General features: G+C 69.6%; 53 protein-coding genes (2 of these 53 running past the window's edge). 31 read left to right on the top strand and 22 right to left on the bottom strand.

What is annotated here, in order from left to right:
- Positions 1 to 1273 carry the 3' portion of an AMP-dependent synthetase/ligase gene (locus tag ACSDQ9_RS08825; RefSeq protein ID WP_435146133.1) on the top strand. The gene continues 557 nt to the left of window position 1, outside the view, so only the last 1273 of its 1830 coding nucleotides appear in the window; its start codon lies off the left edge, out of view; its stop codon occupies positions 1271 to 1273.
- 123 nt (positions 1274 to 1396) lie between these two features.
- On the opposite strand, the gene ACSDQ9_RS08820 is transcribed toward ACSDQ9_RS08825, so the two are convergent.
- From ACSDQ9_RS08820 to ACSDQ9_RS08810, 3 genes are all read right to left on the bottom strand, one after another.
- Positions 1397 to 3121, bottom strand: coding sequence for a glycoside hydrolase family 3 protein (locus ACSDQ9_RS08820; protein ID WP_435146131.1), 1725 nt, complete (start codon positions 3119 to 3121; stop codon positions 1397 to 1399).
- Between the two features lies 1 nt (position 3122).
- On the bottom strand, positions 3123 to 4061 hold the full coding sequence (locus tag ACSDQ9_RS08815) for an HAD family hydrolase (protein ID WP_435146129.1): 939 nt from the start codon (positions 4059 to 4061) through the stop codon (positions 3123 to 3125).
- Between the two features lie 190 nt (positions 4062 to 4251).
- Complete coding sequence (locus tag ACSDQ9_RS08810; RefSeq protein WP_435146127.1) at positions 4252 to 5160, bottom strand: TM2 domain-containing protein; 909 nt, start codon at positions 5158 to 5160, stop codon at positions 4252 to 4254.
- Between the two features lie 127 nt (positions 5161 to 5287).
- Here ACSDQ9_RS08810 and ACSDQ9_RS08805 point away from each other — a divergent pair, with 127 nt between their 5' ends.
- The 10 genes from ACSDQ9_RS08805 to ACSDQ9_RS08760 all read left to right on the top strand — a co-directional run bounded on the left by ACSDQ9_RS08805 (position 5288) and on the right by ACSDQ9_RS08760 (position 13504).
- Positions 5288 to 5668, top strand: coding sequence for a rhodanese-like domain-containing protein (locus tag ACSDQ9_RS08805; RefSeq protein ID WP_435146125.1), 381 nt, complete (start codon positions 5288 to 5290; stop codon positions 5666 to 5668).
- A 55-nt stretch (positions 5669 to 5723) separates the two neighbouring features.
- Positions 5724 to 7178: a threonine synthase gene (thrC, locus tag ACSDQ9_RS08800; RefSeq protein ID WP_435146123.1), complete on the top strand. Its 1455-nt coding sequence runs from the start codon at positions 5724 to 5726 to the stop codon at positions 7176 to 7178.
- A 164-nt stretch (positions 7179 to 7342) separates the two neighbouring features.
- Complete coding sequence (rpsF, locus tag ACSDQ9_RS08795) at positions 7343 to 7630, top strand: 30S ribosomal protein S6 (RefSeq protein ID WP_435146121.1); 288 nt, start codon at positions 7343 to 7345, stop codon at positions 7628 to 7630.
- 96 nt (positions 7631 to 7726) lie between these two features.
- The gene (locus ACSDQ9_RS08790) at positions 7727 to 8275 is read left to right on the top strand and encodes a single-stranded DNA-binding protein (protein ID WP_435146119.1); all 549 of its coding nucleotides are present in this window, start codon (positions 7727 to 7729) and stop codon (positions 8273 to 8275) included.
- A gap of 125 nt (positions 8276 to 8400) precedes the next feature.
- A complete protein-coding gene (gene rpsR / locus ACSDQ9_RS08785; protein ID WP_435146117.1) occupies positions 8401 to 8640 on the top strand; it encodes a 30S ribosomal protein S18 in 240 nt (79 codons plus the stop codon).
- Between the two features lie 15 nt (positions 8641 to 8655).
- Positions 8656 to 9105, top strand: coding sequence for a 50S ribosomal protein L9 (rplI, locus tag ACSDQ9_RS08780; protein WP_435146115.1), 450 nt, complete (start codon positions 8656 to 8658; stop codon positions 9103 to 9105).
- Positions 9106 to 9476: 371 nt separating this feature from the next.
- Positions 9477 to 10784, top strand: a complete 1308-nt coding sequence (locus ACSDQ9_RS08775) for an extracellular solute-binding protein (protein WP_435146113.1) — start codon at positions 9477 to 9479, stop codon at positions 10782 to 10784.
- 71 nt (positions 10785 to 10855) lie between these two features.
- Positions 10856 to 11707 (top strand): carbohydrate ABC transporter permease, encoded by an 852-nt coding sequence (locus ACSDQ9_RS08770; RefSeq protein WP_435146111.1) that lies wholly within the window; start codon positions 10856 to 10858, stop codon positions 11705 to 11707.
- On the top strand, positions 11697 to 12659 hold the full coding sequence (locus ACSDQ9_RS08765) for a carbohydrate ABC transporter permease (protein WP_435146109.1): 963 nt from the start codon (positions 11697 to 11699) through the stop codon (positions 12657 to 12659). Before ACSDQ9_RS08770 ends, ACSDQ9_RS08765 begins: the two co-directional genes overlap by 11 nt.
- Before the next feature lie 86 nt (positions 12660 to 12745).
- The gene (locus tag ACSDQ9_RS08760; protein WP_435146107.1) at positions 12746 to 13504 is read left to right on the top strand and encodes a hypothetical protein; all 759 of its coding nucleotides are present in this window, start codon (positions 12746 to 12748) and stop codon (positions 13502 to 13504) included.
- A gap of 43 nt (positions 13505 to 13547) precedes the next feature.
- Here the strand turns inward: ACSDQ9_RS08760 and ACSDQ9_RS08755 are convergent, their stop codons facing one another.
- Both ACSDQ9_RS08755 and ACSDQ9_RS08750 read right to left on the bottom strand, forming a co-directional pair.
- Positions 13548 to 14096: an NUDIX hydrolase gene (locus ACSDQ9_RS08755; protein WP_435146105.1), complete on the bottom strand. Its 549-nt coding sequence runs from the start codon at positions 14094 to 14096 to the stop codon at positions 13548 to 13550.
- 263 nt (positions 14097 to 14359) lie between these two features.
- Positions 14360 to 14641 (bottom strand): GNAT family N-acetyltransferase, encoded by a 282-nt coding sequence (locus tag ACSDQ9_RS08750; protein ID WP_435146103.1) that lies wholly within the window; start codon positions 14639 to 14641, stop codon positions 14360 to 14362.
- A 58-nt stretch (positions 14642 to 14699) separates the two neighbouring features.
- On the opposite strand from ACSDQ9_RS08750, the gene ACSDQ9_RS08745 reads away from it, so the two are divergent.
- Entirely contained in the window at positions 14700 to 15641 is a 942-nt protein-coding gene (locus ACSDQ9_RS08745; RefSeq protein WP_435146101.1) for a phosphotransferase enzyme family protein, read from the top strand.
- Entirely contained in the window at positions 15584 to 15913 is a 330-nt protein-coding gene (locus ACSDQ9_RS08740) for a hypothetical protein (protein WP_435146099.1), read from the top strand. The genes ACSDQ9_RS08745 and ACSDQ9_RS08740 overlap by 58 nt, the downstream gene beginning before the upstream one ends.
- A 100-nt stretch (positions 15914 to 16013) precedes the next feature.
- Here the strand turns inward: ACSDQ9_RS08740 and ACSDQ9_RS08735 are convergent, their stop codons facing one another.
- The 3 genes from ACSDQ9_RS08735 to ACSDQ9_RS08725 all read right to left on the bottom strand — a co-directional run bounded on the left by ACSDQ9_RS08735 (position 16014) and on the right by ACSDQ9_RS08725 (position 19248).
- Positions 16014 to 16811 carry a siderophore-interacting protein gene (locus tag ACSDQ9_RS08735; protein WP_435146097.1) on the bottom strand — a complete coding sequence of 266 codons (798 nt, stop codon included), beginning with the start codon at positions 16809 to 16811 and terminating at the stop codon, positions 16014 to 16016.
- 200 nt (positions 16812 to 17011) lie between these two features.
- Entirely contained in the window at positions 17012 to 17896 is an 885-nt protein-coding gene (locus tag ACSDQ9_RS08730; protein ID WP_435146095.1) for a glycerophosphodiester phosphodiesterase family protein, read from the bottom strand.
- Positions 17893 to 19248, bottom strand: a complete 1356-nt coding sequence (locus ACSDQ9_RS08725) for a YibE/F family protein (protein WP_435146093.1) — start codon at positions 19246 to 19248, stop codon at positions 17893 to 17895. The genes ACSDQ9_RS08730 and ACSDQ9_RS08725 overlap by 4 nt, the downstream gene beginning before the upstream one ends.
- A gap of 142 nt (positions 19249 to 19390) precedes the next feature.
- Here ACSDQ9_RS08725 and ACSDQ9_RS08720 point away from each other — a divergent pair, with 142 nt between their 5' ends.
- Positions 19391 to 20362, top strand: coding sequence for a DNA-3-methyladenine glycosylase family protein (locus ACSDQ9_RS08720; protein WP_435146091.1), 972 nt, complete (start codon positions 19391 to 19393; stop codon positions 20360 to 20362).
- A gap of 15 nt (positions 20363 to 20377) precedes the next feature.
- On the opposite strand, the gene ACSDQ9_RS08715 is transcribed toward ACSDQ9_RS08720, so the two are convergent.
- The 6 genes from ACSDQ9_RS08715 to ACSDQ9_RS08690 form a co-directional block, all read right to left on the bottom strand.
- Positions 20378 to 22207 carry a hypothetical protein gene (locus tag ACSDQ9_RS08715; protein WP_435146089.1) on the bottom strand — a complete coding sequence of 610 codons (1830 nt, stop codon included), beginning with the start codon at positions 22205 to 22207 and terminating at the stop codon, positions 20378 to 20380.
- The gene (locus ACSDQ9_RS08710) at positions 22204 to 23934 is read right to left on the bottom strand and encodes an outer membrane protein assembly factor BamB family protein (protein ID WP_435146087.1); all 1731 of its coding nucleotides are present in this window, start codon (positions 23932 to 23934) and stop codon (positions 22204 to 22206) included. The genes ACSDQ9_RS08715 and ACSDQ9_RS08710 overlap by 4 nt, the downstream gene beginning before the upstream one ends.
- A gap of 230 nt (positions 23935 to 24164) precedes the next feature.
- Positions 24165 to 25508: a HAMP domain-containing sensor histidine kinase gene (locus ACSDQ9_RS08705; protein WP_435146346.1), complete on the bottom strand. Its 1344-nt coding sequence runs from the start codon at positions 25506 to 25508 to the stop codon at positions 24165 to 24167.
- Positions 25509 to 25576: 68 nt separating this feature from the next.
- Positions 25577 to 26263, bottom strand: coding sequence for a response regulator transcription factor (locus ACSDQ9_RS08700; RefSeq protein WP_435146085.1), 687 nt, complete (start codon positions 26261 to 26263; stop codon positions 25577 to 25579).
- An 82-nt stretch (positions 26264 to 26345) separates the two neighbouring features.
- Positions 26346 to 27185 (bottom strand): Type 1 glutamine amidotransferase-like domain-containing protein, encoded by an 840-nt coding sequence (locus ACSDQ9_RS08695; protein ID WP_435146083.1) that lies wholly within the window; start codon positions 27183 to 27185, stop codon positions 26346 to 26348.
- Positions 27186 to 27301: 116 nt separating this feature from the next.
- Complete coding sequence (locus ACSDQ9_RS08690) at positions 27302 to 27925, bottom strand: tetratricopeptide repeat protein (protein ID WP_435146081.1); 624 nt, start codon at positions 27923 to 27925, stop codon at positions 27302 to 27304.
- A gap of 281 nt (positions 27926 to 28206) precedes the next feature.
- Here ACSDQ9_RS08690 and ACSDQ9_RS08685 point away from each other — a divergent pair, with 281 nt between their 5' ends.
- The 9 genes from ACSDQ9_RS08685 to ACSDQ9_RS08645 all read left to right on the top strand — a co-directional run bounded on the left by ACSDQ9_RS08685 (position 28207) and on the right by ACSDQ9_RS08645 (position 36400).
- Positions 28207 to 28707 (top strand): hypothetical protein, encoded by a 501-nt coding sequence (locus tag ACSDQ9_RS08685; protein WP_435146079.1) that lies wholly within the window; start codon positions 28207 to 28209, stop codon positions 28705 to 28707.
- A complete protein-coding gene (locus tag ACSDQ9_RS08680; protein WP_435146077.1) occupies positions 28707 to 29006 on the top strand; it encodes a winged helix-turn-helix domain-containing protein in 300 nt (99 codons plus the stop codon). Before ACSDQ9_RS08685 ends, ACSDQ9_RS08680 begins: the two co-directional genes overlap by 1 nt.
- 143 nt (positions 29007 to 29149) lie before the next feature.
- Positions 29150 to 30871: a nitrite/sulfite reductase gene (locus tag ACSDQ9_RS08675; RefSeq protein WP_435146076.1), complete on the top strand. Its 1722-nt coding sequence runs from the start codon at positions 29150 to 29152 to the stop codon at positions 30869 to 30871.
- Positions 30868 to 31731, top strand: coding sequence for a phosphoadenylyl-sulfate reductase (locus tag ACSDQ9_RS08670; RefSeq protein ID WP_435146074.1), 864 nt, complete (start codon positions 30868 to 30870; stop codon positions 31729 to 31731). Before ACSDQ9_RS08675 ends, ACSDQ9_RS08670 begins: the two co-directional genes overlap by 4 nt.
- Positions 31732 to 31895: 164 nt before the next feature.
- Complete coding sequence (cysD, locus tag ACSDQ9_RS08665) at positions 31896 to 32750, top strand: sulfate adenylyltransferase subunit CysD (protein WP_435146344.1); 855 nt, start codon at positions 31896 to 31898, stop codon at positions 32748 to 32750.
- Complete coding sequence (locus ACSDQ9_RS08660) at positions 32750 to 34093, top strand: sulfate adenylyltransferase subunit 1 (RefSeq protein WP_435146072.1); 1344 nt, start codon at positions 32750 to 32752, stop codon at positions 34091 to 34093. The genes cysD and ACSDQ9_RS08660 overlap by 1 nt, the downstream gene beginning before the upstream one ends.
- On the top strand, positions 34093 to 34629 hold the full coding sequence (locus tag ACSDQ9_RS08655; protein WP_435146070.1) for a precorrin-2 dehydrogenase/sirohydrochlorin ferrochelatase family protein: 537 nt from the start codon (positions 34093 to 34095) through the stop codon (positions 34627 to 34629). Before ACSDQ9_RS08660 ends, ACSDQ9_RS08655 begins: the two co-directional genes overlap by 1 nt.
- A 113-nt stretch (positions 34630 to 34742) precedes the next feature.
- Positions 34743 to 35708: a sulfite exporter TauE/SafE family protein gene (locus tag ACSDQ9_RS08650; RefSeq protein ID WP_435146068.1), complete on the top strand. Its 966-nt coding sequence runs from the start codon at positions 34743 to 34745 to the stop codon at positions 35706 to 35708.
- Positions 35705 to 36400 carry a sirohydrochlorin chelatase gene (locus tag ACSDQ9_RS08645; protein WP_435146066.1) on the top strand — a complete coding sequence of 232 codons (696 nt, stop codon included), beginning with the start codon at positions 35705 to 35707 and terminating at the stop codon, positions 36398 to 36400. The genes ACSDQ9_RS08650 and ACSDQ9_RS08645 overlap by 4 nt, the downstream gene beginning before the upstream one ends.
- Here ACSDQ9_RS08645 and ACSDQ9_RS08640 read toward each other — a convergent pair.
- Positions 36390 to 37337 (bottom strand): LysR family transcriptional regulator, encoded by a 948-nt coding sequence (locus ACSDQ9_RS08640; protein ID WP_435146064.1) that lies wholly within the window; start codon positions 37335 to 37337, stop codon positions 36390 to 36392. The two genes, ACSDQ9_RS08645 and ACSDQ9_RS08640, sit on opposite strands and share 11 nt — an antisense overlap.
- Before the next feature lie 260 nt (positions 37338 to 37597).
- Positions 37598 to 37978 (bottom strand): phage holin family protein, encoded by a 381-nt coding sequence (locus tag ACSDQ9_RS08635; protein WP_435146062.1) that lies wholly within the window; start codon positions 37976 to 37978, stop codon positions 37598 to 37600.
- 82 nt (positions 37979 to 38060) lie between these two features.
- Here ACSDQ9_RS08635 and ACSDQ9_RS08630 point away from each other — a divergent pair, with 82 nt between their 5' ends.
- The 3 genes from ACSDQ9_RS08630 to fumC are packed head-to-tail and all read left to right on the top strand — an operon-like array spanning position 38061 to position 40517.
- Positions 38061 to 38375, top strand: a complete 315-nt coding sequence (locus ACSDQ9_RS08630) for a putative quinol monooxygenase (RefSeq protein ID WP_435146060.1) — start codon at positions 38061 to 38063, stop codon at positions 38373 to 38375.
- A gap of 25 nt (positions 38376 to 38400) precedes the next feature.
- A complete protein-coding gene (locus tag ACSDQ9_RS08625; RefSeq protein WP_435146058.1) occupies positions 38401 to 39072 on the top strand; it encodes a hypothetical protein in 672 nt (223 codons plus the stop codon).
- A gap of 17 nt (positions 39073 to 39089) precedes the next feature.
- Entirely contained in the window at positions 39090 to 40517 is a 1428-nt protein-coding gene (gene fumC, locus ACSDQ9_RS08620; protein ID WP_435146057.1) for a class II fumarate hydratase, read from the top strand.
- A 152-nt stretch (positions 40518 to 40669) separates the two neighbouring features.
- Here fumC and ACSDQ9_RS08615 read toward each other — a convergent pair whose 3' ends face one another.
- Positions 40670 to 40990, bottom strand: a complete 321-nt coding sequence (locus ACSDQ9_RS08615) for a 5'-nucleotidase C-terminal domain-containing protein (protein ID WP_435146055.1) — start codon at positions 40988 to 40990, stop codon at positions 40670 to 40672.
- A gap of 265 nt (positions 40991 to 41255) precedes the next feature.
- Here ACSDQ9_RS08615 and argF point away from each other — a divergent pair, with 265 nt between their 5' ends.
- The 3 genes from argF to ACSDQ9_RS08600 all read left to right on the top strand — a co-directional run bounded on the left by argF (position 41256) and on the right by ACSDQ9_RS08600 (position 46402).
- A complete protein-coding gene (gene argF, locus ACSDQ9_RS08610; protein ID WP_435146052.1) occupies positions 41256 to 42251 on the top strand; it encodes an ornithine carbamoyltransferase in 996 nt (331 codons plus the stop codon).
- A 333-nt stretch (positions 42252 to 42584) separates the two neighbouring features.
- Positions 42585 to 44453, top strand: coding sequence for an ABC transporter ATP-binding protein (locus ACSDQ9_RS08605; RefSeq protein ID WP_435146050.1), 1869 nt, complete (start codon positions 42585 to 42587; stop codon positions 44451 to 44453).
- Positions 44450 to 46402, top strand: coding sequence for an ABC transporter ATP-binding protein (locus ACSDQ9_RS08600; protein ID WP_435146048.1), 1953 nt, complete (start codon positions 44450 to 44452; stop codon positions 46400 to 46402). The genes ACSDQ9_RS08605 and ACSDQ9_RS08600 overlap by 4 nt, the downstream gene beginning before the upstream one ends.
- On the opposite strand, the gene ACSDQ9_RS08595 is transcribed toward ACSDQ9_RS08600, so the two are convergent.
- The 5 genes from ACSDQ9_RS08595 to ACSDQ9_RS08575 form a co-directional block, all read right to left on the bottom strand.
- Positions 46375 to 47412 (bottom strand): MauE/DoxX family redox-associated membrane protein, encoded by a 1038-nt coding sequence (locus ACSDQ9_RS08595; protein WP_435146046.1) that lies wholly within the window; start codon positions 47410 to 47412, stop codon positions 46375 to 46377. The two genes, ACSDQ9_RS08600 and ACSDQ9_RS08595, sit on opposite strands and share 28 nt — an antisense overlap.
- A gap of 211 nt (positions 47413 to 47623) precedes the next feature.
- Positions 47624 to 50404: a 5'-nucleotidase C-terminal domain-containing protein gene (locus tag ACSDQ9_RS08590; RefSeq protein ID WP_435146044.1), complete on the bottom strand. Its 2781-nt coding sequence runs from the start codon at positions 50402 to 50404 to the stop codon at positions 47624 to 47626.
- Between the two features lie 199 nt (positions 50405 to 50603).
- Positions 50604 to 51200 (bottom strand): HAD-IA family hydrolase, encoded by a 597-nt coding sequence (locus tag ACSDQ9_RS08585; RefSeq protein WP_435146042.1) that lies wholly within the window; start codon positions 51198 to 51200, stop codon positions 50604 to 50606.
- The gene (gene hemG, locus ACSDQ9_RS08580; protein ID WP_435146040.1) at positions 51197 to 52702 is read right to left on the bottom strand and encodes a protoporphyrinogen oxidase; all 1506 of its coding nucleotides are present in this window, start codon (positions 52700 to 52702) and stop codon (positions 51197 to 51199) included. The genes ACSDQ9_RS08585 and hemG overlap by 4 nt, the downstream gene beginning before the upstream one ends.
- Positions 52703 to 52755: 53 nt before the next feature.
- A complete protein-coding gene (locus ACSDQ9_RS08575; RefSeq protein ID WP_435146038.1) occupies positions 52756 to 53436 on the bottom strand; it encodes a response regulator transcription factor in 681 nt (226 codons plus the stop codon).
- A gap of 282 nt (positions 53437 to 53718) precedes the next feature.
- On the opposite strand from ACSDQ9_RS08575, the gene pdhA reads away from it, so the two are divergent.
- Positions 53719 to 54855, top strand: coding sequence for a pyruvate dehydrogenase (acetyl-transferring) E1 component subunit alpha (gene pdhA, locus ACSDQ9_RS08570; RefSeq protein WP_435146036.1), 1137 nt, complete (start codon positions 53719 to 53721; stop codon positions 54853 to 54855).
- Positions 54855 to 55821 carry the 5' portion of an alpha-ketoacid dehydrogenase subunit beta gene (locus ACSDQ9_RS08565; RefSeq protein ID WP_435146034.1) on the top strand. 35 nt of this gene lie beyond the right edge of the window, so only the first 967 of its 1002 coding nucleotides appear in the window; the start codon lies at positions 54855 to 54857; its stop codon lies off the right edge, out of view. Before pdhA ends, ACSDQ9_RS08565 begins: the two co-directional genes overlap by 1 nt.

Here is a 55821-nt window from a genome sequence, read left to right as displayed (position 1 = left end):
GGGCTACACCTCGGGCACCACCGGCGACCCGAAGGGCGTCATGCTCACCCACGGTGCGCTGGTCGCGCAGTGCCGCGCCGTGGCCAACCTGTTCGACTTCTCGCCCGAGGATCACTCGCTGTGCTTCCTGCCGCTCAGCCACGCGCTCGAGCGGGCCTGGCAGTGGATGGTGATCGCCCACGGGTGCCGCAACACCTACTGCCCCAACCCGCGCAAGGTCGCCGACATGCTCACCGAGGTGCAGCCGACCCTGATCGTCAGCGTTCCCAAGCTGTACGAGACCGTCTACCGGGTGGCCCACGAGAAGGCCGCCACGAGTCCGGTCAAGAAGCGCATCTTCGACTGGGCCCTGCGGGTCGGCGGGCAGATGCAGCATTCGTACCGCAAGGGCAAGGAGCCGTCGGTGGTGTGGCGCTCCCAATTGGGGCTGGCCGACAAGCTGGTGCTGAAGAACATCCGTGAGGCCATGGGTGGCGAGAAGACCGTGATGGCCTGCGGTGGTGCGCCGATCCGGCGCGAGGTCGAGGAGTTCTTCTCGGCCGCGGGCATGCCGATCTTCACCGGCTACGGCCTGACGGAGGCATCACCGCTGGTCAGCTTCAACTCGCCGGCGGCCTTCAAGGTTTCGTCCGCGGGTCGGGTGATGGTGCCGGGTGAGCTGAGGGTGGGCGCGGAGTCCGAGATCTTGTACCGCGGTCCCAACCTGATGTCGGGCTACTGGAACAACCCCGAGGCGAGTGCCGAGGCCATCGACGACGAGGGGTGGTTGCACACCGGCGACGCCGGCTACATCGACTCCGACGGGTTCCTGTTCATCACCGACCGCATCAAGGACATCATCGTCACCTCGGGCGGCAAGAACGTCGCCCCGCAGCCCATCGAGGGGTTGATCCTGTCGGACCCGCTGTTCGAGCATGCGGTGCTGATCGGTGAGGGACGACCCACGCTGACGCTGCTGGTGCGGCCCTCGCTGCCGCACCTGGAAGATCTGGCCGACCGGCTGCAACTGCCGAAGGGCAACCCCGCCGACCTGCTCACCAACCCCGCCGTCGTGGACGAACTGAAGTCCCGGGTGCAGGCGCTCACGGCGAAGTTGCCCAGCCACGAGCAGATCCGCGACCTGCGCGCCTCGCTGGAGGAGTTCACGATGGAGAACGGCCTACTGACGCCGACCCTGAAGGTGCGCCGGCGCGAGGTGGAGAAGAAGTTCTCGCACCTGATCGAGGAGATGTACGCCAGGATCGCGGAGCTCAGGCGTCACAAGGACGACTGACGAGGGTCGTGGCAAGCATCGCGTTTGCCTCCCGAATGCGCGTTTGCCCCTGTTGCAACGGCGGCATGTGCGCGTTCGGCAGGCAAACGCGGGGGGTGCCCGCGACGCGGCCTCCCTGTCGGCTCAGAGCTTGGCCTGCCACTTCTCGGTCCAGACCAGCTCATTGGCGGTGCCCTTGAACTCCGACTTGCCCTCGAGCTTGTCGAGCGTGGCCCGCACGTTGCCCTCGTTGGGGTGATAGGCGTTGATGTAGGCCTTCACCATGGTGGCGTCGTGCAGATGCGTCGTGAAGTTGTGGCTGACCATGAACGTCGGCACTTCCCACACATACCAGGGCACCTCGTTGCTCATCGCGGTCTTCCACTGGATGCGGTAGTTGTTCTGCGCGCCGTAGCCGATCACCTCGGCGAGCACCAGGGCGGCGTCGACCTCCTCGCGGTAGGCGAGCGTGGCCCCCTTCACCCGGGTGGTGCCGTCGTTGACGCTGACCTCGTAGCCGCGCTCGTTGAGCAGCTTCACGTACAGGTTCAGCATCTCGGGCTCACCGCCGCCCGTGATGCCGCCGACCTCGCCGGTCAGGTGGTAGATGCGCACCCGCTTGTGGTCGGTCGGGTTCAGGGGCAGCTGGTCGAGGGTGTTCTTGACCAGCGTGATGCCCAGGTCGGCCGCCTCGGCCTGCATCGCCAGGTGCTCGTCGCAGCCGACGACCTCGAGGGCCTCCTTCGTGCGCAGCAGGGTGCCCTGCTCGCGGCGCTCGTGCAGGCGCAGCTTCGCCTTCAGGCCGAGAATGCGGCGGTTGGCATCGTCCAGACGTTCCTGGGTGATGATGCCCTTCTCGACGCCGGCCTTCATGAAGCCGAAGTCCTCTTCGAGGTTGTTGAAGAACAGGAACGCGTCGCAGCCGGCCGCGATCGACAGCGGAACGTAGTCCTCACGCCGCATGGCCGCGGTCATGCCGAGCATGTGCGACGCGTCGGTGATGACGGCGCCGTTGAAGCCCAACTGGGTCTTGAGCAGGCCATTCAGCAACTCGGGTGCCAGGGTGGCCGGCATGATGTCGGCGTCGGCCAACTCGGGGTTCAGCTTCTGCGAGTAGTAGGGCAGCGCGATGTGGCCGGCCATGATCATTTCCACGCCGTTGTCGATGTGCGCGGCGTACACCCGACCGAACGACTCGTCCCACTGCTCGGGAGACAACTCATTCACACCGAGGACGAGGTGCTGGTCGCGTTCCTCGGTACCGTCACCGGGGAAGTGCTTGATGGCGGTCAGGATGCCCGACTCGCGCTGCCCCTCCACGAACGGAATGGTGTACTTGATGACATCGTCGGCATTCGTGCCATAGGCGCGGGTGTTGACGATGGTGTTGCGCCAGTTCTCGAGAATGTCGACGCAGGGGTCGAAGTTCAGGTTGGCGCCGATGGCGTCCATCTCGCGGCCCGACACGTACCCGGCATTGCGGGCGACCTCGACCGAGCCCGTCGCCTCGGTCTGCGCGCCCGACGCGATGTAGGTGCCGTCCTTCATGGCCCCGTTGCCGCCCGAGTCGCAGTTCGCCGCGATCAGCAGCGGAATCTTCGAGGCGGTCTGCAGGCGGTTCAGCAGGTCCTGCACCTGGTCGGAGGCGCCACCGTGGTAGCGGGCGAGACCCACGTGGAACTTCTCGATGATCTGCTCGGCGGTGTAGGAGTTGCCCGAGAAGGCGTCCTCGCCGAAGAAGAACAGGTTGGTGAACAACTGCCCGACCTGCTCGTCGAGCGACATGCCGGCGAGGGTCTCCTCGACCCAGGCGACCTGCGCCTCGTCCAAGTTGTAGGGGGCGGCGGTCAGATCAACGATTTCGGCCATGTCACTTCACCTTCGGCATCGGAACGGAACGGTTGCCGGAGATGGTTTCCCACGGCACCTGGTCGGGCAGGTAGCTGGTGAACTCGTCAATCAGCTGGGCCTGGTAGTCACCGGCGTAGGTGCCGGCGAGGAATCGGGGCAGGGCCTCGGCAGTGAACCGGGCCCAGGAGTGCTTCTCGTTGCCCGGCAGGATCGGGTAGTAGAGGCAGCCGGCCTTCGCGGCGGCGTCCCGGTCGCCCGGAGCGTCACCGATCAGCATGATCTTGTCGGCGTCGTACTTGCCGGTGGCGGCGTAGCCGACGTGCTCGGCCTTCGAGCCCATCTCCTGCCCCGCGATCACCTTCATGTACTGGGCGATGCCGTGCGCGTTCCACTCGTACTCGAGCGCGTGCAGGGGGGTGGCCGACACGGTCATGCAGTCGACGTCGGTCTGCATGGCCTGCATCGCCTCGCGCACCCCGGGGAAGGGTCCGCAGCCGTGCACCATGTCGGCGATGGACGCGTTCACCGCGTTGCCCCAGGTGACCGCCTTGTCGATGGTCTCGGACGGGTGGTCAGCCTGGTAGCGCAGAATGCCGACATCGGAGAGGGGGTAGCCCTCGGCCTCGATGAAGGCCGTCAGTTCGGGGTACTCGGGGATCGTCACCCCACGCTCGGCCACCTCGACCCGGTCGCGCAGCAGGTCGAGCAGCTGCTTGAGCGCAAGCCAGCGGTTGAGCCCGCGGGTCACCGAACCGAGGTTGACGAACAGTGCGGTCTGGCGGGCCAGGGTCGAGATGGGCTGCAGGTCCCAGTGCTTGATCGACGTCGGGGTGAAGCACTCCTGGTGCTTGATGTCCATGGCGTCCATGGCGCAGCCGTCGGAGTCGATGCCGACGAAGAACTCCTTGGTCGGCACGAAGTCCACGAGCGGCTGGGCAGCGTTGGGGTGGTCACTCATGCACCCATTCAACGTCGGGGACGAGCTTCGCGCCGCCTTTTGCCAAGCGTTGCCGAGGCGAGGCGGCGATCACCGGGTTCGGCCACCCACCCGGACGAGGATTGACCGCCACAACCCGCACGCGGGCTCGCTGCGCCCCCCTTGCAAGGCGGCGCGACGAGCCCGCGTGCGGGTTGTGGCGGTGTCTGGGTCAGCGCAGCGGACGACCCTGGGCGTCCTTGGGATCGCCGACCAGCATGAGGATGCCGTCGATCAGTCCCCACAGGCTGCCGACGCCGAAGGTGACGATGGAGACCACCAACTGCAGCACGCCCAGGGTGATGTGGCCGGTGTAGAACCGGCCGACGCCGAGGCTGCCGAGCACGATGCCGAGGATGCCGGCGACGGTCTTCTGCTTGTCAGAGAAGGGGATGCCGGTTTTGGGGTCGATGCCGTAGGGGGCATCGGGGCTGGAACCGTACGGTGCCATGGCGCCATAGCCATAGGCCTGCTGGCCGGAATCGCCGTAGACGTAGTTCTGCTGCTGCTGCGCGTAGGGGTCGGCGGCGTAGGCAGCCTGCTGCTGGCCGTACTGGTCGGTGCCGTAGGGCTGCTGCTGGGTCTGGCCGTACTGATTGTCGCCGTAGACCGGCTGCTGCCCGTACTGGTCGGTGCCGTAGACCGGCTGCGCAGTCTGGCCGTACTGGTTGTCGCCGTACTGGTTGTCGCCGTATAGGTTCTGGGGCTCGGCGTAGGTCTGGTTCCACGTCTGCTGCTCGTACCCGGCCGAGGGCTGGCTGCCGGCGCTGTACTGGCTGCCGGCGCTGTACTGGCTGTCACCGCCGTATTGGCTCGCGCTGGGCTGATTCCACGGGTCCTGCTGCGCGGCGGAGGGCTGGCTGCTCGCCGAGGCCTGTGCCGACGCCGATCCCTCACTGGCCGGCGCACTCTGGCCGGCCCAATCCTGGGAGGCGGAGGTCTGGGAAGCTGAGGCCTGGGAAGCGGAGGCCTGGGAGGCCGAACCCTGGGACACCGAGCCGGGCCACACGTTCTCGTCCGAGGTCTTGGGTGCCCACGGGTTCGGGTCACCCTGCTGCTGGTTCTGCCAGTCGTTGCTCATGATTGCCCTTTCAGCGAGCGGTCGGCTCAAGCGTAGGCCAGCGGCGTACCTGTGCGAAGAGTCGTTCGGTGTCGCGCGAGCCGCCGTGGGGGTGCGATCCGGGCTCACCCCTGCTGCAATGGACTCCATGGGTTTCAAGGACTTCCTGGCCAGCAAGGTCATGCCGAGCGGCGGTATCGGTGTCGACGAGGCACTGGCGCTGCTCAGCAAGGGCGGGGTGCTCGTCGACGTGCGCACGCTCGATGAGTACGTCGCCGGTCACGCGCCGGGTTCCAAGTTGGTCGACCCCCGGGAACTCGCCGCCGACGCGTTCGCGGCCGTGCACGCTGGGAACCCGCTGGCCGAACCCGACGGCACCTTCGTGCTGATCTGCGACTCCGGGCTGCGCTCGGGGCACCTCGTGCCGGCCGTGCGCGAGCAGGGCCACTCCTGCGAGTTCGTCGCGGGCGGCCTGCGGGCCTGGAAGACGGCCGGTCAGTTCCTGCTGCCGGGGCCACCTCGGCGCTGAGTCCGCCAGTGCGCGTGCAGGCCAAGGCTCGCGGCGTCCGATCTAGGCTGACCTCGTGCTCTACCTCTCGACCCGCGACACCGACATCCGGGCCAGCTTCTGCGACATCCTGCTCGAGGGGCTCGCGGCCGGCGGCGGCCTGTACCTGCCCGAGTCGTACCCGACCCTGACCACGGACGACCTCGCGGCCCTCCGCGCGCTGCACCAGGACGAGGGCTACGCCGCCGTCGGGCACCGCATTCTGAGCCTGTTCATTGACGACATCCCCAGTGACGACCTGCGCGACATCTGCGAGCGCGCCTGGAACGGGGAGGTCTTCTCCGACCCCGCCGTGGTTCCCGTCAGCCGGCTCGACGCCGTCGATGAGCGGCTGTGGCTCGCCCATCTCTCCGAGGGGCCCACCGCCGCGTTCAAGGATCTGGCCATGCAGTTGCTGGGTCAGTTGTTCGAGTACGAGCTGGCCCGCCGCGGCCAGACCCTGACCATTCTCGGCGCCACCAGCGGCGACACCGGCTCGGCCGCCGAGTACGCCATGCGTGGTCGCGCGGGCATCGAGACCTTCATGCTCACCCCGGCCGGACGCATGACCCCGTTCCAGCAGGCGCAGATGTTCTCGCTGGACGACCCGGGCGTGCACAACCTGGCCGTCGACGGGGTCTTCGACGACTGCCAAGACCTGGTGAAGGCCGTGATGGCCGACGCCGATTTCAAGCGCGAGCACAGCATCGGCGCCGTCAACTCCATCAACTGGGCCCGCCTGGTCGCCCAGGTCGTCTACTACGTGATCGCCTGGCTCGAGGTGACCGACCGCGACGACCAGCAGGTCTCGTTCACCGTTCCCACCGGCAACTTCGGCAACGTCTGCGCCGGCCACGTCGCCCGCCAGCTGGGCCTACCGATCCGCCGGTTGGTGGTGGCCACCAACGAGAACGACGTGCTCGACGAGTTCTTCCGCACCGGTATCTACCGTCCCCGGGGTTCGGACCACACGCCGGCCACCAGCTCACCCTCGATGGACATCTCGAAGGCCTCCAACCTCGAGCGCTTCATCTTCGACCTGGTCGGACGAGACGCCGCCCGCCTGCGCGAGCTGTTCGCCGGCGACCTGCCCGAGCGGGGGTTCTTCGATCTCTCCGACGACCTGGGCCGCATCGGTGACCAGTTCGGCTTCAGCTCGGGTTCCTCGACCCATGCCGACCGGGTCGCCACCATTCGCCGCGTGCACGCCGAGGCCGGGGTGACCATCGATCCGCACACCGCCGATGGTGTGAAGGTCGCCCTCGACCAGCTCGACCAGCTCGACCAGGCAGACCAGCCTGACGACGAACCGATGATCGTGCTCGAGACCGCGCTCCCGGTGAAGTTCGCCGACACGATCCGCGAGGCCCTGGGGCACGAACCGGAGTTCCCCACCCGGTTCGCGGGTCTGCTCGAGGCTCCGCGCCATGTCGACGACCTGCCCCTCGACGTCGAGGCCCTCAAGCACTACATCGCCCGTCACCGGGGCTGAGCCCTCGTCCGACCTGGTCACCGCCCCGATTTCCCCGGACGACGGCCGCGCGCGTAGACTCGTCCCTCGGTGCGCTCCGCCTCCTGTGGGGCGCGCCAGGCATTCGCCCTCCTGCCACGGGAACGACTCGTGGCCGCCGAGACCAGAGGAGGTGGAGTTCGCGCATGCGCAAGTACGAAGTCATGGTCATCATTGACCCCGAGGTGGACGATCGTCAGGTTTCTCCCCTTGTTGAGAAGCACACCGCCGTCATCACCAAGGCCCAGGGCACGATCGACAACGTCGACGTGTGGGGCCGCCGTCGGTTCTCCTACGACATCAACAAGAAGTCGGAAGGTTCCTACGTCGTCATCAACCTGACCGCCAACCCCGCTGACGTCAAGGAGATGGACCGTCTGATGTCCATCGACGAGTCGATCATGCGGACCAAGGTTCAGCGCGTCGACGCCTGAGTTGTCCACAGCCTTGGGCTGACCCCTGTTTTCTGTCAGTGCTCACTGGCAGGCTGAGGTCGACAGCCCAAGCACACGTCCGATTCGGAGACCCCCATGGCAGGCGAAACGCCCATCACCATCATCGGCAACCTCACCGCCGACCCAGAACTGCGCTTCACCCCCTCGGGTGCGGCCGTGGCCAGCTTCACGGTGGCCTCGACCCCGCGCACGTTCGACCGTCAGTCCGGTGAGTGGAAAGACGGTGATGCCATGTTCCTGAACTGCTCGGTGTGGCGTCAGGCCGCCGAGAACGTGACCGAGTCCCTCACCAAGGGCATGCGCGTCATCGTGAACGGACGACTGAAGTCACGCAGCTACGAGACCCGCGAGGGCGAGCGTCGCACCGTGTTCGAGGTCGAGGTCGAAGAAGTCGGTCCCTCCCTGCGCTACGCCAGCGCCAAGGTCAACCGGAACCCCAGCGGTTCCGGTGGCGGCCAGGGCGGTGGCGGCGGCTGGCAGAGCCAGCAGTCCCAGCAGCAGGGCGGCGGCCAGGGTGGTTCCAGCCAGGGCGGTTGGAACAACTCGGGCAGCCAGGGCGGCGACAACCGCGGCGGCGGCACTGACCCCTGGGCTTCGGCCCAGGCCGAGGAGCCCCCGTTCTGATCGGTGCCTGATCGAGTCCGCTCGATCGGCGCTCAGCTCAGAGCCCACCACGTTCCCGGCGGCTCGTCCGCCATCCACGACAGGCCCTTCCGGCGAGAGCCGGGCCCACACGAAGGAGCACCACAATGGCCGGTCCACAGCGCAAGCCTGTGAACAAGAAGAAGATCGTCCCGGTGAAGTCGGTTCGCGTCGCGAACGTCGACTACAAGGACACCGCAACCCTGCGCAAGTTCATCTCCGAGCGCGGGAAGATCCGCGCCCGCCGCGTCACGGGCCTCTCGGTCCAGGACCAGCGCAAGGTCGCCATCGCGATCAAGAACGCGCGCGAGATGGCTCTGCTGCCCTACGCCTCGACCGCTCGCTGAGAAGGGGACTGACACATGAAGCTCATTCTCACCGCTGCCATCGACAAGCTCGGCATTGCCGGCGACATCGTCGAGGTCAAGGACGGCTACGGCCGCAACTACCTGCTGCCGCAGGGCAAGGCGATCGCCTGGACCCGCGGCGCCGACAAGCAGATCGAGGGCCTCAAGCGCGCTCGTGACGCCCGTCAGGTGCGCGACCTGGGTCACGCCAACGAGCTGCGCGAGCAGATCGAGGGCCTGACCGTCGAGCTGCCGGCCCGTGCCGGCGCCGAGGGCAAGCTGTTCGGTGCGGTCACCGCCGCCGACATCGCCCTGGCCGTGAAGAAGGCCGGTGGCCCGGCCGTCGACAAGCGCTCGGTGCAGGTTGCCAAGCCCATCAAGACCGTGGGTTCGCACACCGTCGGCATCAAGCTGCACGACGCCGTCACCGCCCACGTGGCCGTGGCCGTGGTTGCCGCCAGCTGAATCACCGCCTCCCGGCCGATGCGTGCCGGGTGAGCCACACGGGGCTCGGATCCTTCGGGATCCGGGCCCCGTTGTCGTGTCCCCGTCGTCCGCCTGACGACGCCGGAGAACACCGAAGTGCTCAGGCGGGCTGCACGGCTCGTCCGACCCTCACAGCCCACCGAGACCACATCGTGACCGTCTGCACAGGAGGCAAGAAGTGGCAAGAGCTTGGGACGACCCCGTTGGTTGCGATTCGATCACAGCCAGTGGGCAAGCGCTTTCCCAGCGCGTAGAGTTCCCGCCAACGGACACCACCCAACCCGGGGTCGGAGCGTCCACCCTTCGTCAACGCAGATGAACACGACCCAGGTGGTCGTTCAGGAGGAACAATGCTCAACCGTCGTCAGCTCATCGGTGCGGCCGGTGCTGCCGGCATCGGCCTGGCCGCCGCTGCCTGTGGCTCGTCCACGACCCCGACCAAAGCCAACACGCCCGCCAAGGTCAACTCGAGCGCCGAGCTGAAGGGCACGCTGAACCTGCTCACCCCCGAGTTCGCCGGTGCCGAAGGCAAGGCCGCGCTCGAGGGCAAGGTGCTCAAGCCCTTCACCGAGCAGCACCCGGCCGTCAAGTTCCAGGTCGACTACACCCCGTGGGACAAGCTGAACGAGAAGCTGTCGACCCAGATCGCCGGCGGCAGCCCCTCGGACATCATCATGTTCGGCATGGGCTGGACCCAGCCCTTCGCCCACAAGAAGATCGTCGCCGAGATCGACAAGACCGCCATCGGCGCGGACGACGTCGTGCCCAACCTGCTGGAGAACGCCTCCTACGACGGCAAGCTGTTCTCGGTGCCGATGCACCTGGAGTCGCGTCCGTTCCTGTACCGCAAGGACCTGCTGGGCAAGGCCGGCTTCACCGATGCCGACATCAACGTCGACACGATCGACGACTTCACCGCCCTGCTCAAGGAGATCAAGGGCAAGACCGGCAAGTTCCCGCTCGACATGCTCGCCTCGAGCCTGCGCCAGGCGTGGGGCCAGATGATCTTCGCCTACGGCGGCACGCAGTTCGCCCCCGACGGCATGAGCATCACCTTCGACCAGGAGCCCGGCGTCAAGGCCCTCGAGTGGCTGGTCATGCTGCAGAAGGAAGGTCTGTCGGACTTCAACCTGCGCGTGGCCACCGGTCAGCCCGGCGCCTACCAGACCAACAAGGCCCTGATCAGCTGGAACAGCTCGGCCGTGTGGCCGACCTTCGCCAAGCAGGCCCCCGACCTGATCAAGGACGAGAACCTCGGCATCATGCTGTGCCCGGGCACCTCGGCCGACAAGAAGGTCATCTACCAGGGCGGCACCCTGGCCGCGCTGTCGGCTCGTTCGAAGAACCCCGAGGCCGCCATCGCCGCCATCGCCTACATGATGAGCGACAAGGGCCTCACCGAGCAGGTGCGCTTCACCGGCAAGGTGCCCGCGCGCAAGATCCCGGCCGACGCCGAGATCGACGCCAACAAGATCGCCAAGTTCTCCTCCGACAACCTGCAGTACTCCGTCACCGACGGCGGCACCCCCGCCTGGATGGAGATCCGAGGCAAGATGGATCCGATCATGGAGGCCGGCGTGCTCGGCAAGAAGTCGGTCAAGGACACCATTGCCGACCTCAAGGCGATGGCCGAGGACTCGATCGGCCGCGTGAAGTGACCGCAACGACCACTGCGACGCCTGCGGGGGTCACCAGCCCCCGCAGGCGTTCGTCGCAGCGTGCGGAGAAGATGTGGGGTTGGATCCTCACCCTTCCCGCTTTCGTGCACACCCTGCTGTGGGTCGGCGGCCCGGTGGTCGCCGCCATCATTCTGAGCTTCACCGACTACGACGTGGTCAACGCGCCGGTCTTCAACGGCGTCGACAACTACGCCGAGATCATGGGCGACGGGGTGTTCTGGCGGGCCCTGTGGCACAACCTGATCATGGTCGTCATCGGCGTGCCGATCTCGATGTTCATCGCGCTGGTGCTCGCGGTCGCCCTCAATCAGGGCCTGAAGGCTCAGTCGTGGTTCCGCACGATGATCTTCATGCCCCACGTGACCGCGACCGTGGCCATCGCCATGATCTGGCTGTGGATCTACGCCCCCAACGAGGGCGGCCTGGCGAACGTGCTGCTCGGCTTCGTCGGCATCACGCCGCAGGCCTGGCTGACGAACTCGAACCTGGCGCTGCCCGCGGTGATCATCGTCACCATCTGGCAGGGCATCGGCCTGAAGATGCTGATCTACCTCGCCAGCCTGCAGGGTGTCTCCCAGGAGCTCTACGAGGCCGCCGATGTCGACGGGGCCTCGACGATCCAGAAGTTCTGGCACATCACGGTGCCGATGCTTCGTCCGGCGACCTTCTTCGTGTTGGTCACCTCGATCATCGGCAACTTCCAGACCTTCGACCTGATCTACAACCTGACCAACGGTGGCCCCGCGAACGCCACCACGGTGATCACCTACCAGATCTACGTGGCTGCCTTCCAGCAGTTCCGCATGGGTTACGCGACCGCCCAGTCGGTGGTGCTGCTGCTCGTGCTGATCGTGATCACGCTCATCTCACGGAAGGTGGTGGGAAACACCGATGGCGACTGACATTCACGTCCCCGGCAACGTCGCGGACGACAGCGTCGAGGAGATCGAGAACGCCGAGGCCACGCACACCGTCAAGGCACCCTCGCAGCGGCGTCGCCGCTTCTGGGGTCGGGGCGTGCTGTGGGTGGTGCTGCTGATCGTCTCGCTGGCGATGGTGCTGCCGTTCGTGTGGATGTTCTTCACCGCGGTGCGCTCGCCCAGGGAGATCGGCATGGAACGTCCGCCGTTCATCCCCAGCGAGTGGCACTTCGAGAACTTCGGACGAGCGCTGCAGGCGGCCCCGTTCGGCATCTTCGCCCGGAACAGCTTCATCATCGGCGCCTTCAACGTGGTGTCGACGCTGGTGCTGGGCAGCGCGGCCGGATATGCGCTGGCCAAGTTGCGGTTCAAGGCGGCGCCGTTCATCTTCGCCTGGTTCCTGGCGACGATGATGATCCCGTTCTACGCGACCGTGATCCCGGCCTTCCTGATGGTGCGGTTCATGCCGCTGTTCGGTGGCAACAACATCATCGGCCAGGGCGGAACGGGCTGGATCGACTCGTGGTGGGGCCTGCTGGTTCCCGGCATGGTCTCGACGTTCTCGATCTTCCTGCTGCGCCAGTTCTACGTGACCACTCCCTCGGAGCTGATCGAGGCCGCGCGACTCGACGGCCTCTCGGAGCCACGCATCTGGCTGCAGATCGTGACCCCGCTGATCAAGCCGGGGCTGCTGACGGTGGGTCTGCTGGCATTCGAGGCCGGCTGGAACAACTTCCTGTGGCCGTTGCTGGTCACCCAGAGTGAGAACCTGCGGGTGATCCAGTTGGGTCTGTCGGTGTTCCGGCAGGAGTCGACCACCGAGTGGGAACTGCTGATGGCGGCCACCACCATGGCAGCGGTGCCGATGATCATCCTGTTCCTGATCTTCCAGCGTTACTTCGTGAACGGGTTCGTGAACTCCGGCATCAAGTGACGTCGTCCCTCCACCAGCCAACTGCCCGGGTGTCTCCTCACCCGGGCAGTTCGGTTTCCCCGCCACCATCAGGAAGACTGCACCCCATGGCATCCACGTCGTCCGGGCGCCGGGCCAAGGCTGGCTCCAAGCCCGCGCGGACCGGCCCGACCCGCACCTCGCAGCTGATGGGCTTCCTGCGCAAGCCGTCGGCCTTCTTCTCGTCCAACTGGGCCGCCTTGGTGGCCGTGCTCGCGGTGGTGCTCACGATTCCCGGGCTGGCGGGGGTGATGCGCGTGGTCACCTCGCTCAACCGACACGCGGACGAGGGCTGGGCCACCGTGTGGCGGCAGGTGCAACAGACGTGGCGGCGTGACCTGCCGATCTCGCTGCTCGCGTGGATCGTGGTGCTCGGCACGGCGGCCAACATCTGGGCGGCCGCGCACGTGGGTTCGGGCACCAGGGTCGCCGTGATCGGCTTCATCACCCCGATCGTGTGGGTGCTGACGGTGCTGATGGCCGCCTACACCGGCGCCGCCTCGGCACGCCCGCTGACGGCGACCCGCACCGAGGTGCTGCAGTTGGCCGCCATGCTGCTGAAGCAGCGGCCGCTGCGGGCCTGGCTCACCCCGGTGGTGCTGCTGGTGTCGTCCCCGGTGGTGTTCTTCCCGCCGTTGACGGTGGCGGTCGGCACGAGCGTGCCGGCGTGGCTGGTGGGGGACTGGCTGGGCGTTCGTCCGTGGCGGGAACAGCTCGACCCCCACGCCGAGGACGGTGAGGCGGGCGACCCGGACGACCTGGAGTTGCGCTGGCGAGCCCTGCAGCAGGAGAACCAGCGGCGGGGTGCCCAGGGCGACGTGAGCTGAGCGAGTCCCTCAGCTGAGCGAGTCCCTCAGCTGAGCGAGTCCCTCAGCTGATCGAGTCCCGGTGGAGAGAGAACTCGCCCCGCTCGAGGTCGTCGAGGTAGTGCCGCAATGTGAGTCGCACGGTGCGGAAGGCCAGCTTCTCCCAGGGGATGTCGGCGACGTCGAAGAGCTTGTTCTCGATGGTCTCGATGCCGGGGGAGAGGTCGAGGTCGTCGAGGGAGGCGCGGAAGAACAGGTGCAGCTGGCCAGCCTTGATCACGTCGATGGCCGTGAACAACCCCTGCAGGTGCACGCGGGCGCCGGCCTCCTCACGGGTCTCGCGTTCGGCGCCGTCGCTGATCGACTCGCCGAGCTCGAGGAAGCCGCCGGGCAGCGTCCAGAAGTACTTGCGGGGTTCGATGTTGCGCCGACACAGCAGCACGGTGCGGCCCGCGTTCCAGGTCGGGATCGTGCCGACCACGTTGATCGGGTTGACGTAGTCGACGTAGCCGCACGCAGGGCACACCGGACGAAGGCGGTCTTCCATCGGCGGGATGCGCCGCTCCATCGCGGTGCCGCACACGCGGCAGAACCTGATCTCGGGAGCGCTCACGCTCCCACCCTCTCACGGCCGCCCGGGCCCCGACGCGGCCCATCTCGTCCCCGGCCATCTCGTCCCGCCATCCCGTGCGGGGGGCCATCCCGACTTGGCTTCAGTTGGTGCACATGGCTTCGGCCCAGAACCGAAGCCATGTGCATCAACTGAAGCTACGTCGGGATGGGCGGGGGTCTCACACGTGTGGAATTACACGCCTGTGGTTTTCCACAGTGTGGATAACCCCTGTGGACAACTCCCGCCAGGGGTGGGGACGACCGTCAGGCCAGCAGGTCGGCGTAGTCGGGGTGACGCTTCACGAACGTCGCCACGAAGGGGCACGTCGGCACGATCGTCTGCCCCGCCTCGCGAATCTGGTCGAGCGCGCCCTGCACCAGCTGGCCCCCGATGCCCTGACCGCCGAACTGCGGGAACACCTCCGTGTGGGTCAGGTCGAGCACGTCGCCCGACTGCACATAGTCGATGAAGCCCGCCAGCTCGCCGTTGAAGTGCACCTCGTAGCGCGACGCGGAGGGGGCATGGGTCACGGTCACATCAGCCATGCGTCCAGTCTGCCCCGCGCCCTCGTCCGGGTGGGGCAAGAATCACTACGCTTCACGAATGGACGACATCACCATCGAGGGCTGGCCCGATCGGGGCTTCCTCGCCACCCATTGGCCGCAGCTGGGCACGATTCACCTCGCCCAGATCAACGGCGGGGGGTTGCGGCTCGACACCGAGGCGGGGTTCGTCCACCTGAAGAAGCGTCCCCGCACGTCCATCCAGGCCGAGACCTGGATTCTCGAGCAGCTCACCGAGCAGGGCGTGCCCGTGCCCGATCTGGTGCCCACCGCCACCGGCGCCAAGCACGTCATGTTCGGCCATGAGGCGGTGCTGGTCTACGCGGAACTGCCGGGCGCTGCCTGGGGCGACTACACCGCCCCCGACGCCGGGGCCAACATGCGCAAACTGGGTGCCGCCGCTGCCAGCCTGCACCTCGCGATGGCCGAGATCGACGTCACCGGGGCCCTCGCTCGCGGTCTGCACGTGCGTCAACGGCGGCGCGGCACCGAGGGGCTGCCGGTGCAGATCATCCACCGCGACTACCACGCCGGCAACGTGCTCTTCGACGGCGAGGTGGTCACGGGCTACATCGACTCCGACCACCTCGAGCTCGGCCCGCGCTGGGTCGACCCGCTCTACGGCTCCCTGTCGGGCATGGCGCGCCTGTTCGAGGTCGGACGAGAGGCTGAGTGGCTGCCCCTGTTCGAAGAGATGGTGGCGGGCTACCACGCCGTCAGCCCGGTCACGCCGCTCGAGGCGGAGCGGACCGTCGAGCTGATGATCGGCATCGAGGAGGACTTCCTCGCCTGGTTCCTGCGTGACCAGGACGAGCAGAATGCCCTGCTCACCGTGCTGATGATCGAGCGGGTGCACCGGCAGCGCGACGAGATCAATGAGGCCGTCGCCCGGGCGATGAACCGCTGCCCCGCGAGAATCGGGGGATGGATTCCTCGCTCAGCCCTCTCGGCCTCGGCCGCATCCTCGGCGTCGTCGGTCTGATCGGCACGCTGGTGACGGTGGCGATCGCGATCGTGGCCGCCGTCCGCGCCTCGGGAATGGCACGGTCGCTGTGCATCGCCGCCGCGGTGCTCGCGGCCCTCGGCGCGCCGATCAGCTTCCTGCAGGGGCTGCTGTACTCGGCGTTGGGCACCAACGGAATCCTTGCGTCGGCCGTGCTGGGCCAGCTGGTCTCGGTGGTCGCCTGGGCACTGCTGTGCGTCGCCGTGATGAGTGCCTCGTCCCGCCATCGAGCGCCGGCCACGTACGCCTGACGCCAGGGCTCCAGCCGTCGCCACATGACCGAGTCCCTGACCCGCAGGCCCCTGACGACCTGACCCCGGCCACCGCGCCCGACATCACTCCGGAGGGCGGTCAGACCACCTCGGCCTGAGTCTCGCGCACGAAGTCCTTCTTGATCGAGCGCCACTGCTCATCGTCGAGCCCGCGCCGCCAGTACGGCGAGCACGACAGCCAGTCGGGGTCGACTCGTCCGTTAGCGAGCACCTCGCGCCGCACCAGCCGGGTCTCCATCGCCTCGCCGTGCACGAACGCGCTCACGCGTCCGGTGGGCGCCGGCAGCGCCGCCACCGCGGTCGCGAGCAGGGAGTCGGGGTCGTCCGCGCCCTCACGGTGCACCCACACCACGGTGAGTGCTCCCGGGGAGGCCAGCTCGATCTGCCCGGCCGCGTTCTCGACCTCGACCACCACCGTGACCGGACGCCCCGCGGGAACCCGCTCGCAGGCGACCGCAATCGCCGGCAGCGCCGACTCGTCGCCGACGAACAGGTAGGCATCGGCGTCCGCATGGGGGTTGTACTCCCCACCGGGGCCACGCAGTTGCAGCAGGTCGCCGGGGCGGGCGCCGCGAGCCCACCGGCCGGCGAAGCCGACCTCGCCATGGGCCACGAAGTCGAGGGTCAACTGGCGGGTGTCGGGGTCCCACGCGCGCACCGTGTAGCGGCGCGGGAAGGGGCGTTGCTCGCGCGGCAGGTCGCGCGTCTCGTCGGTGTCGAAGGGCACCGTGTAGGGGGCACCCTCGGGAACGAAGAAACAGTTCACGTACGAGTCCGCGAACTCACTGGGACTGAACTCGTCGAGACCGGGCCCGCCGAGCACCACCCGCCACAGGTCGGGGGTGAGTTGATGGGACGAGATGACCTCGGCGTACATGGTTGCTCCTGGGATCGGTTCACCGCCCAGTCTGGCAGGCCGGCGGAATCGGTTCGCGCCGGGGACACGGGCGAGGTGCGGCCGCAGTGGTGGTCAAACCGCAGCAGCTCAGGCCGACCGTTGCGCACCAGCGAACGCTCGGGCTCAGCTGCTGCGGTTTGACCACATCGGGGTCGACACCCGCGCCACCACCCCCAGCGTCAGCGCAGGCCCTCGTCGCGCAGATGACTCGACAACAGGTCGGGCCAGTCGGTCTGGATGATGTCGATGCCGAGCGCGAGCATCGTGCCCCACCCGAGCACGGGGTCGGAGAGCACCGAGGTGACATCGTCGTAGCCCGCATACCGGCGCAGCCCGTCGGCCAGATTGAGGCTGTTGGCCCACACCAGCAGCCCACGGTCCTTCAGGTCGGCGATCACCTCGGGCTGGCAGAACGGGTCGTCGGGGTCGCCGGCCAACACCTCGACGGCCACCAGGTTGAGCCGCTCCCGGGCCAGCAGGGCCTCGACGTCGTCGAGGGTGCGCACCATGCCCATGTAGGGGAAGGCGACGTCGCTGGCCTCGAGCAGATCGAGCCGATCGTCCAACATCGGTGACTTCACCAGGAACCGCCCCGGCCGCGGGTCGGTGGCGAGCACCGGCAGCAGGTGCTCCCAGTGCGGCCAGGCCCGATCGAGGTTGAGCAGCGTCGTCGGCTGGGTGCGCAGCACCGTCGACAACCGCTCCACCGGCTGCTCGGGGTCGATCCAGCGGTACCGCAGCTCGTCGATCTCGGACGACGGCAGCGTCGCCAGGTCGGGAACGACGCTGCCGCCCGTGGGCGAGGCGAAGTGGTAGGGCTCGTAGCCGGTGTGGAAGCAGTAGAGCTGCCCGTCGGTCGAGGCGACCACGTCGATCTCGACCAGGTCTCCTCCCCGACGCACCGCCGCGGCCACGGCGGCCGCGGTGTTCTCGACGATCGTGCCCCCGAAGGTGCCGCGGTGCACGGCCACCAGTGGACGACGTCCCGCGCCGGCCCGCGCCAGATCCGCGTTGATCTCGGCGTGCTCGACCCGCCCGAAGGTGGGCATCAGATGCAGACTCATGCGGGCTCCTCGAGGGGGGCGGTGTCGGGTGGGACGGTGTCGGGGCGGCGGTAGCGAGCATCGCCCGGGTCGGTCGTCCGGTCGTCGGCATCGTCGCCCGAACCGTCGCCCAGGCCGGAGGTCGCCTCGTCCGGGGGTGGACGACGCCCCAGGCTGACCGCCGCCACGCCCACCGCGGTGGTGACGGGCACGGCCAGCACCAGGCCGATCGAGGCGATGGTGGTGCGCAGCAGTTCGGCGGCGAAGATCTCGGAGGTGAGCACCTCGGGCAGGGGCCGCTCGAGAATCGTGAGCAGCAACAGCACCGGCAGGGCCGCGCCGGCCGAGGCGAAGGCGATGGTGTAGACCGTCGAGGCGATGTGGTCGCGGCCGATGCGCATGGCGCTGCGGAACAACCGTCGGCGGTCGGTGACGGTGTCCGCGAGCTCCCACACGGCCGAGGCCTGGGTGATGGTGACGTCGTTCAGGGCGCCCATCGCCGCCACGATCACCGCGCAGATCACCACCGAGGTGAGCAACAGTTCGGGGGACGAGGCCGACAGCACGTAGTCGTCTTCACCACTGATGCCGGTCAAGTGGGCCCAGCGCACGCCGACCCAGCCGAGCACGGCCGTCAGCAGCAACCCGAACAGCGTGCCCACCAGAGCGGTGGTCGTCCGCAGGGTGAAGCCGTGGGCGAAGTAGAGCACCACGAACATGATGGCCGCGCTGCCGACGATGCCCACCAGCAGCGGGTCGCGGCCCTCGATCAGCGCCGGCAGCATGAACCGGGCGATGATCACGAAGGCGAACCCCAACCCGAGGATCGACAGCAGCCCCCGCAGCCGGGCGACCGCGATCACGACCACGGCGAACGCGATCGCGAACACCGTCAGCGGCAGGGTGCGCTCGAAGTCGCGGAAGGAGTAGGCCACCTGGGGTGGATTGCTGCCCTCGAGCGGGATGCGGTACAGCGAAACCTTGTCGCCCACGCTGACCCCCGAGCGCAGGTGCGCATTGGTGAGGGTGAACGACTCCTGGTGGCCGGTGTCGGGGCCGTCGTTGACGGTGACCTGCACCTCGACGCAGGCCGACTCGACCCCCGGCACGGAGCCGGCCTGACCCTCGCAGGCGACCTGTCGGGTGGCGGTGATGGTGCCCACGTGCGTGGTGGTGCCGGGCAGCACCTCTTGAATACCGGCGGTGTTGACGTGGCTCGAGACGTCGTCGGGCCACAGCACCACCAAGCCGATCACGGTCGCGATGGCCAGCGGGATCAGCGCCGCCAGCAGGTAGGTGAGGGCGGAGCGCCGATGGCTGCGCTGGGCATCGGTGAGTGGCTCGTCCGATTCGCCGTGGTGGTGACCTGCCATCGTCGCCTCTCGCGCCATACTCGATCGTCCCGATCGCCAACCCCCGATCGCCAACCCCCGATCGCCAACTCCCGGGGGTGGGAGCCAGCAGCCCCACCCTAGCGGTCGGGCCCCCGGCGACCGGCCGGTTACAGTGGCGCTCATGTCATCCGCGGCCCCCCAGCGACGCCTCGTCGTCGGGCTCGCCGTGGGGTTGGACGACAACCTGTCTCGGCATCAACGGGGTGCCGACCTGACCCACCGCCAGCGGCGCGGCAGCTGGTGGCGAGCCACGACCACGCCCGAGGGGCCCGCGCTGGTGCAGGTGAAGGCGGCCGGCGGTGATGTCGAGGTGATCGCCTGGGGCGAGGGCGCCGCGTGGGCGCTCGACCAGGCTCCGCGGTTGCTCGGCGACCACGATGACCTCGCGCGCATCCCGGTGGACCATCCGCTCCGGATCCACCCGCTGGTGGGCCCGCTGGCGCGCCGGCACCTGCGGCCGATCGGGGCCTCCCACCTGGTGGCCGAGGCGCTGGCACCCACGATCCTCGAGCAGAAGGTGACCGGCGCCGAGGCGTTCTCGGCGATCCGCACCCTGGTGCGCCGGTACGGCACGCCGGCTCCCGGGCCGGCCAGCGGGACGGATGCCACCCATCCGGCCGCCGGCATGTTCTGCCCGCCGACCGCCGTGCAGTGGGCGACGATTCCCAGCTGGGCCTACCTGCAGGCGGGGGTCGAACCCCGCCGGGGGCAGGTGGTCGTCCGCACGCTCGGCCGGGCCGCCAGCCTGCAGCGACTGCTCGACCGCACCCTCAGCTCGGGCACCGCGGCGGCCGCCGAAGCGCTGGGCGCCGCCCTGCGCTCGCTGCCGGGCATCGGTCCTTGGACGACCGCCCGGGTGCTGCAGGCGGTGGTGGGCGACCCCGACGCGTGGAGCATCGACGACTACCACGTGCCCGGTTGGATCAGTTGGAACCTGACGGGAGTGAAGGGCGACTCGGCTGCCGCGGCCGCAGCGCTGGAACCATTCGCCGGGGATCGCTACCGGGTGGAACTGCTGCTAGGTCACGGCGGGCGCCGCCCCGAGCGGCATGGCCCGCGGCGCAGCCTGCCCACCCACCTGCCCCAGCGTTGAGCCCCGACGCGTGGGTCAGTCGTCCTGGTGGAAGGTGAACGTGGTCACCAGGAACGGCGCCACCAGCACCGCCAGCAGCAGCGGGGTGCCGAGGAAGGCCTCACCCGTGCCCTCCCACAGGCTCGAGACCAGCAGGTCGTGATGGCCCCCCGACAGCGCGATCACGGCCAGCGTGGTGGTGGCGAGCAGGGTGTTGGCGACCAGCAGCAGCACCCTGCTGGCGCGCGGGAACGCCCGCGAATCACCCTGGGCCATCGAGCCGTCGGTCAGCAGGCGCCAGGCCAGCCCCGCCAGCACCAGTCCCGAGGCGGAGACGGCCCCGACGATCGTCGACGGGTCGGAGAGCACGGCCCGGCCCTGGAATGCGGTCGCCACCAGCCACACCACCCAGATCGCCAACAGGGTGCCGTTGTGCAACCGACGACGGACGACCGCCACCACGAACCACACCCAAGCCGCCAGCGAGGTGTAGGTGGTGATGGCCTCGACCGACCACCCCAGCAGCAGGCGGTCTCCCGAAACGCGGTTCACGAACGACAGTCCCCAGACGGCGACCATGGCGGCGGCCAGCAGTCCGAAGTGGGCCTGTCCGCGGCGGGTGCGGCGCCAGGCCCACCAGGCGAACACGAGGGCGGCCCCCAGCCGCGTGAGGGTGCGGAACCAGGCCGAGCTCAGCGCTCGTCCGGCCGCCTCGCCGGCGGAGACCACGGCGGCGGGCCCGTGCAGGGCCTGCACCATCGCGGTCGTCTTGACGACGATGTCGTAGGGGAACAGCGGCAGCGCCAGCATGAATCCGAAGAGCAACAGGAACGGGTTCCAGGCCTCGGCCAGCGTCGACGGCATGCCGACGGGCCAGACGTTGCGAGGGTCGTCCCGCAGCGCCCTCGACGAACGCCACATCAGCCACGCGCCGCCCGCTGTCACCACCACGATGATGGCCGACCCGATCAGCACCGGGGCGTACCACTCGAGCCCCGGGTCGAGCACTCGCCGAGCGATCGACCACAGCTGCCACACGCCCGTGAGCAGCACCAGCGCGAGCAACCACCGGTTCAGGAACGAGCCGCCGAGGTTGCGCACCGAGTGCGCGAACCACTGGCCGGCGGTGACCGCGACCTCGGTGGCGGAGTAGCCGGCCGCCGCGACAGCGGGGTACGACAGCGAGGCCAGCGCCAGGGTGATGGTCAGGCTCTGCAGCCCCCGCAGGTCGACCCCGAGACCGCTGAACGGGGAGTTCCACAGCGGGAACTGCACGGTGGCGGTCACCAGCACCCAGATGAGCAGGAACTGCCAGATGCTCCAGCCGCGCCGCCGCACCACCAACGGCATGAACAGCAGCACCAGGGCGGTCACGAGTCCCAGCAGCAGACCCAGGGGATTCGTGGCTCCGGGGATCAGCAGCAGCGTCGGGCACACCACCAGCCACACCAGGCCGGCGATCGCCGGATGGGTGTGCACGCTCGCGGTGAACAGCAGTGAGACCACCAAGATCGACAGCCACAGGAACAGGGTCGGCCCCCACTGCGGCAGCACCATGAACTCGTCGGTCGCCACCAGCGTCGAGTGCCGTCGGATCACCGACCCGAAGGTCGCCACCAGCCCGGTGACCACGATCGCCGCCAGCCCCACCACGGCCACCAACCGCAAGCCGGGCGACCAGCTGCGCCACTCGGGTCGTCCGTCGCGCACCGGGGTGACGAACACGTGCACGAACGTCTGCACCAGCACCTGCCAGAGCTTCGGTCCGCGCCGCGCGGGGTCGTCCTCGAAGGCCGGACGAGGGGCCCGCACGGGCGCCCCCGGGTGTTCGCCGGGCGGGTCGGGAAGGTGGTGGTAGATGGTCATGCCGGCCGCCCCCACAGATCGATCACCGTGCTGCCGCTGACGGCGACGGCGGGGCCCTGACCGCGCAGAATCTCCCGGCTGTTCGCGGGCGTGGCCGACATGGTTCCGCTGGCCACCACCCGGTCGCCCGACCAGAGGCGCCAGGTGGCGCCGTCGAGCGAGACCACGGCCTCGCCGACCCCCGCACCGCCCGTGAGCGAGCTCATCGCCCGGGTGTCGCCGCCCACCCGGGCCACCAACCGGCCCGTGCGCGCGTCGAGCAGTCGGGTGCCCCGATCGGTCGCGAGCAGCACCCGGTCGGGGGTCGTCCCCACGCCCCCTGAGGTGCCCGCCGACCAGTGGACGAGCGCCTGCCGCACGTTCATCTGCGAGTCGGTGTAGCGCCACTGCACCGCGCCGGTGAGGTCGAAGCCGACGGCCTGGCCGGTCGCGTCGGCGACCACCACGGTGGTGCCGGCCACGGCGACGGCGTCGGCCTGACCCGACATGGTGGTGTCGAAGACGGGGGTGCCGGTCTCGGCATCGAACACCTGCACGTGCTCACCGGCGACGGCCGCCACCACGGTGGGGCCGCTCCCGCCCACCGCCGGGATGGCGGGTTCGCCGACGCCGAGGTCGCGCTGCCAGACGAGGGCGCCGGTGTCGATGCGCCGCACCTGCAGGGACCCGCTCGTGGTCTGCACCGCGAAGGTGTCGTCGCCGACGCGCGCCAGTTGGTCGGGGGCATCGGGCAGGTCGATCGTCCATCGTCGCCAGCCGTGGGAGTCGTACGCGACTGCCTGCTTGGACGTCGTGCCGACCACCACCAGATCGCCGAACGCCGCCAAGGTGCGGGGCTGGCCCCCGGGGTGCCGTACGAGGGTGATGGGAATGCTGGGCATGATGCCCAGCCCGCCCGTCACCGGTGGCGAGTCTGCGGGCGGGTCGTCGGCGAAGACGAGATCGTCGCCCACCATCGAGTGGACGACCGTGCCCGCGCGGGTCAGACCGACGCCCGCGATCGTGGTCAGCACCACCGGGCTGCCGGCCCGGCTGAGCTGCAGGCGCCTGGGGCCGGCATCGAGGGGACCGGCGAAGGTCAAGGCGGTGGTGTCAGGCGCCTCGGGTGGGGTGGCCCGCTCGTCGACGGCCACCCCCTCGAAGGCCGAGGTCGCCGTGACCCCGCGGCCGGGGCAGCGGGTCTCGGTGGTGGTGGCCGGGTCGTTGCCCTGTCTTGTCTCGGTCAGAGTGATGCGCAGGCAGCCGTTCTCGCCGGCGCTCACCGACCCGGAGGTCGACCACGTCTGGGTGCCCTTGCCGCTGGGGGTGCGGGTGGTGCCCGACTGCGTCCAGGTCTGCCCCGCCCGCGGCCGGGCGGGCACCTCGATCAGGCCAGGGGAGCGCACGACGTAGGAGTCGCCACTCACCTCGGCCAGCGTGGTCAGCCCTTCGGGGCCGAGCTCCTGAAGGCGCTCCCGGGTGACGCCCGAGGGGGTCGTCCGACGTTCGATCAGGTAGCTGCGGTCGGGGTCGTCGGCGAGCTTGCCGGCGAACAGGAAGGCCGGGTGGCTCACGCTGAAGGCGGCGGACCCGCGGTAGTGGGCGGTCTCGAGCTGCACGACCTGGCGACCGGCGCGGGCCAACGTCACGCTGGTGCCGTCGCCGCCGACGAACCGCTCTGCGCCCGCGCCCGGCAGGTCACCGGACGAAGCGGTGAGGGCGGCCGTGGCGAAGGAGAAGGCGAGCACCACCGCCAGGGCGACGGCCTGCGGGGCGGTGGCGGGGGGTCGCTTGGGTGCTGGGGGCGCCGGGGGTGGTGGGGGCGCGGGAGGGGGTGGCGGAGCGGACCAGTGCTGGGGTGACCTGTTCTGGGGAGACCTGTTCTGGGGAGACCTGTTCTGGGGTGACCCGGGCGGCGGCGACCAGGGCTGGGGCTGCTGCCCGCCCGGAGGTGGTTGCCAGGTCTGGTTCACGGGGCTCAGGCCTCGTCGAGGGGGCGTTGGCTGCCGGGCAGGGTCACCGTGAACTCCGCGCCACCCTCGGCCGACCGGCCCGCCCGCACCGTGCCACCGTGGGCCTCGACGGTGTGGGCGACGATCGACAGGCCGAGCCCCGTACCGGGGGTGTTGCGGGCACGATCCGAGCGGAAGAACCGGTCGAACACGTGTGGCAGGTCTTCGTCGGCGATGCCGGGCCCTTGGTCCGAGATGCGCAGCCGGTCGCCCTCGAGGTGCACCCGGATGGTGCCCGAGGGGGGCGAGAACTTCACGGCGTTGTCGAGCAGGTTGGTGACCGCGCGTTCCAGATTGTCCGACTCGCCGAGCAGGTAGAGCGGGTTGAGTTCCACGTCGAACGTCAGGCCCGGCCCGCGCCGCCGCGCCCGCACGACGGCAGAACGCACCACCTCGGCGAAGTCGAGCGGCTCGCGCGCCACCGCCACCTTGTCGTCGCGACTCAGCTGCACCAGGTCGCCGACCAGCGAGGTGAACTCTCCGAGGGCGGCCGCGACATCGTGCAGGATCTCCGAGCGGGCGCCCGGGGGCAGCATGCCGGTCTTGTCGTCCGCGATCATCAACTCGACATTGGTGCGCATCGAGGTGAGCGGAGTGCGCAGTTCGTGACCGGCGTCGGCGATCAGTCGCTTCTGCCGCTCACGCGAACTGGCGAGCGAGTTGAGCATCGTGTTGAACGACTCGGTCAGGTTGCCGAGGTCATCGGACTGCGCGATCTGGATGGGCCGCAGGTCGTCCGTCTCGGTGATCCTGGCCACGGCATGGGCGAGCTGGCGCAGGGGACGCATGGCGGATCGTCCGAGCGCCCAACCCAGCGCACCGAGCGCCACCACCCCGACCGCGCCGACCAGCACGAGCACCAGGGTGAGCTGGCTCAGGGTGGCGTCGGTGGGGGCGAGCGGCTGGGCCACCAGCAGGGCGTAGTACTGACCGTCAATCGTCAGGGGGGTCGCGAGCACGCGCCAGCGTTCACCCCGGACGATCTGGGTGTGCGCGGGGGCGGAATGCTGGGTGCGGGCCACCGCCAACTCCTGCGGACCCGGCGTGAGCACGGGGTCCTGCCCGGGCAGCGAGGTCACCTGACCGTCGGCGCGCACCAGCAGCAGGGTCGCCTGCGTGGGTGAGAGGGCATCGGCCGTGAGCCCGCCCATGTTCTCCAGGTCACCTTGGATGGGCGTGGCGAAATGGCCGCTCATCGACTCGAGTTCCTGGTCGAGATGGTGGTAGAGCGACCACCGCGTGCTCGCCCAGGCCGCGCCGCCCACGAGGATGACGGCCAGCACCAAGCCGACCACCATCATCGAGACCATCCGGCGGCCGAGCGGTGCGGGGCGCGACGACGACCACGACGGCGCGAGACGGCGGGTGAGCCAGTCGATCACGGGGGAGTTTCGCGCAACACGTAGCCGATGCCGCGCACCGTGTGGATGAGCCGGCTCTCGCCCTCACCCTCGGTCTTGCGGCGCAGGTAGCCGATGTAGACCTCGAGCGAGTTGGCGGTGGTCGGGAAGTCGAAGCCCCACACCTCGTTGAGCAGCCACCCGCGCTCGAGCACGCGGCGGGGGTGCTCCATGAACACGTTGAGCAGGGCGAACTCGGTGCGCGTCAGGCTGATGCGGCGACCGTTGCGCGTCACCTCGCGGGTCTGGGGGTCGAGGTGCAGGTCGGCGAAGGTGAGCGATTCGGAGCTCTGCTCGGGCTCGGGGCGGCTGCGACGAGTGAGCGCGCGCAGTCGGGCGAGCAACTCGTCGAGCGCGAACGGCTTGACCATGTAGTCGTCGGCGCCGGCGTCGAGACCGTCGACCCGATCGCCCACCGCGTCCCGCGCGGTCAGGATCAGGATGGGCACGTCGTTGCCGCCGCCGCGCAGCATGCGGGTGGTCTCGAGGCCGTCGAGCCGGGGCATCATCACGTCCATGACCACCGCGTCGGGGCGAACGGCGGACAGTTTCGCCATCGCCTCGAGACCGTCCTGGGCCGTGGTCACCTCGTAGCCCGAGTACTGCAGAGAACGCGCCAAGGAATCCCGCACGGCTTGGTCGTCGTCCACCACCAGAATCTGCATGAGGCTACCTTGCCATGTCAGGCCGCAAACGTGGCACCCGGACGGGCCGGTCGGGGCGACCTCGCCGCCTCGGCGGGCCGGGTCAGGGGAGGGTGGGCGCCGTGGGGGGCTCCTCGGTGCGGACGAGCACCCCGTGGGCCTCCTTCGAGAACCAGCGCAGGCGGCCTCGTCCGAGGCGGTGGGTGCGCCCGGACGAGGGCTCGACCACCAGGGCGGTGCCCTCGTCGATGGAGACGGCGTGACCGGCGAGGTTGCGCTCGAGGGCCGAGATGACGATGCCCTCGTTCGACCACTCGTCGGTGTGCACCTGCACGAGGGTGCTGATCAGCGCGAGGCCGTCCGTGACGGTGAGGTCGTGCAGGTCTTCGGCCGCGTAGTCCTGCTGCACGCGGATGCCGTCGGCGAACTCGCCCCCGACCAGCGCATGCCGGCTGGCGATCGAGGCGCCCGCCGAGAAGCCGAGGTAGGGGAGTCCGCGGCGGACGGCGTGCGCGATCACGTCACGGTGGGGGGTCAGGCTGTGCAGGTAGCCCGGGGTCCAGCCGCCGCCGACGATGATGGCCGCGGCGCGGGTGAGGTCAGGGAAGGTGGGGGCGGGGGCGGGGGCGTCGTCCGTGGTGGGAGTGTCGTCCGGGGTGTGGCGTTCGGGGGTGGTTTCGAATGACGGGTTCGCCAGGAAGGCGTCATTGGGGCGAAGCTCGACCACCTCGAACGTGGCCTCGGGCCAGCGGGACGTGATCGGGTCGGCGTAGCCCGGCAGCAGGTCGCGCACGTCGAGGTCGCCGTCGTCGGGGGTGACCAGCAGGCAGACCACGATCGGGCCGGGTTCGCCGCCGCGCTCGCGCACCTCGGTCACGAACGAGTCCCAGACGGGGTCGAGGCCGTCGGCCGAGGGTCCGCTTCCCACCAGGTGAATCGTCATGGGGCCGATGCTAGTCGCGTGCCGCCCGCGCGCCGATCCGTTCTGGCGCCCCCGTGCGAGTTCTTGACACCTGATGGCAAGAACTCGCACGGTGCCGCCAATTCGGATCGGTGAGCTCAGGTGAGCAGGGCCAACTCCTCGTCGACGTAGCGGTCGTCGCCCCCCTCGGCGTCGAGTTGCTCCTTCAGCTCCCGCTGGATCTCCAGGGCTTCGTCGCGGCGGCCGAGGTTGCGCAGCGTCCAGGCCACCATCCACCGGGCCACGCGGATGGCCTCGGGATCACCGATCCGCCGGCGTGCTGCCAGCGCCTGCTCGAACACGGGCAGGGCGTGGTCGAAGTCGCCCCGGTCGGCAAGATTCATGCCCAGGTTGTTGAGCAGCGAGGCGTCCCAGTTGCGGGCGGCGGGGTCGGTTGCCACACCAGCCCGGACGATGGCCTCGCGGTGCAGGCGGTCGCTCTGATCGGGTGGAGCGACCAGGGCCTGCATGTGTCGGGCGTCGAGCTCGAGTTCCTCGAAGCCAGCCTCGCCGGCCATGGCGATGGCTCGCTCGAACAGGGGCCGGGAACCCTCGGGGTCGCCGGCGCTGCGCAGCAGGCGTCCGCGTTCGAGCACGATCCGCACCCCCGCCTCGTCGGCCGCCTCGTCGTGGGCGGCCTCGTCGTGGGCGGCCTCGTCGGCGAAACGTTGCTCGGACGCCGCTGGATCGGAGAAGTCCCATACGGGGCGCGGTTGGATCACCCCACAAGTCTGCCGCGGGTGACAGATGAACGAGCAGGGACGGGGGCCCGGGTGCGTCGTGGGCCCCGCCACACCCACCCAGGTGTGTGAACTGCGCACCCGAGTGGGCCTTCATTGCTCAGGCGGGGAACGAACCCCGTTTCGGGTGCGCATTTCACACACCTGCCGCGGGGAAGAGCAGTCGCACTCGAAAGTACTTGCCAAAGTGGAAAGTACTTGTCAGGATGGTGGGACACGACCCGAGCGATCGACACCCAGAAGCACGGAACAGGAGAATCACCATGAACCCCACCCCTTCCCCCATCACTCCCGACACTCCCGAGGGCATCACCGCAGCCCAGGCTCGCGAGGCCCTGGCCGCGGCCGAGTCGGTGAACCCCACCACCGGGTCGCACGTGCGCCGCCTGCAGTTCTTCTGCATCGCGGTCGGCGCCGCCATGGCTGCCGTGCTGGTGCTGGTGCGGGCGACCATCGCCTCCGACGTCGCCCGCTTCCCCGTGTTCATTGCTGGCATGGCGGTCTACGGAGCCCTGATCGTCGCCTTGGTGATGTTCCAGCGCAGGGTTGGCAGCCTTCCCAAGGGCTGGGCCCGTTACTGGATCGGTGGGTTCGCCGTCACCACGGCGCTCTACGCGGTCTGGATCTCGGTCGTGTCCAGCGGCGGCGCCGCCGATCCCGCGTCGTGGTGGCTGGTGGCCGTCGCTGCGATCACCGTCGTGCTGCCCGGCGCGGTCGCCGCCGTCCTCATCGGGCGCTCCGCCGCCAAGGCCGGGGTCGCCTGATGAGCACCCACGCCCGACACCAGTTGGACGACACGATCCACGCGCCCGTGAGGTTCAGCATCGTGGCCGCACTGAGCAAGGTCGACGAGGCCGACTTCGCCACCGTGCGCGACGCCATCGAGGTCTCGGACTCCGTGCTGTCCAAGGCGGTGTCGGTGCTCGAGCAAGCCGGCTACGTGAAGGTCCGCAAGGGTTTCGTCGGCAAGCGTCCGCGCACCTGGCTGTCGCTCACCAAGGTCGGGGAGGCCGCCTACCGCTCCCATGTCGCCGCCCTGCGGGCGATCGCCGACCAGCTCTGACCCGATCCGACCCCTGGGCCGAGACGACCGCAGGGCTGGGGCCGACCCCGGCGATCGCTCCCGTCCTCCCTAGCCAGCGGCCCTCGTCCCACGATGCGGGCGCCAGTTATAGACAGTTCATATGGCATCAATAACATGTGCTTATGACTCAAGCGACCACCACGCCGACCCCCGAGCACACCGGGGCCCGCACCCGCGGCCCCCGTGCGGGCACCAACAACGGGCAGTGGCTGGTCAACGGGCGCGAACCGCTCAACGCCAACGAGGTGTTCAAGGCCGAGTCCGACGTGCTCGAGGTGCGGACGCGCATCATCGAGACCTACGCCAAGCAGGGCTTCGACTCCATCGATGGCAACGACCTGCACGGCCGCTTCCGCTGGTGGGGCCTGTACACCCAGCGCAAGCCAGGCATCGACGGCGGTCGCACGGCGCAGCTCGAACCCCACGAGCTCGAGGACAGCTACTTCATGATGCGCGTCCGCCTCGACGGCGGCGCCCTCACCCACGCCCAGGTGCAGACCCTCGCCGAGATCTCGCGTGACCACGCCCGCGGCACCGGCGACATCACCGATCGCCAGAACCTGCAGTACCACTGGATCCAGATCGAAGACGTGCCCACCATCTGGAACAAGCTCGAGGCCGTCGGCATGCGCACCGTCGAGGCCTGCGGTGACTGCCCCCGCGTCATCCTGGGCTCCCCGGTGGCCGGTGTCGCCGCCGACGAACTGATCGACCCGAGCCCGGCGATCGACGAGATCCTGCGCACCTACATCGGCGACCCCGAGCTCGCCAACCTGCCGCGCAAGTTCAAGTCGGCCATCACCGGTCACCCCAGCCACGACGTGGTGCACGAGATCAACGACGTGTCGTTCGTGGCCGTCGAGCACCCCGAGTTCGGCATCGGTTACGACCTGTGGGTCGGCGGCGCGCTGTCGACCACCCCCCGGCTCGCCGAGCGCCTGGGCGTCTTCGTGCGCCCGGACGAGGTGGCCGAGGTCTGGTACGGCGTCACCCGAATCTTCCGCGACTACGGCTATCGCCGCCTGCGCAACAAGGCCCGCCTGAAGTTCCTGCTGAACGACTGGGGCACCGAGAAGTTCCGCCAGGTGCTGCAGGACGAGTACCTGCAGCGCGCGCTGCCCGACGGCCCCGAGGCCCGCCCCAACGGCGCCGCGAGCGACCACATCGGTGTGCACACCCAGAAGGACGGCAACCACTACGTCGGCGCGGCCCCCACGGTGGGCCGGATGGGCGCCGACACCCTGCAGGGCATCGCCGACCTGATGGCCACCCTGGGCACCGACCGGGCCCGGTTCACGCCTCACCAGAAGCTGTTGCTGCTCGACATCACCCCCGAGCGGCTCGACGAGGCCGTCGCCGGCCTCGAGGCCCTCGGCCTGCAGACCCGCCCCAGCGCGTTCCGCCGCGGCACCATGGCCTGCACGGGCATCGAGTTCTGCAAGCTCGCCATCGTCGACACCAAGGACACGGCGACCGAGGCGGTCAAGGTGCTCGATGAGCGACTGGCCGACCTCGAACTGAGCGAGGCGCTCACCCTGCACCTCAACGGCTGCCCCAACTCGTGCGCGCGCATCCAGACCGCCGACATCGGCCTGAAGGGCCAGTTGGTGATGGACGACGCCGGTCAGCAGGTTCCCGGCTTCCAGGTGCACCTCGGCGGAGGTCTCGCGACCCACGGTCGTCCGGAGGCCGGTCTGGGACGCACCGTGCGCGGACTCAAGGTGACAGCCGACAACCTGACTGACTACGTGGAACGCGTCGTGCGCCGCTGGCACGGGGAACGCACCGACGGCGAGACCTTCGCCGCGTGGGTGCATCGAGCAGAAGACGAGGCCTTGGTATGACCCTCACCCCCTTCCGGACGCCGACGCATCCGGCCACCCCCCGCGACCTACCGGCCACCGTCACCGAGCGCCCCCTGTGGGCCCAGCCGCAGCGCTTCGAACACGAGGGCATCTTCGCGTCGCTGCGCACCGAACCGCGCGAGCGCCAGCGCAGCCGCGAGGAACTGCGCACGCTCGCCGACGCGGGCAACCGGCTGTTCGCCGACCCCAGCGGACGATCCCGAGCTGGTGCCGACGAGGTCATCTCGTGGGCCGCGGAGGCCTTCGGGCATCGTGTGGCGGTGGCCTGCTCGATGGCCGCCGACACGGTGCTCGCCCACCTGGTGAGCGCCGCCATCCCGGGGGTGGACACGCTGTTCCTCGAGACCGGCTACCACTTCCCCGAGACCCGTGGCCTGCGCGCCGAGTTGCCGCTGGCCATGCCGGTGACGGTCATCGACGTGCTGCCCAAGCAGACCGTCGCCGAGCAGGACGCCGAGTACGGGCCGAAGCTTCACGACCGCGACCCCGCCCTGTGCTGCCAGCTGCGCAAGGTCGAACCGCTGGCCGAGGAACTGCAGGGCTACGAGGCCTGGTTCACCGGGGTGCGCCGCGACGAGGCCCCCACCCGCGCCACGACCCCGCTGGTGAGCTTCGACGAGCGCCACGGCCTGGTGAAGATCAACCCGCTGGCCTACTGGAGCTTCGACGACGTCATCGACTACGCCGAGGCACATCAGGTGCCGGTGAACCCGCTGCTGGGCGAGGGGTACCCGTCCATCGGCTGCGCTCCCTGCACCCGCCGTGTCGCCCCCGGCGAAGACCCCCGCGCCGGCCGTTGGGCCGGCCTGGCCAAGACCGAGTGCGGAATCCACCTGTGAGGAACCCGACGACCGTGACCCCGACGACTGTGACCGCCGCGACTGTGACCCCGGCGACTGTGACTGGCACCCGACAGCTCGACGCCCTCGACCTGGCGACCCGAGACGGCGAGGGCGCCCTCGAGACCCCCGTCGACAACCTCGGCCTGTTGGAGGCCGAGGCGATGCTCGTGATCCGCGAGGTGGTGGCCGAGCTCGAGCGCCCGGTGATCCTGTTCTCGGGCGGCAAGGACTCGGCGGTGCTGCTGCACGTCGCCCTCAAGGCGTACTACCCGGCCAAGCCGCCGATCACGTTGCTGCACGTCGACACCGGCCACAACTTTCCCGAGGTGCTCGACTACCGCGACCGTCAGGTTGAGCGGTTCGGGCTGAGGCTCGAGGTCGCCCGCGTGCAGGACTACCTGGACGACGGCCGCCTCACCGAGCGCACCGACGGCACCCGCAACCCGCTGCAGACCGTGCCGCTGCTCGACGCCATCGCCGAGCACCGCTTCGACGCGGTCTTCGGGGGTGCCCGCCGCGACGAGGAGAAGGCGCGCGCCAAGGAGCGGATCGTCAGCCTGCGCAACGAGTTCGGGCAGTGGGATCCCCGCGGTCAACGCCCCGAACTGTGGAGCCTGTTCAACCCCAGGCATCGTCCGGGTGAGCACGTGCGCGTGTTCCCGCTGTCGAACTGGACCGAGCTCGACATCTGGCGCTACATCGAGCGCGAGCAGATCGAGTTGCCCAGCCTGTACTTCGCTCATGAGCGCGAGGTGTTCAGCCGCGACGGCATGTGGTTGGCGGTCGGCGAGCACAACACCGTTCGCGCCCACGAGACCGTCGTCACCCGCACCGTGCGCTACCGCACGGTGGGCGACATGTCGTGCACCGGTGCCGTGGAGTCCGACGCCGCCAGCGTCGACGACATCGTGCGCGAGACCGCCCTGTCGACCGTGTCGGAGCGCGGCGCCACCCGCGCCGATGACCGCATCACCGAGGCAGCCATGGAAGACCGCAAGAAGGAGGGTTACTTCTGATGAGCACCTCAACCCTGCTGCGACTGGCCACGGCCGGCAGCGTCGACGACGGCAAGTCGACCTTGGTCGGGCGCCTGTTGCACGACTCGAAGGCCGTGATGGCCGACCAGCTCGAGGCCGTCGAGCGCGCCAGTCGTGACCGCGGTCTCACCGCCGCCGATCTCGCCCTGCTCACCGACGGGTTGCGCGCCGAGCGCGAACAGGGCATCACCATCGACGTCGCCTACCGTTACTTCGCCACGGCGCAGCGCTCGTTCGTGCTCGCCGATTGCCCCGGCCACGTGCAGTACACCCGCAACACGGTGACCGGGTCGTCCACCGCCGACGTGGTGGTGCTGCTGGCCGACGTGCGCCACGGCATCGTCGAGCAGACCCGGCGTCATCTGGCGGTGGCCGCACTGTTGCGGGTGCCGCACGTGATCGTCGCCGTCAACAAGATCGACCTGGTCGACTACTCGGCCGAGAAGTTCGCCGCCGTCGACACCCAGGTGCGCGAGCTCGCCGCCCAGCTCGGGGTCGCCAACGTGCACACCATTCCCGTCTCGGCACTGGCCGGCGACAACGTGGTGGACGAGTCGTCGCGCACCCCCTTCTACGACGGACCCTCGCTCTTGCACCTGCTGGAGCAGTTGCCGATCGAGGCCGAGGAGTTGGCCGCCGATCGGCACGTGCGCCTGCCCGTGCAGACGGTGATTCGTCCGCAGCAGGGTGCCCGCGACCCCCGGTTCGTCGAGTACCGCGGTTACGCCGGCCCGATCGTGCAGGGCAGCCTGTCGGTCGGCGACCCGATCACGGTGCTGCCCTCGGGGCGCCGCTCCACCGTCACCGGGATCGCCATCGGAGACCGTGAGGTCACCACCGCCACCGCACCCCTGTCGGTGGCGGTCGAACTGGCCGACGACATCGACATCGCCCGTGGCGACGTGCTGGTCGGCGGCGAACAGCCGGTCAACGCCCGCGATCTCGACGCCACCGTCTGCTGGCTCTCGGAGCGTCCGCTCCGCCCCCGGGCCAGGCTGCTGCTCAAGCACCTCACCCGTACCACGCAGGTGGTGGTCGACGACATCACCGGCGTGCTCGACCTCGACACGTTGGTCACCGGCCCGGCCGACACGCTCGGCCTCAACGATCTCGGACGAGTGCGCCTGCGCCTGGCCAACCCTGTCGTCGCCGAGCCGTACAGCGATTCCCGCCGCACTGGGGCCTTCCTGCTGATCGACCCGAGTGACGGATCGACGCTGGCTGCCGGCATGATCCGCGAGGCCCGCGACCCCGATGCCGCCGACGAGGCCGAGCGCGACCTCGCCGCGCGCAGCCAGGCCTCCCAAGACTGGATCATCTGATGGTCCGCACCGGGGGAACCGAGCCCGAGCTCGCGCCGTTGTGGCTCGACCTGGCGGGCCGCCGGGTCACGCTCGTGGGTGGCGGACGAGTCGCCGCCCGCCGCGCCGCGGGCTTCCTCGCCGACGGCGCCCGGGTGCTGGTGATCGCCCCGGAGTTGGCCCCCGAACTGGTCGAGCTGGTGGAGCGGGGGCTCGTCCGCTGGGTCGAACGGCCCTATCGCGGGTCGGCCGACCTCGAGGGTGCCTGGTTGGTGCATGCCGCGACGGGCGATCTCGACGTCGATCTCGCCGTCGCCGACGATGCCGAGGACCGGCAGACGTTCTGCATCGTCGCGTCGCGCTCGGCGTTGGGTACCGCCGCCGTGCCCGCCCGCACCGCGACCACCACCTCGACCGGCACCGTGCAGGTGGCCGTGCACGGTGGGGGTGATCCCCGCCGCTCCGTCGCCGTGCGCGACGCGGTGGCCACGATGTTGTGTACCGGCGGGGTCGACCTGAGTCCCCGTCGCACCCCAGCCTCCCGACACGTCGCCTGAGCCCCGCCCCGGCCCGGCACCTCGTCCCCGAACAACACGACAACCGGTCTTCGCGGACGGCCCCACACTCTCGAGCCCCACGGCTTACCCTGTGCTCCCGGAAGGAGCCTGCCATGCGCAAACTCATCGGTCTGGCCATCGTCGGCCTCATCGCCCAACTCGTCGACGGAGCCCTCGGCATGGGCTACGGCGTCACCTCGACCTCACTGCTGTTGATCGCCGGCCTGACGCCGGCCGCCGCGTCGGCCTCGGTGCATCTGGCCGAACTCGGCACCACGCTCGTCTCGGGCGTCTCGCACCACCGGTTCGGCAATGTCGACTGGAAGCTGACCGTGCGGTTGGGCATCCCCGGCGCGATCGGTGCGTTCCTCGGCGCCACCGTGCTGGCCCGACTCTCGACCGAGGCGGCCACGCCGATCATGTCGGGGCTGTTGCTGCTGCTCGGCGTGTACCTGCTGAGCCGCTTCGTCCGGGTCGCCGGGCACGCCCAGGTGATTCGTCCCGGTCGACTGCACACCGGCTTCCTCACCCCGCTCGGGTTGGTCGGCGGCTTCGTCGACGCCACCGGAGGCGGAGGCTGGGGGCCGGTCTCGACCACCACCCTGCTGGTGGTCGGTCGCACCAAGCCGCGCACCGTGGTCGGCTCGGTCGACACCTCGGAGTTCCTGGTCACGCTGTTCGCCTCGCTCGGGTTCCTGATCGGGCTGGGCACGGCCGGCATCAACTACGGGTTCGTGCTGGCGCTGCTGCTCGGCGGCCTGGTCGCCGCGCCGATCGCCGCCTTCCTGGTGAGCCGGCTTCCCGCGGCGGTGCTGGGCACCGGTGCGGGTGTGCTGATCGTGGTCACCAACCTGCGCACTCTGCTCAAGGCCGGTGGCGTCGCCGCCGACCTGCGCACCATCGTGCTGACGCTGGTGGGCGCCGTTGGCCTGCTCGTGCTCGGTGTCGCGGTGCAGCGTCACCGGGCTCGGGTGCAGCGCGAGAACGCCGAGGCCGAGCAGTTGGAGGCCGAACTGTTCCAGGCCTCGCTGGCCGAGGCCGCCGCCCCCGACGAGGGCCAGGAGGTCACGGCCCGATGAGCCGTCCGATCGTCATCGCCGCGCACGGAACCCGCTCCGACGAGGGGCAACGGACGACCGCTACGGTCGCCCGTGCCCTCGCCGAGGCCACCGGCGCGGCGGTGACGATCGGCTGGATCGACGTGCTCGAACCCGGTCTGGACGAGGTGGTGGCCGGCCTGGACGAACCCGTCATCGTGCCGTGGCTGGTGGGTGGCGGCTTCCACCTGCAGGTCGACGTGGCGCGAGCCGCCGCGGCCCATCCCGCGGCCACGGTGCTGGCTCCGGTCGGGGACTCAGCGGGGCTGATCGAGGCGCTCGCCGAGCGGGCCGTCGAACGGCTGGTCGGTTCGTCGTCCGACGATCGGACGATTGCCCTGCTCTGGGCCGGCTCGCGCATGCCCGTCGCCCAGCAGCGGGTGGCGGCGATCGCGGAGCGGCTCTCGGAGCGGCTCGGTCGGGTGGTCGAGCCGGTGGCGCTGGCCGCCGCCGAGGTGTCGGCCGCCGAGCGGCTGGCGCAGCTGAGTTCGGCAGGGACTGACGGCGGGACTGACCCCGTGGCCGTCGGGTTGCTGCTCGCTCCCGGGTACTTCCACGATCTCGCCCGGGCGGTGGCCGACGTCACCGACCCGATCGGCGCACACCCGGCCCTGGTGGCGGCCGTCGCCGAGCAGTACCGGGCCGAGCAGTACCGGGCCGAGCTCAGCCGCTGACGGCCTGCTGGGCCAGCTTCTCGCGGGATGGCACCGCCTTGGACGCATTGCAGCGCAGGGCGTCAAGGGTCGCGGCGACCGCGGGCACGCGCTCGAGATCCTCGGTGGTGAGCACGTGGATCTCGCGGACGGTCGTCTCGGCCAGCGGCTTCACCACCACGTCGTCGTTGTGGGTGGAATGCCTGATCAGGTCGGGGATCAGCGCCACACCGAGGCCGGCGGCGACGAACCCCTGAACCGCCACGTAGTCCTCGGTCTCGAACGACAGCTTCGGCTGGAAGCCGGCGTCGCTGGCCACCTGCAGCAGGTGCCCCCGGCAGCGCGGGCAGCCGGCGATCCAGTCCTCGTCGGCCAGGTCGGCCATCGACACCACACTCTCGTCGGCGAGCGCGTGGTCGCGGGGCAGGGCGACCCGCACCTCCTCGGTGAGCAGGTGGTGCACGACGAAGTCCTCGAGATCTTCGCCGCGGCCGACCGGTGAGCCGGGGTAGGAGAAGGCCACCGCCAGATCGCACTCGCCGGCACGCAGCGCGGCGATGGACTCGGGCGGTTCGGCCTCGGTGAAGGTGACCTGCACACCCGGGTGTTCCCGACGCACGTGGCGCAGGGCCTGCGGCACCAGGGTCACCGAGCTCGACGGGAAGGCCATCAGCCTCACCCGGCCCGAGCGCAGGCCGGTGATGGCGGCGATCTCCTCCTCGGCGGTGGTCAGCGCCGACATCACGGGAACGGCGGCGCGCGACAGCACCTGACCGGCCTCGGTGAGGCGCACGCTTCGTCCGACGCGCTCGACCAGCACCGTGCCGAGGCGCTGCTCGAGGCGCTTGACCATCTGCGAGATGGCGGGTTGGGAGTAGCCGAGGTGCAGGGCGGCGGCGGTGAAGCTGCCGTGCTCGTCGATGGCGCGGATCACGCGCAGTCCGGCGGCGTCAATCATGCGCCCATTCTATAAGCCTGTGTTATCGAAATCGAGCGAATGCCGTCGCGCGACGATGGTTCCCTCGCTCGAGGCGGGCCGGCTCCACGCGGGATCCTCGGCTCGGCTGGCCCCCGAACGGCCCTCTCGAGCGCGCCTCCCCCGATCGAACCGATCCATAACGGCGTTACCCTGGGCGTTCTAGCCACCTCATGGCAAGAACTCGCAGGGTAACGCCGTTTCGGATCGGTGTGCCCGCGGCACGAGTGGCCGCCCTCAGCTCAGTCGCGTCCGCGCTTGCGGTCGTCGGTGAACACCAGGCCCGCCGCCCAACTCGCGAGGGCCACGATCACCGCGCCCCACAGCGCCGACGCCCACGAGCCCACGTGGAATCCGAGCCCGACCTGGGCCGCCACCCATCCGGTGAGCTTCAGCATGGCCGCGTTCACCACGAACGAGAACAACCCCAGCGTGAGAATGATGAACGGCAGTGAGATCACCTGCAACAGCGGCTTGATCAGGGCATTCACCACTCCGAAGATGACCGCCACGATGGCGACGGCGATCACCTTGGTCTGGGTGTCACCGGTCAGCCAGATGCCCCCCACCAGCCAGACGGCGGCGAGCAGGGCCACGACGTTGATGCAGAAGCGAGCAATCATGCCTCCACGGTAGGTCGCGCGTTGCCCGCCCGAACCCCGGAGCGGCCCCGATTCGTCCCCGACATCGGCGAGGATGGGCACCATGACGATCAATGTGCTGTGCATCTTCCACGCCATCCCCGAACACCGCGACGAGCTCAAGCGCCGCCTCGAGGTGATGGCCGCCGCCACCCAGGCCGAGGAGGGCTGCCTGCTCTACGCCCTGCAGGAGGGCGCCGACGACCCCAACGTGCTCGGTTTCGTCGAGAAGTGGGAGTCGGACGAGGCCCTCGCCCGCCACCTGCAGCAGCCCCACGTCGTCGATGGTGGCGACGAGCGCCGCGCCATGATGTCGCAGCCGGGCGTCGTGGTGAAGACCCGCAACGCCGACGACTCGCCCTGGCCGGTGGGCCTCTGAGCCACTCCGAGCCGAGGCGGGCCGCATGATCAGCTGGCAGCTGGTCGGTGCGCTGGTCGCACTGGCCGTGGCAGGCTTCGACCCCTTCGGCGCCCTGGCCCTGCTCGCCGTGATCGCTGGCGGAGCGTCCCGCCGCGCGGTCGCGGCGTTCACCGCGGCCGCCTCGGCCGTGATCCTCGGCTGCGCGGTGGTGGTCGATGCCCTGGCCCGCACCCTGCTGCCCGAGGGGCTGCCCCACGTGCCCCGGATCGTCTGGGGGGTCGTCGAGGGCATCGCCGCCGTCGGCCTGGTGGCATGGGGGCTGGTCAGGCTGCGCGGCCGTTCGTCCCGCCGTGAGGGCACCCTCAGCGGACGACGCGCCGTCGGTCTGGGCCTGGCCGGAGCCGCCTACGGGCTGACGGTGTTGCTCGACCCGGCGTTCTGGGGGCTGGTCGCGCTCGTCCATCGTCTGGGGGAGGGGTCGGCCGTCGGCATGGCCGTGGTCTGGTGGGTGATCGCGCAGTCGCCCCTGATCGTGCTGACGCTGGCCGTGGTGGTCGGCGCCGGCGAGCGCGCCGCCGGGCGTCTGCGCCGTCTCTGGCGCCGGTGGGGGCCGGTGCTCGGAGCCGTCACCACCGTGCTGGTGCTCGTGTGCGGGGCGGCGCTGGCGGTCGACGTGGTGGTTTGGGCCACCACCGGGTCGTTCGTGGTGGGCTGATTGCCTAGGCTGGCCCCATGACTGAACAGGCCACCACCGACGCCGGGCTCCGCCACGAATCCGATTCCATGGGCACCATCGAGGTTGCCGCCGACCGCTACTGGGGCGCCCAGACCCAGCGCAGCATCGGCAACTTCCCGATCGGGCGCGACACCTTCGTGTGGGGCCGGACGATGATCCGTTCCCTCGGCGTGCTCAAGCTGGCCGCGGCCAAGGCCAACGCCGAGCTCGGCCAGCTCCAGGCCCTGGACGAGACCCAGATCGCCGCCCTCGAGCAGGCCGCCACCGAGGTGATGAACGGTGACCTCGACGACCACTTCCCGCTGGTCGTCTTCCAGACCGGCAGCGGCACCCAGTCGAACATGAACTCCAACGAGGTGATCTCGAACCGGGCCATCGAGATCCTCGGGGGCGAGCTGGGGTCGAAGAAGCCCGTGCACCCCAACGACCACGTCAACCGCGGTCAGTCGAGCAACGACACCTTCCCGACCGCGATGCACATCGCGATCGTGCTCGAGTTGCACGAGAAGCTCTACGACCAGGCCCAGGAGCTGCGCGACGTGCTCGCCGACAAGGCCGCCCAGTTCACCGACCTGGTCAAGGTCGGACGCACCCACCTGCAGGACGCCACCCCCATCACCCTGGGGCAGGAGATCGGTGGCTGGGTGGCCCAGCTCGACTTCGCCCTCGAGCAGGTGCGCCACGCCGAGTTGGGGCTGGCCGATCTGGCCATCGGCGGCACCGCCGTCGGCACGGGCCTGAACGCTCACCCGCAGTTCGGTGCCACCACCGCCCGCCACATCTCGGACCTGACCGGGCACGAGTTCCGGCAGGCGTCCAACCTGTTCGCCTCGCTGTCGGCGCACGACGCCCTGGTGAACGCCTCGGGTGCGCTGCGGGTGCTCGCCATGGCCGCCATGAAGATCGCCAACGACGTGCGCTGGCTGGCGTCGGGCCCCCGCAACGGCATCGGCGAGATCACCATTCCCGAGAACGAGCCGGGCAGCTCGATCATGCCGGGCAAGGTGAACCCCACCCAGTGCGAGGCGCTCACCATGGTCGCCACCCGGGTGTTCGGCAACGACGCGACGGTGGGCTTCGCCGGTAGCCAGGGCAACTTCCAGCTCAACGTCTACAAGCCGGTGATGGCCCACGCGGTGCTCGAGTCGATCCGACTGCTGGGCGATTCGTTCGCCGCGTTCACCGAGCACTGCGCCGCCGGCATCGAGCCGAACCGCGAGCGGATCGACGCGAACTTGGCCTCGAACCTGATGCAGGTGACCGCCCTCAACCGCCACATCGGCTACGACAATGCGGCCGCCATCGCGAAGAAGGCCCACAAGGAGGGCACCTCCCTGAAGGAGGCCGCGCTGGCGTCGGGTCACGTCACCGCCGAGGAGTTCGACCAGTGGGTCGTCCCCCTCGACATGACGCACCCCAACTGAGGCTCCTGGGAATCGGGCACCGGTCACCGGGCACCCCACCGCGTTTGCCCTGCGAACGTGCCTTTGCCCCCGTTCCAACAAGGGCAAACGCACGCTCGAGAGGCAAACGCGGTCTGGGGATCAGCCCGACGCGGCCTGGGGATCAGCCGGTCTCAGGCGGTCACCTGCACCGGCGTCGCGCCGAACACCAGTCGCCAGTCGACGGCGTGGAACTCGCTGGGGTCGATCACGCCGTGCGAGGTGACCCAGTCGATGATCAGCTGCCTGATCTCGTCCTGCCGGTTGTAGACCACCGGCGCGGTGGTGACCCCCGGGAAGTTGCCGCCGCCGGTCTGCCGGTAGTTGTTGATGGCGATCACGAACGTCTGGTCGTCACTCACCGGCGCGCCGCCGTGGGCCAGGTTGCGAACCCGCCCGCCGGCCGGCACCGACAGGTCGATGTCGTAGGTCAGCGGCTGGTCGAGCCCACCCATCACGTCGTCGTTGTAGTCGGGCGTGCCGGCGGGTGCCTCGGGGGTGACCGCGTTGGTGACCTCGGACGAGGGCAGCGGCCCCGCCGACGGCGACGAACCTCGTCGACGCTATGCCCCCACGGTGACGCCCGGGGTGGGACGGGGCGAAGTTCACCCACATGTCACCGCATGTCACCGTCCGGAACCCCGGGGAAGCCGTCAGTGTGAGTCGTCCGAATGGGAGGCCAGCCGCGGCGCCCGACGCCCACCCCGGTAGCGTGACCGCATGACGAACCTGACCGGCCGACACTTCCTCAAGGAACTCGACTTCACCCCGGACGAGTGGCGCGCCCTCGTGGAGCTGAGCCGTGACCTGAAGGCGGCCAAGAAGGAGCGCCGCGAGCAGCGCCGGCTCGAGGGGCTCAACTTCGCCATGATCTTCGAGAAGACCTCGACCCGCACCCGCTGCGCCTTCGAGGTGGCCGCCCACGACCAGGGGGCCCACGTCACCTACCTCGACCCGGCCGGCTCGCAGATCGGCCACAAGGAGTCGGTGGCCGACACCGCCCGCGTGCTCGGCCGCATGTTCGACGGCATCGAGTACCGCGGCAACGGGCAGGGCACCGTCGAGCAGCTGGCCCGGTATGCCGGGGTGCCGGTCTGGAACGGCCTCACCGACGAGTGGCACCCCACCCAGATGCTGGCCGACCAGCTCACCATGCTCGAGCACTCCGACAAGCCGCTCGACCAGATCAGCTATGCCTACGTCGGCGACGCCCGCAACAACGTGGGCAACTCCCTGCTCATCTCGGGCGCCATGATGGGCATGGACGTGCGCATGGTCGCGCCGACCTCGCTGCAGAACTCGCCCGAGATCGTCGCGAAGGCCCGTGAGCTGGCCGAGGCCAACGGCGGACGAGTCACCGTCACCGATTCCGTGGCGGACGGGGTCACGGGTGTCGACTTCGTCTACACCGACGTGTGGGTCTCGATGGGCGAGCCCAAGGAGAAGTGGGCCGAGCGCATCGAGGTTTTGTTGCCCTACCAGGTCAATGCCGAGCTGATGGCCGCCACGGGCAACCCGCAGGCGAAGTTCATGCACTGCCTGCCCGCCTACCACGACCGGTTGACCACGATCGGGGAGCAGATCCACCAGCAGTACGGGCTCGACGGGGTCGAGGTCTCGAACGAGGTCTTCGAGTCCGAGGCCACGGTGGCCTTCGACCAGGCCGAGAATCGCATGCACACCGCCAAGGCGGTCATGGTGGCGACCCTCACCTGAGCGTCCCAGCTATACCAGACACCCCGGAACGCCGCGCCGCTGGCACCCGCGTGGGTGCCGGGCGTCGGCGCTCGTCCGCGCTGAGCGAACGTTCAGTTCCGACAGATGGTTACGTGGGTTAAGCAATGGACATCCCCCCGAGACCTGCCTAGGGTTGGAGGTGCGCCCGCCGACCTGCCCCGGATTTACGACGTTGCACGATCCGCGTCCGCCACCCTCCTCCCTGCCGCCACGCACACCAGAGACGTAGCCACCGCTGTGAGTTCTTCCACATCTGTCCGACCGAACCAGCCGACCGACTCCGACACCTCCACGGGTGCCGATCTTCCCGCCGTGGCCCCGCACATCCGCCGCCACTACGCCAACGCCCTGACCCGACCGGCCTTCCTCGCTCCCCGCAGCGAGAAGGCCTGGCCCAAGCCGATCCGGGGGCTGTCGTCCCTGTGGCGCATGCGCTCCTACATCGGCCCGTACTCCTTCCGCTTCTGGGCGATGATCGCGCTCGCCGTCGCCACCGTGCTGCTCACCGTCGTCACCCCGCTGATCACGCGGCGCATGATCGACGGACCCATCGCCAGCGGCGACCGCACCGGCCTGTGGGTGCTCGGCACGATTGCGCTGTTCGTCGGCGTGATCGAGGCCCTCATGCAGCTCGGACGACGCTGGGTCACCGGCGCCACCACTCTCTCGATGGAGACGGGGGTGCGCCTGGACTTCTACGCCAAGCTGCAGCGCCTGCCGATGAGCTTCCACTCCCGGTGGCAGTCGGGCCAGCTGCTCAGCCGCATGATGAGCGACCTGTCGACCGTGCGCCGGTTCATGAGCTTCGGGTTCACCTTCCTGATCGTGAACGTGGTGCAGATCGCGGTGGTCACGGTGTTGCTGCTGCGCATGTACTGGCCGATGGGCACCGTCGTGCTGATCTCGGTGATCCCCATCGTGTGGCTGTGTCTGATGAACGAGCGGGTCTACACCAAGCTCTCCCGCAAGATCCAGGACCAGACCGGTGACGTCGCCAGCTCCGTCGAGGAGTCGATCCAGGGCTTGCGCGTCATCAAGGCCTTCGGGCGCACCGGTCACGTCTACCGCCGCTTCGACCAGCGTGCCCGCGCGCTGCTCGAGACGAACCTCAAGCGCGTCGACAACACCTCGCGGTTCTGGACCTTCCTCGAGGTGGTGCCCACCATCACCCTGATCATCGTGCTCGGCATCGGTGCGATGGCCGCCGCCGGCGGGCACCTGACCCTGGGCACCCTGGTGGCCTTCATCACCTTGATGTTGTCGCTGATCTGGCCGATCGCCGCCCTCGGTTTCCTGCTGTCGATGACCCAGGACGCGATGACCGCCGCCGACCGCATCTGCGAGGTCTTCGACGCCCCCGAGACCATCTCGGACGGCCCGGACACCGTGGCCCAGCCGCAGGGGCAGCTCACGTTCGAGAACGTGAGCTACCGGTTCCCCGACGCCGACACCGACGTGCTGCATGACCTGGACCTGCACATCCACCCCGGCGAGACCATCGCCCTGGTGGGCGGCACCGGATCGGGCAAGTCGACGCTGACGGCGCTCGTGCCCCGCCTGGCCGACGTCACCGCCGGGCGCATCCTGCTCGACGGCCACGACCTGCGCGACCTCGAGCTGAGCAACCTGCGCAGCCTGGTCGCGACCGCCTTCGAAGACCCGACGCTGTTCTCGATGTCGGTGCGCGAGAACCTGACCTTGGGTCGTCCCGAGGCCACCGACGACGAGATCGCCGAGGCCATCGGCGTCGCCCAGGCCGGGTTCGTCCACGACCTGCCGTGGGGGCTCGACACCCGCATCGGCGAGCAGGGCATGAGCCTGTCGGGCGGGCAGCGCCAGCGCCTGGCCCTGGCTCGCGCCGTGCTCGTGCGCCCCAAGGTGCTGGTGCTCGACGACACCCTGTCGGCCCTCGACATCCACACCGAGGCGCTGGTCGAGGAGGCGCTCAAGCGCGTGCTCGTGGGTGTCACGGGCATCGTGGTCGCCCACCGGGCCTCGACGGTGCTGCTGGCCGACCGCGTCGCGCTGCTGCAGCACGGCACCATCACCCACGTCGGCACCCACGCCGAACTCTTGGCCACCACTCCCGAGTACCGGGAGCTGCTGTCGGCCGAGTTCGACGCCGAGAGCCGTCTCGACGAGTACGAACGCACCCAGCCCGAACCCGAGGTCGTCCGATGACCCAGACCACCCGACCTACTCCCTCAACCGGCAAGAATGCGCCCATCCGCAAGGACGACCGCCGCGACCTCACCGACGGTCGCGACCGCGGGCTCGACCCGTCGCAGGAACTCGACCAGCAACCCGACCTCGACTGGCGTGGGGTGATGGACGAGGCCGCCGACGACCCCCGCGACGCGCCCACCAAGCGGTCGCTGAAGATCCAGGAATCGGCCCGGGCCCTGCTGTGGGACCTGCTGCGTCCCTACGTGAAGTTCGTGCCGCTGCTGGTGGCCGCCGTGCTCATCGAGAACGTGGCCCGGCTGTCGTCGCCGTGGCTGGTCAGCCGCGGCATCGACCGCGGGGTGCCGCCGCTGATGCACGCCGGCTCGGCCACCGTGCTGATCGAGGTGCTGGTCGCCATGGGCGTGGCCGTGCTGCTGCAGGCCGTCAGCCGCATCGTCTTCCTGCGCCTGTCGGGTCGCTTCGGACAGAACATGCTGCTCGAGCTGCGGCGACGCGTCTTCCGCCACTTCCAGAAGCTCGACGTCGGCTTCCACGACAAGTACACGTCGGGACGAGCCGTCAGCCGCATGACCTCCGACATGGATGCCATCGCCGAACTGCTGGCCGGCGGCTTCGACGGCCTCGTGACCGCGGTGCTCACCATGATCGGCGTCTCGATCATGCTGCTGGTGCTCGACTGGAAGCTCGGCCTGATCTGCCTCACCAGCGTGCTCTTCGTGGCCATCCTCGTCCGCTGGTTCTCGGTGGCGAGCCGGCGCACCTACCGGTTCGTCCGCGAGGCGTCGGCCATGACGATCGTGCAGTTCGTCGAGTCGATGACCGGCATCAAGGCCGTGCAGGCCTACCGCCGCGAGCCCCGCAACCAGCAGCTGTTCACCCAGCTGGCCGATCGCTACCGCAAGGTCAACACCGACGCCTTCCGCAACGTCGCCATCTTCATGCCGGGCATCCGGCTGATCGGCAACGTGGCCATCGGTGTCGTGCTGCTGGTGGGCGGCTACTTCGTGATGCACGGCGACATGACCGTTGGTGTGCTCGCGGCGTTCCTGCTGTACCTGCGCCAGTTCTTCGAGCCGATGCAGGAGATCAGCCAGTTCTACAACACCTTCCAGTCGGCCAACTCGGCGCTGGAGAAGCTGGCCGGGGTGCTCGACGAGCAGCCCGAGGTGCAGGAGCCCCGCACGCCCACCCGGCTCGAGCACGCCCGCGGCGCTCTCGATCTCGACCACGTCGGTTTCTCCTACGTCGACGGCGTGCCCGTGATTCCCGACCTCGACCTGCACGTGCCGGCCGGTCAGACGCTCGCCCTGGTGGGCACCACTGGCGCGGGCAAGACCACGATCGCCAAGCTGGTCAGCCGGTTCTACGACCCGTCGGCCGGCACCGTGCGGCTCGACGGCGTCGACCTGCGCGAGCTCACCGATCGCGACCTGCGCCGCGGGGTGACCATGGTCACCCAGGAGAACTTCATGTTCGACGGCACCATCGCCGAGAACATCGGTTTCGGACGGCCCGAGGCCACCCGCGAAGAGATCGTCGAGGCCGCCAAGGCCGTCGGCGCCCACGGCTTCATCACCGAGATGGCCAAGGGCTACGACACCGACGTCGAGAAGCGAGGCGGACGACTCTCCGCCGGCCAGCGCCAGCTGGTGGCCTTCGCGCGGGCGTTCCTGGCCGACCCGGCGGTGCTGATTCTCGACGAGGCCACCAGCTCGCTCGACATTCCGTCGGAGCGGCTGGTGCAGCAGGCGCTGCAGACCATCCTGGCCGACCGCACGGCGATCATCATCGCCCACCGGTTGTCGACGGTCGAGATCGCCGACCGGGTGCTGGTGCTCGAGCACGGCCGGGTGCTCGAGGACGGGTCACCCCAGCAGTTGATGGACACCTCGGGCGGGCGCTACGCCGCGCTGCATCAGGCCTGGGTGGAGTCGCTCGCCTGAGGTTGGTCGGCGGCAGCCTCGTCCAGCTGCTCGATCACCGCGGTGACGAAGTCGGTGACCAGGGCGGGTCCGGTGACGGGCCCGCCCGCCAGCAGTCCGTCGGCCCCGAGCAGCACTGCGGCCGGCATGCCCCGCACCAGGTTCCACTGGTTCCACAGGTGGTACTGGTGGTCGAGCAGCAGGTCGTCGGGCGGCAGGTCGAACGCCCGCCGCAGCGGGGTGGGTTCGGCCGGCGTGAACACCACCAGCCGCACGGGTGCCAGGCGTGAGCGCCACTCGGGAAGCCGCTGGGCCACCTCGGCCACGCTGCCGCAGGTGCAGTCCATGCCGATCAGCAGCACCGCGGCCTCGCGGGTGAGGTCGGCCAGCGATCGCGGCTGACCGTCGTGGGTCAGCAGAGTGGCCGGCGGGAACGGAGTGCGCAGGTAGTCCAGCGGCCCTTCGGGCTCGACCGTCGGCACCGGCCCTGGCGTGAGCCTCGGTGCGGACGAGCCCGGGGCCGGCAGCAGCACCAGCACCGTGACCGCACCGGCGAGCATGGCCGCCAGCAGCCAGCCGACGTCGTCCGAGCCGAAGCCACTCAGGGCGCCGGGAACCGATGTGCCCGCAGGCCACGTGTCGACCACGAACCAGCCCGCCAGCGCCACCAGCAGCAGATTGCGCACCAGCGTCTTGGCGCTCACCCGTTGGTCGCCGATCCGGCCGAAGCAGCTGCAGTCGGGGCGCGGGTCGAACCTCAGGGCGCGGGCGATCACCGCCAGATAGACGACGAACAGCACGAGTGCGGCCACCGCGGGCACCACGACCAGCGGGGCCGGGGTGGCCAGCAGCAGCGCGGCGAGCAGGAGTTCGCCGACGGGCAGTGCCACCGCCACCCACGGGGCCTGCAGTAGCCGGGGCAGTCGCAGCAGGCGGGTCGCCGATCGGGTCGAGGAGCGATCGCGCAGCTTCGCCACCGCGCTCAGGGCGAGCACGCCCGCCAGCACCATCCCCACCAGCGCCACGTGCATGCCTGCACCCTAGCGAGGGCTGGTCTGCCGGGCCCCCAATCGCATTGGAGATCCGATCCAAACCGGTCCGCTGGGGACAGATGTTGTCGAACATGTCGAGAACCGCCACCCCAGCACCGTTTCGGATCGCGTTCTCTCGCGCACAGACCCGCCACAGACGCCAGCGACCCCCGGACGAGGCTCTCGTCCGGGGGTCGCTGGGTGAGGGGGATCAGGTCAGGGTGTCGGTGGCGGCGAAGCCGGTCGCGACCTTCACGCGCGTGCCCCACACCAACGAACCGCGGTTGGTGTAGCTCCACAGCGTGCCCGTGGCGTCGACGCCGAGCAGGTCCGAGCGGCCATCGCTGTTGACGTCACCCGCGCTGAAGGCGTGGGTGAACCCGCCCCAGCCGTAACCAACCTGGCGCGGCATGCCCAGACGACCGGCGCGGTCGCTCGGGTACACCATCAGGGCGTGATCGCTCTTCCGCACGGCCAGCACGTCGGGCAGTCGGTCGCCGGTGAAGTCGCCGACGGTGAAGATCTGGTCGACGCTGTTCCAGCCGTAGCCCATCTTGACCGTGCTGACCAGCCCGGTCGAGGTGATCTGGAAGCGCCACAGGCCACCATCGGCGGAGCGGCCGACCAGGTACTGGTTCGAGCCGCCCCCCAGGCCACGCACGGTGAACAACTGGGTGAAGCCGCCGAAGCCGACGCCCGCCTGACGCACCCGGTCGAGCCCGCCGCCGGCATTGCCGGTGTAGAGCCACAGGGAGTTGTCGCGGTGGCGCACGAGGGCGTCGGGGCGACCGTCACCGTTCACGTCGGCAACCTTCACGATGGCGGTCGCCGAGGGCACGGTGGTCACGTTCTCGCGCACCTTGGTGAACGAGTACGCCGAACCCGACCACAGGTCGATGCTGCCGCCGGCGGCCATCTGCCACAGATCGGCCTGGCCGTCGCCGGTCACGTCACCGAAGATGCCGGTGGCCGGGTAACCCGCCGGGGCGGGCACGGTCAGCGCGACCTGCAGACGCACGGTGGTGTTCGTGGCGGGAGCGACGAGCCGCAGCTCGCCCTGACCCGAGGTGAAGCCGGCGTCCTTGGGCACGGTCACCGTCAGAGTGGCCTTGCCGTCGGTGACGGCGGCGGTGCCCACCTTGACCGTGCGGTCGTTCCGGGTGAAGTACGCATCGAGCGTGGTGTTCTTCACCGCGGTGGGGGACATGAAGTCGAGGGTGTCCGGGTCGACACCATCGGGACGAACGGCGCCCACCGTGAAGGTTGCCGACTGGCCGACCGTCAGGGCCGTGGGCGTGGTGGTGATCGAGACGGCCTGCTTGGCGAACACCGGGCTCACGGTGCCCTTCGACTTCAGCCACTCGACCCAGGCCTGCAGGTCGATCTGACCCGAGTCCTTCTTGGTGGTCGGGTGCGAGGCGACCGTGCGGAAGTTGTCACCGCCGGCGATCAGGAACGAACCCGAGCCCAGCGTGTAGGTGGCCGCCGGGTCGATCGGGGCACCGTTCACCGAGATGCTGGTGATGCGGTCGCCCTCGGCGCGGGACTCGTCATAGGTGTAGGTGACGTTGTTCGACAGGCCGAGCTGCAGGTAGGGGCGGCTGGGCACGTTGCCCTTGTCGTCGCGCTGCCACTGCTCCTCGAGCACCTTCTTGAACTCCGCGCCGGTCACCTCGGTGGTCATCAGCGTGTTCGCGAAGGGCAGCACCAAGGCGGCCTCCTCGTAGGTGATGGCGCCGGCATCGAGGTCCTCACGGGTGCCACCGGGGTTCTGCACGCCGATGAAGTTCTTGTTCCCGTTGGCGAGGGTCTCGTAGAACATCTGGGCGACCAGATTGTTCAGGGCACCTTCGTTGTTGCGCGCACCCTTCGCGCCGGCGGCGTCGAACCCGCGGGTCACCGGGGCCGAGGTCTTGCCGATCACGACCGAGCCGATCTCCTTGGCCTTGGCGGCGGCGTCGTCATGGATCTTCTGGATCGCGGCGATGGCCGGAATGCTGGTGTCGGCGGTCACCTTGGTGGCGTCGATCATCGTCGGGGTCACCGAGCACAGTTCCTTGGTGCCGGCGTTCACCTTCAGGTCGAGCTGCATCAGCTTCTCGCCGTACTGGCCGGCCTGCACCAGGGTGCGACCGTCGGTGGTCGTCCACGTGTACGCCTGGTGGGTGTGCGCGTTGATGACGATGTCGGCCTTCGCGGTGGTGCCCGAGTAGATGGGGCCGAAGTTCTGCGGGGCATCGGCGGCGTTCTGGGCGGCCGTCCTGCTGCCGTCGGCAGCACCCTCGTGCAGGGCAATGATCACGATGTCGGCCTCACCGTTGGCCGGGTCACCGTCCTTCAGCTGGTCGGCGACCTTGTTGGCAGCCGGAACCGGGGCGTTGATGGTCAGCCCGGTGAGACCGTCAGGCGAGACGAGCGAGGGCAGGTCGCCCGTGACCGCGCCCACGACACCGATGGTCAGTCCGCCCTTGGTGAAGGTGGCGTACGACTTCAGGGGTGCCGGAACGGCGCCGGACGAGTCGGTCACGTTCGCCGCGAGGTAGGGGAAGACGTCGGCCACGTCGGGAATGACGCGGTCCTTGAGGTCGCTCCAGCCCTTGTCGAACTCGTGGTTGCCGGCCGCGGCGGCGTCAACCTTGGCGGCCTTGAGAATGTCGAGGGTGGGCTGGTCGTCCTGCGAGGCCGAGACGAACGTCGAGCCACCGATGTTGTCGCCGGCGCTCAGCAGCAGGACGTTGTCGGCGCCCTGGGCCGCCCTGGCCTTCTCGACCGGGGTGAACAGTCGGGCGGCCGCGTCGGTGCGGCCGTGGAAGTCGTTGAAGTCGAACACCGAGATGGTGCCGTCCGGGGTGCAGGTGGCCGAGGGGACCACCGGGTTCTCGGGCAGCGCGGGTGCTGCCTGCGCGGTCAGACCGGCCGTGCCGAGCAGGACGGCCGAGGCCAGTCCGCCCGCCACCAGCCGACCCGCGCGCGTGCGTGCGAGGTCAACCATGGTGCGAGATCTCCAGAAGGTGAGAACGCCGTGACGCGCGGGCGCCACGACTGACGAAGGTGGTCGAGAACATCGGCCACCCCCACCCAATCAAACGTTGGTCGGTCTCGCGCAATCCGACAGCAGAGGATTCACGAAAGGTTCACTGCGGTGTCGTCGGTGGCTGCGGTGCCGAGGTTGTCCATGGTCTCGGGGGTGCCTACGGTGTCGGCAGGGCGCCGATCGTCTCGAGCCACGTGCGGGTGTCGGCGTCACTCACCCACTGGTGCGCCCGCCAACCCGAGGCGATGGCCCCGTGCACGTTGATGAGCTTGTCGTCGATGAACGACAGTCGGCCCGGTTCCAGGTCGAGCGTCTCGGCGACGTGGCGGTAGATCTCGAGATCGGGCTTGGCGACGCCGAGCACCCCCGAGACGAACACCGGCCCCACCAGTGCCCGCCACTCGGCGTGGTCGATGGCCTCGTACATGTCGACCGGGGCGTTCGACAGGATCGCCGTGGGCACACCCGCCCCGTACAGGTCGGCCAGCACCTGCCGTGCCGTCGGACGAATCGCGGCCCACCCGTCGGAGTCGGCGACCCCCAGCCGGTCGGCCAGCTCGGGGGTGACGTCGATGCCCAGGTCGGCGCCGATGCGCCCCCAGTAGTCCAGGTTGCCGGCGCCCTCGTCGTAGAGCTGGCGGTGGCGCCAGTAGGGCTCGGCCAACTGGGCGACCTCGACCCCCAGCAGGGCGGCCGTCGCCCCCTCCTTGCCGTCGTGGTCGGCCAGCACTCCACCCAGGTCGAAGACGATCATGCGCCCATCCTTGCAAACCCCGCGGTCACGCCATCGGACGAGCCGAGCACCGCAGCGGCGGCCCGCTCACCCGCCTTCACCACGGCGCCGATCCCCAGCCCGTCGACCGCGCAGCCGGTCAGGTGCACGCCGGGGGCGGCGTCGGCCAACGCCGCCCGGGCGCGGGCGATCCGGTCGAGGTGACCGGGGCCCAGCTGCGGCATGGCCTGCGGGAACCGGACGACGGCGCTGAACCGAGGGTCGGCCTCCAGCCCGGTGAGGGCGGCCAGTTCGGCGGTGCAGCGGGTGATCAGGTCCTCGTCCGACAACGTGGTTGCCAACAGGTGGGTCGAGCGGCCCACCGAGACCCGCACCAGGTGGTGCTCGGCGTCGTCCAGCGTCGGCCACTTGCGCCCGAGGTTGGTCATGGCCTTCATGGTGACCGCCTGCCGCGGGGTCAGCATGATCCCGTTGAAGCGGCTGAGAGCCTCGTTGGCGGCCACGGCCGCGCGGTCGAAGCCGAGCACCACTGTCGCCACCGACGCCTTGCGCACCCAGGCCAGGGCGATGCCCACCTCGCGGCAGAGGCCCTCGGTCAGGTCGGCGCTGACGTCGGCTGGCCCGGCCAGCACGACCTGGTCGGCCTCGTGGGCGGCCTCGCCCGCGCGCACGATCCACCCCTCGCCGTCGCGTTCGAGCGCGGTCGCCGGGCTCGAGGTGTGCACCGTGAACCGATCACCCGCGGTGAGGGCGTCGACCAGATCGGTGAGCCCGCCCGGCAGAGAGGCGAACGCCGGCACACTCGGTTGCTGTGCCGCGGGGCGACCGCGGGTGCCCCAGGGCTTCCGCAGCGCCCTCAGCAGCAGCGATCGGCCCTCGGCCGCCACCTGCACCAACTGGGGCGCGGTCTCGGCGACCCCCAGGCCGTGGATGTTGCCCGAATGCAGGGTGCCCAACAGGGGCTCGACGAAACGCTCGGCCACCTGCTGCCCGAAGCGATGGGTGAGAAAGGCGCCCACTGAGATGTTGCCGGTGAACCGCCGCCGGGCGGTCAGGGGTTCGAGGCCGGCGCGCAGCAGCCCGGGTGCGCTCAGCACGCGCGACCGGACGACGGGCCAGACCTGGGTGGGCCCGGTGGGTCCGACACCGGCGGGCAGGTCAACCAGGCGCCCGCGGCTCAGCAACGCCGACCGGCCGGCCCGGGCGCCGACCACCGAGGGCAGCAGTCCGAGTTCCTCGACGAGCGCCGCCACCTGCGGCGCTCCCAGGTGCATCGATTCGGCGCCCACGTCAACCGGCAACGTGCCCCCGCCGGCGCGGGGAACCTCGAGCCGGGCCAGTTGGCCGCCGACCCGATCGGCGGCCTCGAGCACGGTCACGTCACAGTGGTCGGCGAGCCGGTGCGCGGTCACCAGACCGGTCAGTCCGCCGCCGACCACCACCACGCGCGGACGACGACCCGAACCGGGTGCGCGCCGAGGCTCCGGGCTGGCGGACGAGGGGGACGTCGGGGTGTGGGGCACGGGCAGAACTCTAGTCCGGTGCGCCCCGGGCCTCACTTCGGGGCGGGCTCCCGCTATTGGGTGGGACGACCCAGCGCCATGCCGTTCTCCATGCCCCAGATGACGGCCTGCGATCGGCGGACGACACCGATCTTGCGATAGGCGGCGCGAATGTAGGACTTCACCGAGTTGGGGCTGAGGTAGGCGGTGCGGGCGATGTCGGCATTGGTGAGGCCCTGGGTGATCAACGAGATCATCTCCGCCTCTCGTTGGGTCAGGCCGGCCTCGGCCCCGGGCCACCGTGGCTTCGAGGTGCTCGGCGACACGTCGTGCGGCCCCTCCGGGCTGGGCGAGGAGAAGTAGGGCCGACCGGAGTGCACCAGCTCGATGGCCCGCACCAGGTCGTCGCCGCACACGGTCTTCGAGATCACCCCGTGCAGCCCCAACCTCGCCGCCTCGGCGGGCAGCCACTCGTCCTCGACCCAGGTGTAGAGCACGGCCTTGGGCACCTGCTCGTCGTCGGCGACCCGCGTGGCCGGGCTGAGCGCGGTCGTGCCGCGGCCGAAGCTGTCGTAGAGGGCGATGTCGACCTGAGTGGCCACCGCGGTGGTGCGGGTGTCGAGCTCGACCACCTCGACCCGGTCGCGGAAGGGAGCGAGCATGGCGCGCAGACCCTCCACGACCAGGGGGTAGTCATTGATCAGCGCGATCCGGATCGGACGGGCTCGCTCGCGGGGCGACGTGGTTTCGGGCACGCGATCAGTATTCCACGCCGAAGCCGCGGAACCAGCATCGGCATGGGGCGCCGAAACCAGCGATGACTACTGACAACGCTGCTTTCAGCCGGCGAAACACCTTCAGGGGTGACCGGGTGGGTCGCGGTGGATCTGCGCGAGGTTTCCCGGCGGGGTCGCTTGTCGGATGGTCACAATGAGGACAGTCTGGTTTGGTGCATTCCCGACACGGGGGCCCGGGAAACCTACGCTAGCGTAGGTACAGCTGATCACGGCATGACTGACACGTCGGAAGGATGGGACATGTCCCAACTGGGTGCGGATCACCGAACCGGAGGGCTCGAGCGAGACCCGGACGACATGGTGCAGCTGCTGACCCCCGAGGGGGAGCGCGTCGAGCATCCGGAGTTCTCCTGGGAGGGCAGCGACGACGACCTACGCACCATGTACCGCGACATGGTCATCGCCCGCCGTTTCGATCTCGAGGGCACCGCCCTGCAGCGCCACGGTGAGCTGGGCCTGTGGCCGCCGCTGCAGGGGCAGGAGGCCGCCCAGGTCGGCGCCGCCCACGCCCTGCGCGCCCCCGACTTCGTCTTCCCCACCTACCGCGAGCACGCGGTGGCCTTGGCCCGCGGCGTGAAGCCGGCCGACATGCTGGCCCTGTGGCGCGGCACCACGATGGGCGTGTGGGACACCAAGGGCACCGGCTTCTTCCAGTACGGCATCGTCATCGGGTCGCAGACCCTGCACGCCACCGGCTACGCCATGGGCCTGCAGCTGGACGGCGCGGTCGGTCATCCCGAACCCGACAAGAACGCCGCCGTGCTCGCCTTCCACGGCGACGGGGCCTCGAGTCAGGGTGACGTGAACGAGGCCTACGTCTTCGCGGCCAGCTACAACTCGCCGGTGGTCTTCTTCTGCCAGAACAACCAGTGGGCGATCTCGGAGCCGATCTCGCGCCAGACCCGCATCCCGCTGTACCAGCGCGCCCGCGGCTTCGGATTCCCGGGCATCCGCGTCGACGGCAACGACGTGCTGGCCGTCAACGCCGTCACCCACTGGGCCATGGAACGCGCCCGGCAGGGGCAGGGGCCGGCCTTCATCGAGGCCTTCACCTACCGCATGGGCGCCCACACCACCTCGGACGACCCGTCCAAGTACCGCCTCGCCGAAGAGACCGAGCACTGGCGGTTGAAGGACCCCATCGAACGCCTGCGGGTGCACCTCACCCGCCGCGGGCTGCTCGACGATGCCTGGATCGCCGACCTCGAGCAGGAGGCCGAGGACTTCGGGGCGAGCGTGCGCGCCGCCTGCCACGGTCTCGAGAACCCCGTCCTGGAACAGGCCTTCGGCCAGACCTACGCTGACATCACCCAGCCACTCGCCGACCAGCGCGCCGAGCACGTCGCGTGGGTCGAGAGCTTCGAAGGGGGCAACTGATGAGTGCCGACCGCCAGTCCTCATCCACGGGGAGGATGACCCTCGCCAAGGCGCTCAATGCCGGCCTGCGGCGCGCCCTGGACGCCGACCCCAAGGTGGTGCTCGCCGGGGAGGACATCGGCAAGCTGGGCGGAGTCTTCCGCATCACCGAGGGCCTGCAGAAGGACTTCGGTGAGGACCGTGTGATCGACTCGCCGCTGGCCGAGTCGGGCATCGTCGGCACCGCCGTCGGTCTGGCGCTGCGCGGCTACCGCCCGGTGGTCGAGATCCAGTTCGACGGATTCGTCTTCCCGGCCTTCGACCAGATCGTCACCCAGGTCGCCAAAATGCACTTCCGCACCCACGGCCAGCATCCGATGCCGATGGTGATCCGCATCCCCTTCGGCGGTGGCATCGGCGGTGTCGAGCACCACTCGGAATCGCCGGAGGCCTACTTCGCCCACACTCCCGGGCTGAAGGTGGTCAGCCCGTCGAACGCGAACGACGGCTACTGGATGATCCAGCAGGCGATCGCCTCCAACGACCCCGTGGTCTTCCTCGAGCCCAAGCGCCGCTACCACGAGAAGGGGCAGGTCGACGAGGCCGGTACCCCGATCGCGCTGCACCAGGCGCGGGTGGTTCGTCCGGGTCGTTCGGCAACCCTGCTGACCTACGGACCCATGGTGAAGACCTGCCTCGACGCGGCGACCGCGGCCGCCGAGGAGGGCACCGAACTCGAGGTCGTCGACCTGCGCTCGCTGTCGCCGATCGACTGGGTCACGGTGGCCGACTCGGTGCGACGCACCAAGCGTGCCCTCGTCGTGCACGAGGCGCAGCGCTCCGGGGGCATCGGGGCCGAAGTCGCCGCCCGCCTGCACGAAGAACTGTTCTACGTGATGGAATCGCCCGTGCTGCGGGTGACCGGCTACGACACCCCGTACCCGATGAGCCGGGTCGAGGAGGACTACCTGCCCAATCTCGACCGCG

Origin of the sequence: Aestuariimicrobium soli, from assembly GCF_051192575.1 — a bacterium.
Classification (GTDB): Bacteria; Actinomycetota; Actinomycetes; order Propionibacteriales; family Propionibacteriaceae; genus Aestuariimicrobium; species Aestuariimicrobium soli.
Note: the sequence above shows the minus strand (reverse complement) of the source record. Positions and strands in the feature narration are given on the sequence as shown.

Coding starts and splice junctions, on each gene's coding strand:
- ACSDQ9_RS08820 (WP_435146131.1), bottom strand. CDS start 3,121: ATGGCCGAAATCGTTGATCTGACCGCCGCCCCCTACAACTTGGACGAG.
- ACSDQ9_RS08815 (WP_435146129.1), bottom strand. CDS start 4,061: ATGAGTGACCACCCCAACGCTGCCCAGCCGCTCGTGGACTTCGTGCCG.
- ACSDQ9_RS08810 (WP_435146127.1), bottom strand. CDS start 5,160: ATGAGCAACGACTGGCAGAACCAGCAGCAGGGTGACCCGAACCCGTGG.
- ACSDQ9_RS08805 (WP_435146125.1), top strand. CDS start 5,288: ATGGGTTTCAAGGACTTCCTGGCCAGCAAGGTCATGCCGAGCGGCGGT.
- rpsF (WP_435146121.1), top strand. CDS start 7,343: ATGCGCAAGTACGAAGTCATGGTCATCATTGACCCCGAGGTGGACGAT.
- ACSDQ9_RS08790 (WP_435146119.1), top strand. CDS start 7,727: ATGGCAGGCGAAACGCCCATCACCATCATCGGCAACCTCACCGCCGAC.
- rpsR (WP_435146117.1), top strand. CDS start 8,401: ATGGCCGGTCCACAGCGCAAGCCTGTGAACAAGAAGAAGATCGTCCCG.
- rplI (WP_435146115.1), top strand. CDS start 8,656: ATGAAGCTCATTCTCACCGCTGCCATCGACAAGCTCGGCATTGCCGGC.
- ACSDQ9_RS08775 (WP_435146113.1), top strand. CDS start 9,477: ATGCTCAACCGTCGTCAGCTCATCGGTGCGGCCGGTGCTGCCGGCATC.
- ACSDQ9_RS08770 (WP_435146111.1), top strand. CDS start 10,856: ATGTGGGGTTGGATCCTCACCCTTCCCGCTTTCGTGCACACCCTGCTG.
- ACSDQ9_RS08765 (WP_435146109.1), top strand. CDS start 11,697: ATGGCGACTGACATTCACGTCCCCGGCAACGTCGCGGACGACAGCGTC.
- ACSDQ9_RS08760 (WP_435146107.1), top strand. CDS start 12,746: ATGGCATCCACGTCGTCCGGGCGCCGGGCCAAGGCTGGCTCCAAGCCC.
- ACSDQ9_RS08750 (WP_435146103.1), bottom strand. CDS start 14,641: ATGGCTGATGTGACCGTGACCCATGCCCCCTCCGCGTCGCGCTACGAG.
- ACSDQ9_RS08745 (WP_435146101.1), top strand. CDS start 14,700: ATGGACGACATCACCATCGAGGGCTGGCCCGATCGGGGCTTCCTCGCC.
- ACSDQ9_RS08740 (WP_435146099.1), top strand. CDS start 15,584: ATGGATTCCTCGCTCAGCCCTCTCGGCCTCGGCCGCATCCTCGGCGTC.
- ACSDQ9_RS08735 (WP_435146097.1), bottom strand. CDS start 16,811: ATGTACGCCGAGGTCATCTCGTCCCATCAACTCACCCCCGACCTGTGG.
- ACSDQ9_RS08730 (WP_435146095.1), bottom strand. CDS start 17,896: ATGAGTCTGCATCTGATGCCCACCTTCGGGCGGGTCGAGCACGCCGAG.
- ACSDQ9_RS08725 (WP_435146093.1), bottom strand. CDS start 19,248: ATGGCAGGTCACCACCACGGCGAATCGGACGAGCCACTCACCGATGCC.
- ACSDQ9_RS08720 (WP_435146091.1), top strand. CDS start 19,391: ATGTCATCCGCGGCCCCCCAGCGACGCCTCGTCGTCGGGCTCGCCGTG.
- ACSDQ9_RS08715 (WP_435146089.1), bottom strand. CDS start 22,207: ATGACCATCTACCACCACCTTCCCGACCCGCCCGGCGAACACCCGGGG.
- ACSDQ9_RS08705 (WP_435146346.1), bottom strand. CDS start 25,508: ATGGTCTCGATGATGGTGGTCGGCTTGGTGCTGGCCGTCATCCTCGTG.
- ACSDQ9_RS08700 (WP_435146085.1), bottom strand. CDS start 26,263: ATGCAGATTCTGGTGGTGGACGACGACCAAGCCGTGCGGGATTCCTTG.
- ACSDQ9_RS08695 (WP_435146083.1), bottom strand. CDS start 27,185: ATGACGATTCACCTGGTGGGAAGCGGACCCTCGGCCGACGGCCTCGAC.
- ACSDQ9_RS08685 (WP_435146079.1), top strand. CDS start 28,207: ATGAACCCCACCCCTTCCCCCATCACTCCCGACACTCCCGAGGGCATC.
- ACSDQ9_RS08680 (WP_435146077.1), top strand. CDS start 28,707: ATGAGCACCCACGCCCGACACCAGTTGGACGACACGATCCACGCGCCC.
- ACSDQ9_RS08675 (WP_435146076.1), top strand. CDS start 29,150: ATGACTCAAGCGACCACCACGCCGACCCCCGAGCACACCGGGGCCCGC.
- ACSDQ9_RS08670 (WP_435146074.1), top strand. CDS start 30,868: ATGACCCTCACCCCCTTCCGGACGCCGACGCATCCGGCCACCCCCCGC.
- cysD (WP_435146344.1), top strand. CDS start 31,896: ATGCTCGTGATCCGCGAGGTGGTGGCCGAGCTCGAGCGCCCGGTGATC.
- ACSDQ9_RS08660 (WP_435146072.1), top strand. CDS start 32,750: ATGAGCACCTCAACCCTGCTGCGACTGGCCACGGCCGGCAGCGTCGAC.
- ACSDQ9_RS08655 (WP_435146070.1), top strand. CDS start 34,093: ATGGTCCGCACCGGGGGAACCGAGCCCGAGCTCGCGCCGTTGTGGCTC.
- ACSDQ9_RS08650 (WP_435146068.1), top strand. CDS start 34,743: ATGCGCAAACTCATCGGTCTGGCCATCGTCGGCCTCATCGCCCAACTC.
- ACSDQ9_RS08645 (WP_435146066.1), top strand. CDS start 35,705: ATGAGCCGTCCGATCGTCATCGCCGCGCACGGAACCCGCTCCGACGAG.
- ACSDQ9_RS08640 (WP_435146064.1), bottom strand. CDS start 37,337: ATGATTGACGCCGCCGGACTGCGCGTGATCCGCGCCATCGACGAGCAC.
- ACSDQ9_RS08635 (WP_435146062.1), bottom strand. CDS start 37,978: ATGATTGCTCGCTTCTGCATCAACGTCGTGGCCCTGCTCGCCGCCGTC.
- ACSDQ9_RS08630 (WP_435146060.1), top strand. CDS start 38,061: ATGACGATCAATGTGCTGTGCATCTTCCACGCCATCCCCGAACACCGC.
- ACSDQ9_RS08625 (WP_435146058.1), top strand. CDS start 38,401: ATGATCAGCTGGCAGCTGGTCGGTGCGCTGGTCGCACTGGCCGTGGCA.
- fumC (WP_435146057.1), top strand. CDS start 39,090: ATGACTGAACAGGCCACCACCGACGCCGGGCTCCGCCACGAATCCGAT.
- ACSDQ9_RS08615 (WP_435146055.1), bottom strand. CDS start 40,990: ATGGGTGGGCTCGACCAGCCGCTGACCTACGACATCGACCTGTCGGTG.
- argF (WP_435146052.1), top strand. CDS start 41,256: ATGACGAACCTGACCGGCCGACACTTCCTCAAGGAACTCGACTTCACC.
- ACSDQ9_RS08600 (WP_435146048.1), top strand. CDS start 44,450: ATGACCCAGACCACCCGACCTACTCCCTCAACCGGCAAGAATGCGCCC.
- ACSDQ9_RS08595 (WP_435146046.1), bottom strand. CDS start 47,412: ATGCACGTGGCGCTGGTGGGGATGGTGCTGGCGGGCGTGCTCGCCCTG.
- ACSDQ9_RS08590 (WP_435146044.1), bottom strand. CDS start 50,404: ATGGTTGACCTCGCACGCACGCGCGCGGGTCGGCTGGTGGCGGGCGGA.
- ACSDQ9_RS08585 (WP_435146042.1), bottom strand. CDS start 51,200: ATGATCGTCTTCGACCTGGGTGGAGTGCTGGCCGACCACGACGGCAAG.
- pdhA (WP_435146036.1), top strand. CDS start 53,719: ATGTCCCAACTGGGTGCGGATCACCGAACCGGAGGGCTCGAGCGAGAC.